The 41,356-nt window shown below is 43.0% G+C and carries 34 protein-coding genes, 1 tRNA gene and 2 pseudogenes; 8 read left to right on the top strand and 29 right to left on the bottom strand.

What is annotated here, in order from left to right; translation table 11 throughout:
• Nucleotides 1-128 (top strand): annotated as a pseudogene (locus L0J61_RS00160) (IS30 family transposase); the annotation flags it as partial.
• A gap of 16 nt (nt 129-144) precedes the next feature.
• On the opposite strand, the gene L0J61_RS00165 reads toward L0J61_RS00160, so the two are convergent.
• Genes L0J61_RS00165 through L0J61_RS00185 form a run of 5 tightly spaced genes read right to left on the bottom strand, consistent with a single transcriptional unit; the run spans nt 145 to nt 5,733 of the window.
• Entirely contained in the window at nt 145-933 is a 789-nt protein-coding gene (locus tag L0J61_RS00165; protein WP_301464291.1) for a hypothetical protein, read from the bottom strand.
• The gene (locus tag L0J61_RS00170; RefSeq protein ID WP_301464292.1) at nt 884-2,047 is read right to left on the bottom strand and encodes a TniQ family protein; all 1,164 of its coding nucleotides are present in this window, start codon (nt 2,045-2,047) and stop codon (nt 884-886) included. The genes L0J61_RS00165 and L0J61_RS00170 overlap by 50 nt, the downstream gene beginning before the upstream one ends.
• Nucleotides 2,047-2,946: a TniB family NTP-binding protein gene (locus L0J61_RS00175; protein WP_301464293.1), complete on the bottom strand. Its 900-nt coding sequence runs from the start codon at nt 2,944-2,946 to the stop codon at nt 2,047-2,049. Before L0J61_RS00175 ends, L0J61_RS00170 begins: the two co-directional genes overlap by 1 nt.
• Nucleotides 2,946-5,096: a DDE-type integrase/transposase/recombinase gene (locus tag L0J61_RS00180; protein ID WP_192523537.1), complete on the bottom strand. Its 2,151-nt coding sequence runs from the start codon at nt 5,094-5,096 to the stop codon at nt 2,946-2,948. Before L0J61_RS00180 ends, L0J61_RS00175 begins: the two co-directional genes overlap by 1 nt.
• Nucleotides 5,089-5,733: a TnsA endonuclease N-terminal domain-containing protein gene (locus L0J61_RS00185; RefSeq protein WP_225736915.1), complete on the bottom strand. Its 645-nt coding sequence runs from the start codon at nt 5,731-5,733 to the stop codon at nt 5,089-5,091. Before L0J61_RS00185 ends, L0J61_RS00180 begins: the two co-directional genes overlap by 8 nt.
• Nucleotides 5,734-5,873: 140 nt before the next feature.
• On the opposite strand from L0J61_RS00185, the pseudogene L0J61_RS00190 reads away from it, so the two are divergent.
• Nucleotides 5,874-6,320 (top strand): annotated as a pseudogene (locus L0J61_RS00190) (ATP-binding protein); the annotation flags it as partial.
• Nucleotides 6,321-6,346: 26 nt separating this feature from the next.
• On the opposite strand, the gene L0J61_RS00195 reads toward L0J61_RS00190, so the two are convergent.
• Together L0J61_RS00195 and L0J61_RS00200 are read right to left on the bottom strand one after the other, a co-directional pair.
• Complete coding sequence (locus tag L0J61_RS00195) at nt 6,347-7,042, bottom strand: phosphoglycolate phosphatase (RefSeq protein WP_301464294.1); 696 nt, start codon at nt 7,040-7,042, stop codon at nt 6,347-6,349.
• Between the two features lie 127 nt (nt 7,043-7,169).
• Nucleotides 7,170-7,670: a DUF4385 domain-containing protein gene (locus L0J61_RS00200; RefSeq protein ID WP_301464295.1), complete on the bottom strand. Its 501-nt coding sequence runs from the start codon at nt 7,668-7,670 to the stop codon at nt 7,170-7,172.
• Nucleotides 7,671-7,864: 194 nt separating this feature from the next.
• Between L0J61_RS00200 and L0J61_RS00205 the strand changes: the two genes are divergently transcribed.
• A complete protein-coding gene (locus L0J61_RS00205; protein WP_301464296.1) occupies nt 7,865-8,230 on the top strand; it encodes a hypothetical protein in 366 nt (121 codons plus the stop codon).
• A gap of 127 nt (nt 8,231-8,357) precedes the next feature.
• Here L0J61_RS00205 and L0J61_RS00210 read toward each other — a convergent pair.
• Together L0J61_RS00210 and L0J61_RS00215 are read right to left on the bottom strand one after the other, a co-directional pair.
• Nucleotides 8,358-8,433: transfer RNA gene (locus L0J61_RS00210), tRNA-Phe, on the bottom strand.
• 122 nt (nt 8,434-8,555) lie between these two features.
• On the bottom strand, nt 8,556-8,978 hold the full coding sequence (locus L0J61_RS00215; RefSeq protein WP_301464297.1) for a hypothetical protein: 423 nt from the start codon (nt 8,976-8,978) through the stop codon (nt 8,556-8,558).
• A 419-nt stretch (nt 8,979-9,397) separates the two neighbouring features.
• Between L0J61_RS00215 and hisB the strand changes: the two genes are divergently transcribed.
• From hisB to L0J61_RS00230, 3 genes are all read left to right on the top strand, one after another.
• Nucleotides 9,398-10,054, top strand: coding sequence for an imidazoleglycerol-phosphate dehydratase HisB (gene hisB / locus L0J61_RS00220; protein ID WP_301464298.1), 657 nt, complete (start codon nt 9,398-9,400; stop codon nt 10,052-10,054).
• A 148-nt stretch (nt 10,055-10,202) separates the two neighbouring features.
• The gene (hisH, locus tag L0J61_RS00225) at nt 10,203-10,838 is read left to right on the top strand and encodes an imidazole glycerol phosphate synthase subunit HisH (protein ID WP_301464299.1); all 636 of its coding nucleotides are present in this window, start codon (nt 10,203-10,205) and stop codon (nt 10,836-10,838) included.
• Between the two features lie 293 nt (nt 10,839-11,131).
• Nucleotides 11,132-11,479: a hypothetical protein gene (locus L0J61_RS00230; RefSeq protein WP_301464300.1), complete on the top strand. Its 348-nt coding sequence runs from the start codon at nt 11,132-11,134 to the stop codon at nt 11,477-11,479.
• A gap of 96 nt (nt 11,480-11,575) precedes the next feature.
• Here L0J61_RS00230 and L0J61_RS00235 read toward each other — a convergent pair whose 3' ends face one another.
• The 16 genes from L0J61_RS00235 to L0J61_RS00310 form a co-directional block, all read right to left on the bottom strand.
• A complete protein-coding gene (locus tag L0J61_RS00235; protein ID WP_301464301.1) occupies nt 11,576-12,901 on the bottom strand; it encodes a valine--pyruvate transaminase in 1,326 nt (441 codons plus the stop codon).
• Nucleotides 12,902-13,190: 289 nt separating this feature from the next.
• Nucleotides 13,191-13,892 (bottom strand): hypothetical protein, encoded by a 702-nt coding sequence (locus tag L0J61_RS00240; protein ID WP_301464302.1) that lies wholly within the window; start codon nt 13,890-13,892, stop codon nt 13,191-13,193.
• Nucleotides 13,889-14,839 (bottom strand): hypothetical protein, encoded by a 951-nt coding sequence (locus tag L0J61_RS00245; protein WP_301464303.1) that lies wholly within the window; start codon nt 14,837-14,839, stop codon nt 13,889-13,891. Before L0J61_RS00245 ends, L0J61_RS00240 begins: the two co-directional genes overlap by 4 nt.
• A 140-nt stretch (nt 14,840-14,979) precedes the next feature.
• Entirely contained in the window at nt 14,980-17,553 is a 2,574-nt protein-coding gene (locus L0J61_RS00250; RefSeq protein ID WP_301464322.1) for an ABC transporter permease, read from the bottom strand.
• A 34-nt stretch (nt 17,554-17,587) separates the two neighbouring features.
• Nucleotides 17,588-18,316 (bottom strand): ABC transporter ATP-binding protein, encoded by a 729-nt coding sequence (locus L0J61_RS00255; protein ID WP_301464304.1) that lies wholly within the window; start codon nt 18,314-18,316, stop codon nt 17,588-17,590.
• 90 nt (nt 18,317-18,406) lie between these two features.
• Nucleotides 18,407-19,264, bottom strand: a complete 858-nt coding sequence (locus tag L0J61_RS00260; protein ID WP_301464305.1) for an arylesterase — start codon at nt 19,262-19,264, stop codon at nt 18,407-18,409.
• Between the two features lie 487 nt (nt 19,265-19,751).
• On the bottom strand, nt 19,752-21,008 hold the full coding sequence (locus L0J61_RS00265) for a CynX/NimT family MFS transporter (RefSeq protein ID WP_301464306.1): 1,257 nt from the start codon (nt 21,006-21,008) through the stop codon (nt 19,752-19,754).
• A gap of 481 nt (nt 21,009-21,489) precedes the next feature.
• Entirely contained in the window at nt 21,490-21,735 is a 246-nt protein-coding gene (gene nqrM, locus L0J61_RS00270) for a (Na+)-NQR maturation NqrM (RefSeq protein ID WP_301464307.1), read from the bottom strand.
• 172 nt (nt 21,736-21,907) lie between these two features.
• Nucleotides 21,908-23,029: an FAD:protein FMN transferase gene (locus L0J61_RS00275; RefSeq protein WP_301464308.1), complete on the bottom strand. Its 1,122-nt coding sequence runs from the start codon at nt 23,027-23,029 to the stop codon at nt 21,908-21,910.
• A 228-nt stretch (nt 23,030-23,257) separates the two neighbouring features.
• Nucleotides 23,258-24,058 carry an SDR family NAD(P)-dependent oxidoreductase gene (locus tag L0J61_RS00280; RefSeq protein ID WP_301464309.1) on the bottom strand — a complete coding sequence of 267 codons (801 nt, stop codon included), beginning with the start codon at nt 24,056-24,058 and terminating at the stop codon, nt 23,258-23,260.
• 181 nt (nt 24,059-24,239) lie between these two features.
• On the bottom strand, nt 24,240-25,475 hold the full coding sequence (nqrF, locus tag L0J61_RS00285) for an NADH:ubiquinone reductase (Na(+)-transporting) subunit F (RefSeq protein ID WP_301464310.1): 1,236 nt from the start codon (nt 25,473-25,475) through the stop codon (nt 24,240-24,242).
• 124 nt (nt 25,476-25,599) lie between these two features.
• Nucleotides 25,600-26,208 carry an NADH:ubiquinone reductase (Na(+)-transporting) subunit E gene (gene nqrE / locus L0J61_RS00290; protein ID WP_301464311.1) on the bottom strand — a complete coding sequence of 203 codons (609 nt, stop codon included), beginning with the start codon at nt 26,206-26,208 and terminating at the stop codon, nt 25,600-25,602.
• Complete coding sequence (locus L0J61_RS00295) at nt 26,208-26,879, bottom strand: NADH:ubiquinone reductase (Na(+)-transporting) subunit D (RefSeq protein ID WP_301464312.1); 672 nt, start codon at nt 26,877-26,879, stop codon at nt 26,208-26,210. The genes nqrE and L0J61_RS00295 overlap by 1 nt, the downstream gene beginning before the upstream one ends.
• A 1-nt stretch (nt 26,880) precedes the next feature.
• Nucleotides 26,881-27,783, bottom strand: coding sequence for a Na(+)-translocating NADH-quinone reductase subunit C (locus L0J61_RS00300; RefSeq protein WP_301464313.1), 903 nt, complete (start codon nt 27,781-27,783; stop codon nt 26,881-26,883).
• Nucleotides 27,764-28,999, bottom strand: coding sequence for an NADH:ubiquinone reductase (Na(+)-transporting) subunit B (locus L0J61_RS00305; protein WP_301464314.1), 1,236 nt, complete (start codon nt 28,997-28,999; stop codon nt 27,764-27,766). Before L0J61_RS00305 ends, L0J61_RS00300 begins: the two co-directional genes overlap by 20 nt.
• Before the next feature lie 5 nt (nt 29,000-29,004).
• Nucleotides 29,005-30,357: a Na(+)-translocating NADH-quinone reductase subunit A gene (locus tag L0J61_RS00310; RefSeq protein WP_301464315.1), complete on the bottom strand. Its 1,353-nt coding sequence runs from the start codon at nt 30,355-30,357 to the stop codon at nt 29,005-29,007.
• Between the two features lie 1,070 nt (nt 30,358-31,427).
• Between L0J61_RS00310 and hisA the strand changes: the two genes are divergently transcribed.
• Together hisA and L0J61_RS00320 are read left to right on the top strand one after the other, a co-directional pair.
• Nucleotides 31,428-32,171: a 1-(5-phosphoribosyl)-5-[(5-phosphoribosylamino)methylideneamino]imidazole-4-carboxamide isomerase gene (gene hisA, locus L0J61_RS00315; protein WP_301464316.1), complete on the top strand. Its 744-nt coding sequence runs from the start codon at nt 31,428-31,430 to the stop codon at nt 32,169-32,171.
• A 59-nt stretch (nt 32,172-32,230) separates the two neighbouring features.
• Nucleotides 32,231-33,838: a mechanosensitive ion channel family protein gene (locus L0J61_RS00320; protein WP_301464317.1), complete on the top strand. Its 1,608-nt coding sequence runs from the start codon at nt 32,231-32,233 to the stop codon at nt 33,836-33,838.
• Between the two features lie 221 nt (nt 33,839-34,059).
• On the opposite strand, the gene rnr is transcribed toward L0J61_RS00320, so the two are convergent.
• The 4 genes from rnr to thrS form a co-directional block, all read right to left on the bottom strand.
• Nucleotides 34,060-36,324 (bottom strand): ribonuclease R, encoded by a 2,265-nt coding sequence (gene rnr / locus L0J61_RS00325; protein WP_301464318.1) that lies wholly within the window; start codon nt 36,322-36,324, stop codon nt 34,060-34,062.
• Between the two features lie 141 nt (nt 36,325-36,465).
• Nucleotides 36,466-37,710, bottom strand: a complete 1,245-nt coding sequence (locus tag L0J61_RS00330) for a toxic anion resistance protein (protein WP_301464319.1) — start codon at nt 37,708-37,710, stop codon at nt 36,466-36,468.
• A gap of 485 nt (nt 37,711-38,195) precedes the next feature.
• Nucleotides 38,196-38,699, bottom strand: a complete 504-nt coding sequence (infC, locus tag L0J61_RS00335) for a translation initiation factor IF-3 (protein WP_301464320.1) — start codon at nt 38,697-38,699, stop codon at nt 38,196-38,198.
• Between the two features lie 23 nt (nt 38,700-38,722).
• Nucleotides 38,723-40,657: a threonine--tRNA ligase gene (gene thrS / locus L0J61_RS00340; RefSeq protein WP_301464321.1), complete on the bottom strand. Its 1,935-nt coding sequence runs from the start codon at nt 40,655-40,657 to the stop codon at nt 38,723-38,725.
• Nucleotides 40,658-41,356: the final 699 nt, after the last annotated feature.

A 41,356-nucleotide genomic window follows, 5' to 3' on the forward strand; every position in this document is an offset into this window, starting at 1 on the left:
CTAAGGGTTGTGACTTTAGACAAGTCTCTGATAATGAGATACAGGACATTGAGAATAAACTAAACAACAGACCAAGAAAACGCTTAGGGTTTAAAACGCCCAATCAGGTGTTCTATAATATAATTTAGCGTTGCACTTGGTGTGTTAATCTAAGCTGATAAAAAATCGATGAAAATACCTAATACCATAATTGATCCATTGGATCTTTTCCTTATCGTTTAATGGGTCGGTTAACATAGCTAGTGCTATAAATCGCTTCTCAAATTTTTGTCGATCCTTATCTCCAACTATTCTATAAGCTGGCTTAATTGGTATTTGCTTGGATGCTCGTTTACAAACGAGCTTAAACTGGCGATGACCGTTTAAGTATTGAACAAAAGAAACCATAGCCGTTATCTGACCCTTATTCTTGATCAAATACCTATCTATTTGAGTTTGTGAAGGTGTTTGTGAGCCGTGTAAACCATAGTAGTAGTATAAACTGATCATAGGTTGAAAAACTGTTCTAACAGAGCTTGGCTTGCTCTGACGACGCTTCTGTCTTTTATTTAAGAAACACAAGTATTCTTGCAATATACTTGGAGGGTCGTCATCGAAGGCTACGAACATCTCTTGGATAGCCGCTTGTGAAATAATAATTTGTTCTGTTGTATCATCGACACAGATTTGATGAGTTTTTAAAAGCCATCCAAGTACGGGCATGTTTTTTTGGACAAAATGATCATCAAAGGTGTAAGTTATAATCTCATAGGAAGGTATCTTGCCCCATTGTAAGTCGCACTCTTTGAAAAATTCAAGAAACCTGTACGCAGGGGCAACGAAGTTTCTTTTGCCCGTTCGACTACGAAGAAATTCACTAAAATCAGTGTAGCTTTGGAATATACTATGACTTAGTTGCTCTTCTAGCTCTCTTGTTGGGTTTTGATTTATCATATATTTTCAACTTCTCAATTCGTAATTGCATTCTTTCCCAAGAAGTATTTACTGCCCTTGCTGATTTAGGTTTGGCAGATATCCTGCTTCCTTTGACTTGACGCTTTACGACTGAGGGAAGATCCTTGTAGATAGGTAAAAAAGCTTTTGGTATGACGGGTCGCTTACCCAACCGAAAGCTATTTTGCGTTAAATTATTTTTCTTACAAGCTAATAGCCAGTCATCAAATTTGATTTTGAGCATCTGGTTGGCGTAGGCGATAAGCATTACTCTTTCCTCATAGGATAAGTAATCAAACTTTAGCCCCGTTCTAGTTTTGCTTAGCCTAAGACCATCGATACCACATATACCCAGGGTTTCTACTAAATTTTTATAGATTAATTCTTTTTCTAAAGTACTCTTTCTTATGAGGTTAATGAAAAATAATGTCAGCTCAAACCAGTCACCAGAGGTTATTGAATGACCAAAAACTATTGCTTGATTAGCGCTCAATACTTGTTCAGCCCTCAATTGAAACTCATAAGCATCTGTACATAAAAGTTGATTTACTGCTTCAGCGCTTAGCTTTTCTCGGCAATGAGGACATCTATTGATAAATCGGTGATTCGCTTTGATCAAATGTGGTTGATACGGCAATCCGCAGCTAGAACACGAACTTTGTAGTGAAATTAAGTGCTGTTCACAGTAAACAATCCAACTAAATCGCCACTTTAATCTCAAATACGCGTTTTTGTCCTCTTGCATACATTGAGCGCAATATTGATGGCCTACCATCGTTTTAGAATGAAATTTGGGAATAGGTAACACCCAAGTAAGGCTAATATTTGGTCGATACTCTAATCCAATATCTTCATTGAACTGTATCAAGCTTCTATTATCAAAAAATTCAATATTAGTTTGAGCAAGTACAGCCATATCTTGATGTATCTGCTTATTAATATGATTAAAGCCTTTATCAAAATCATGATGACGCAAATTGTATTTAGACCAGTGATAAAAAAGAATTGTAGAAAGGTCGCAGCCTTGATTTAAAGATACCCGTAGTAACCATGAGTTTATGCTTTCATCATCTAAAAGAGGCGTAGCAACGGGCAATGGTTTTACGCTAACCATCACCTGAGTCCCTCGGTTGAGCGAACATCTTTGTTTTTAGTTAGAATATCTTCAGTAATTTGTTCTGTACCGCTAAAGATGGCATCTTTGGCACAAACTGATAGAAGCCTATGAATATTGCCTAAATTTCCTTTTGAAACAGCATGAATAAGAGCAGCAGTTTTGGGTTGATGCAACTCTGATGGATTCTTAAGCGGAAAAACACTTTCGAGTCGAAAAAGTAATTCTTGAAATCTTTTATCTAATTTCCAAAGAGGGACTTCTACGATATCGAATCGACTAGCGTGCTGAGGATCAGTGTGTAGTACACGTTTCGCATCCTGCGTTCCAATACCGACAATCGGTATCTGTAATTCATTGCATAATGTCTTCAAAGCATTCATTACCTGACGTTGCTGTCTTGGTGTACCTGTAAGTAATGAATGAAGCTCATCAACCATGATCATTTTGACTTGATACTCGCGGCATAAATGAAGTACTTGATAGAGCAATGAAGATGCTGAATCTTTCGTTCTATAGGGCATATGAAGTGCCTCTAGAATAGACATATAGAGGTCTTTTTCATTAGTGCTTGAAGGAGCATTTGCAAAAATAACAGGCTTGACTAAAATGCCATTCTCTTCGATTGGCATGCCATGTTTTCTAAAAAAACGATGAGCAATACTGGTTTTGCCGTTATTTGAATCACCGACTATTAAAAGGTTAGGCATTCTTAGTCTTTTTGGGAACCTCAAAAGTCCGTTTAGCTCTAAAATTATATTGTCTGCTACCTCATAATTGACCCAGCGAGCTTCGTTAATAAAATCTAATCGATCGTCATCAGAATATTCTACAAGATGACGGAAATCTTTATATACATGGAGGTAAGACGTTTTGTTATCAGTGATAATTTCATTCATTATTCAATATCTCCAAAATCAAAATCAGTCGTATCTAGAAGTAGACCATTTTGTTCAACGACACTCTTTTCAGGTTTTTTAGAAGCTTGTATTGATGGCTGTAAGTTTGTTTGAATATCATCACTGTTAGTCGGTTCTAGATCGCTGCTAGTATTGGCATTGTTTCTTTTACTCGCCATTATTGTTTTGGCTACGATAGTTTGACTTTTTGCATGTGTCTTTTGACGTTGCGCTTGTCTACGAGCAGACTTCGTTTTTTTAGAAGAATCTTCGATTAAGTCTCGCATCTCGGTTAAAGCTTCATAAATTTGATGTTCATTTATATACTCATTCCCTTTATCAGAAATCTGCTTACGAATCTGTTTATATTCCCACAGACTCATACTTGGTAGCTGCTGGTTAGCAAAGGGGATTGTAAAGTACTGGTGTAAACTTGGATCGTAGAACCAAATTTTACTAATGTCTCTTGGATCACGTCTGAATAAGAAGTGTTTCTTACTTCCATCTTTATTTTTGGCGTTAATAAAAATATTTAAGCAGGGGTCGTAATAGCGTAAGGAGTCTATAGTCACGCCAAAATGCTGGATGGTTCGCTCAAAACTTGGCATGAAGTCTAATAGTAAGGTTTTTGAGTCTTCTGGTAATGATGGTAAGCCTGTACCAATGCTTTCACCATCTCCATGAATACCTAGATACCATTTTTCCGTAGGACTTCGCCCTAAAGTGCTATGGATTCGCTTGTGATAAACCTTGGTTATAAAGGTAAGAAGCCAAACCTCAAATTCATCTAAGGTAAGTGTTGCTTCTTTTTCAGAGTCATAATTGTCTTTTTCCTTAATATTAGAAAATGTTGTACCGTTGATGCCATGAACCTCTTTCATAAACGTACCAATGAGACGTTCAATATGTCCACCAAACTGAGGTCTTGCTACTGGTCTAAATTCAAGGTTAATCCCATGAATTTCGCACGAACGAGCCAAGGTGTTTGATCGAAAGTCAGCACCATTATCAACGTGTATTTTTTGGGGATAGCCATACACTTGCCATTCTGTATGATCAATACCATGCTCAAGTAAAAGGCTTTCTTTTTGTAAGATACTTCTTGCGACACACATTGCAACTGAGGTTGCTGACGGTGGATCTAATGATAAATAATACCCCGTAATCATTCGGCTATAGACATCGATAGCTAGTGTCAAATATGGTCTACCAATGGATCTCCGGTGTTCGTTATCGACTAGCATCAAATCAACAGGTGTATGGTCTATTTGAATCACGCTCAATGGGTAATCTGCGTTAGGAAAAGAATGAGGCGTGGGTTTGAATTTTTTTCTAGCTTGCTCTATTTGGCCACGCTTTTTAAGCTGTTCATACTCTGAAATTTGATCAATGCGTAATTTAATAGCTTTTTTACTTGGTTTATCGATTTTCTCCATAGAGCAAAGTCGAAAAACTTCACGATAAGTCTGCTCTAAACTAGCCCTTTGCTTAGTCAAATAAAATGCTTTTATAGCTCTTTGAATAACATCGTCCTGAGCCTTGGTTAGACGTGAGTCACCTTCCTTCCAACCTCGCTTTTTCTCTACCAGTCCTGCAATAGAACCAACAGCCTGATACTGCTTAATCCAGCGGTATAATGAACGAATTGAAACATTAATCTCCTTTGAGCGTTTCATTATCAATTTTCGATGATTATGGCTATGCTCAGTATTGATAATAGGTTTGATCGCCTCAAACTTCGACTGTGCTTTTTGCCACTCTTCATCGCCAATAGCACTGATATCGACATTGATATGATCATTATTCTGATCTTTAATATTTGACAAACTTTGTATGTTAACAATACTGGTTTTACCCGTTTCAACACTACGAACTACGACCTCTGTACTCTCGTTTAAGTACTCGACTAGCTCATAGTGTTTATTATCAGACTTATTTAGATAGGTTTTTCCTTTACGCAAATCAATACGTCCACGCCTGATTTCAAATCTATCTAAACCCTCATCATCATGGTCAATCATGAAACCATACCCTTTCGTTGTTGGTGTTGACTCATTTATTGTATCTACATCGATACCTAGTTTTTGAAAATCATCTAAATGCCTGTCGAAGATAGATGAATCAGCTTCTATAATTCTACTATTATTCATAATCCACCCATACCTCTGTTAAGTCATTAATTTTAAGGAATAAATTGAATTTTAATCGTTTAGTAGCAAGTAAATGATAAATTACTCGTAATCCGTGATTTCGCAAGAAAGAGCCTATGTAAAAACGGGTTAATAGGTAATCTATGGTAGTTGTACCCATAAGCCTAACCTGCTTTAAAACCGCTTCCTTATCCTCTTCTTCGATTGCAGAGTTTTTGAACTTCATTAAGAGATTGATATTGTCTAAAGCTGTATTCTTGATACGACTCTCATCATAGATATGAAATACATAACCATTGTCTTTACAGTAGCGCTGCATCGTCTTCCACTTATCTGACCAGTCTCTCCAGTTCGCCTGCCATAGATCATGTGGTTTAACCTCAATAATCATATTTGGCTTACCAGAGCCTTCTACGAACTTGATAAAAAAGTCAGGGGTGTACTTATAAGTAATACCATTCTTGACGAAGGGTATAGTAATTGGTTGAGCAACTATATCCTCCACGTCTTCTCGAAAGGCATGAACTGTGATTAAATCGCGTTCTAAAGTTGATTCATAAGGTAATGATCTGCCTTTATATGGAATTCTTCCTGATACGCTCATTCTAGTCGGTTTTATTTTGCGCATTTGTCTCATAATAATTTGTCGCTTATTTAGCATTTATTAAATTTTATGACAGCTATTTGGTATATGTTTGTCATTTAATTGGTAGGTATTGGAATAGAAAAGAGGTGATATTGAAGGGTATTGTGCCAGTAATTTGGGATTATTACACTTGCGGTTACGATGGGGATGGATCAGCCAGATGCCGTTGTCGACCTCAGCAGATAAAACGTTATCAAGATAAGCTATCAGGTCCACTATTGGATCGTATCGATTTGCATATTACGGTACCAGCATTGCCTATTGCCGATCTGCAAAATGCGCAGGCGGGCGAAAACTCTGAGCAAGTTCGGGCTCGTGTCACAGCTGCACATCAGCGACAGATGACGCGGCAGCAGAAGGCAAATAATGAGCTCAGCCCTAGCGAAATTGATAAATATATTCAACTGGGCGAGGGCGAGCAGCAGCTTCTACAGCTTGCCCAGCAGCGTTTAAATCTATCAGCTCGTGGCTACCATCGGGTGTTGCGCGTTGCTCGTACCATTGCAGACTTGGCTGATAGTTTGGACATTACCAGTGCGCATGTGTCTGAGGCATTGAGCTACCGAAGCAAAGCGTAATCATCCTTCAGCATTGTTTGTCATGATCAAAGCTCGCTGTGATCCAAACTTGCTAGGATCCAAGCAACTAGGGCAGCGAAGTCATCAAACGCTTCAGTGGGGTTTAACTCACGAATATCTTGCCCGTAGTTATAGCCATAAGACAGTCCAAGCGTGTCCATTTTGGCATTTTGTCCTGCTAATATATCGTTTCTGGAGTCGCCGATCATGATAGCTTGATCTGGTGTGATTTTTAGCGACTCACAGACATACAGCAAGGGTGCAGGATTGGGTTTTTTCTGCGGCAAGCTATCACCGCCCAGCACTTCGCTGAACAAGTCCTGCCAGCCAAAAGACTGCAATATTTTGGGTACAAAACGAATGGGTTTATTGGTCACCAGCGCCAGTGTGTAGCCTGCAGAGTGTAGCTTCTTTAAACCGCTATCGACATCTGGATAGGCGACGGTTTTGCTGCCACTAATCTCTTTATAAGCAGCAAAAAAAACTTGCTCAGCGTAGTCCGCTTCCTCGACCGTTAACTCACCTTCTTGCACTTCTATTTTACCAACCAACGCGCGCTCAACCAGCAGTCTGGAGCCATTACCTACCCAGTTACGTATGGTGCTAATAGGAAAAGTGTCTTTGCCAAGTGTGGTGAGCATGGCATTAACAGCGTCCGCCAAATCTGGCACACTATCGATTAATGTCCCATCAAAATCAAAAATTAACAGTTGTTTTTTCATTGTTCCTCACTATTGGGCGTCATCACATTTATTATGTTTATCATGCCGTACTATACCTTAGCATAGCAGTGTTTCGTGACCAGTCAATTTAGTTGTCTGCCGTGCTTAATGTCCTGAGTACTAGTAACTATTCGACATCTTTATAGCGTTTACGATGTTCTTTTTTCATTGTTAGATAATCTTCGTTTTCACGACATTCGTCCCATTTAACTTTAAAAATCCGTGCTGACTCTGCTTTGACTGGATCTTCTTCTTGTCGCGGCAACTCTTCACGACCATGTGCGCCACTCTGACCTTTTTTATCATCAGGTACCGCGCCTTTATATTTCTTACCACCTTTATGATTGGCATAGCGACGAGCGCGGGTATAGCCCATTTGAATGAATTTGCGCGCCATGTCTGCACCGACGAAGTCATCGTCAGCCAAGTAATCTAAAAACATCTGATAGATAGTTTCACTACTTTCGCGAGCGATATCAGGAGTTGCAAAACGCCAGTGGGGTAGAATCTCAGACTTGTAAGGTTCTACCAGCAATACGCCTTGTTCACCGCGACCGACACGGTACAACTCAGGCTGAGCGCGCAAGTCTAAACTTTTATAATCCAAGTCGTAATCAAACTCTCTCATATCTGCGACCTATCATTCTTATCTACTTGTATGTGGTTATTGAGTATACTTAGCCAAAGGGTTCAGAAAAAAGCATAAAAGTGTTATGTAACCGTGACAGTAGGTATTTAGCGTCAAAAGTCGTGAGTATAAGTGGTTATGGTAAAGTCAGCTGTGAGACGTACAAAAGCTATTAATGTGATGAATGCGATGCTATGAGAGATGTTATGTTGAGAAATGAAAAAAGTATTACGGAGCCGAGCGGTTTGCGATTACCCAAAAATATACTGGTATCGTTGCTGCTGCTAACGATAAGCGTACTGGCTAATACGACTGCCCATAGTGCGTGGTTTGACAGTCTGATACCAGAGGGTGAAACCTATACAGTACGTGAAATAGATCGTGACTTAGCTTTTGTCGTTGATGGGTTTATTTATGATGCCCGTACGTCTTGTTTTTTGGCGGTGGGTGATCGGGTAGTGTTTTTTGAAGGGCGTCACGGTCTTGACTATCGCGCGACGATTTATAACTTGGACTCACGTGAGCGTTGTCATCTATTGTTACGTGAGCGGCTGAACTAGCTATGCCGAACTAGCTGTATAGAACGGGTTATAAAGAACCTGTTATACAAACCGTAAATAGCTTGAAGCATAAAAAAAGCCCCAAACATTATCAATGTTTGGGGCTTTTTAGAATTCTGTCAACGAATGGTGGCTCGAGGCAGGATCGAACTGCCGACACACGGATTTTCAATCCGTTGCTCTACCGACTGAGCTATCGAGCCGTTTCCGTTGAGGCGCTATTAAACTAAATATATGACCTGCTGTCAAGTGGTTTTTGCATTATATGTGCTAAAAGCAGATAAATAATCCAATTTAAGCAAAAATGACGGATTTCACCACATGTTCAGTCTTTTAGCCGTAGGAGTTCGTACTCGCTCATTATTCGGTGGATGTTGGTATCGATCGGGATAAACTCACGTACGCCTTTTTTGACTTCGATATCGTATACCATCTTAATAAACTTGGCATCAATTGCGCGCTTACGGTTTTCGGCGTGTACGGTGAGGTATTGCAGTTGCTTGGCATTGGTTTGACCCGCATCTAGGCAAGCGACAGCAGCGATAGGTTTGTCATTAAACATACCGACGTAAAGGGTTTGACCACGTTTAAAGCCTTGCTCGACGACGGCTAATACTTCTTCGCCACTGGGCTGCTCGTCATCGCTGTCGTATAGGGCATGCAGGCGCTCTGATAGCTCGTTTTCTCGTGCTGGCTTTTTAATAAGTGGGGCGTCCAAGCGGTTGATGGCGATGGCTTCTAAAGGCATAGTTGGTTCCTATCATTTGGTAGAGCAGATGATAAAACATGGTGGCAAGACGTGTCGCGTTAGAGAATCAAGGCGGTCACGATTGATAAAACTGAACTCACTATTTTAGCAGAATACGCTTATTTTGTGCGTGGTTTAGCGCTTGGTCATAGCGGTAAATGTTCGGGTTTGCTATTATGAGGATAAACAATACATTGTATCCATTAATACAGCTATAAATACTATGGCGTGTCACCCATTAGCCCATTAAGACACTGACTTATTTCGTACGCAAGCACTGATATCTTAAATTAAGATGTCTCATTTGAGGTTTCTCGTTATTGCTTGATGCAGACGATAACCGCCATTTATTTATCACTTATTTATCGGACGCTTGACGTCCTATTTTAATGACCGAATTTTATAGATAGAGAGTAGCCATGACAGCCAATTCGACCGCGCCATCTGAGCAAGACCAATCACAGAACCCACACCAGTACGGTCGTCCAGCACGTATCGCCACCGTTGAGCGCATCACTGCTGAGACACAAGTCAAATGCACCGTAAACCTTGACGGTACTGGTCAAGGCGTCATCGACACTGGCGTGCCTTTCTTGGACCATATGATTGATCAAATCAAGCGTCACGGTTTATTTGACTTGGATATCAAATGCACTGGCGATACTTTTATTGATGACCATCACAGCGTGGAAGACACTGGTATCACTTTAGGGCAAGCGTTCAACAAGGCGCTGGGTGACAAAAAAGGCATCCGTCGTTATGGGCATTTTTATGCGCCATTGGATGAGTCGCTTAGCCGCGCGGTTGTCGATCTGTCAGGCCGTCCTGGTCTGCATATGGAGATTCCTTTTACTCGCTCGCACGTGGGTAATTTCGATGTCGATTTGTTTAGTGAGTTCTTTTATGGCTTGGTTAACCATTCGTGGATGACGGTGCATTTAGACAACTTAAAAGGCAAAAACAGCCATCACCAAATCGAATCCACCTTTAAAGCCTTTGCTCGTGCCTTGCGTATGGCGTGTGAATATGATGAGCGCGCGTTAAACACCTTGCCATCGACTAAAGAGGCTTTCTAAGGCGTATTTAAGGCTGTTCTACAAGGTTACTCAAAAAGGCCAGTCAAGCTTGGCGTACTGGTTGTGAAGCCTGCGCTCGACTTCCTTGTAGTAAAACCTTATCTACACCTTAGTAATAGTCAAAATATTTAAAAACGAGAATCAATTGATGACTAAAGTAGCTTTATTAGACTATGGCATGGGTAACTTGCATTCGGCAGGTAAGGCCTTATCAGCGGTAGGCGCGGAAGTGTCTATCACAAACGACCCAAAAGTCGTCGCTGCTGCGGATAAGATCGTATTTCCTGGTGTCGGTGCCATGCGTGATTGTATGGCTGGCATGCACGAAGCTGGGATTGATGACGTCGTGCGCGAAGCGATATTTAATAAGCCTGTGATGGCCATCTGTGTCGGTATGCAGGCCTTGTTTGAGCAGTCTGCTGAAAACGGCGGCACGGCATGTTTGGATATTTTAAAAGGCACCGTCGAAGCGTTTGATCCCACGTGGAAAGACGAGCAAGGGGCTACGATTAAAGTACCGCACATGGGCTGGAACACCATTAACGGAATGGATTTGCATCATCCATTGTGGAGAGGGATTGCAGACAATGCGCATTTTTATTTTGTGCATAGTTACTATTGTGCGCCTGCAGATCGCTCGCAGGTGGCGGCTGTTTGCGACTATGGTCAGCCATTCTGTGCCAGCGTCATCCAAGATAACTTATTTGCCACGCAGTTCCATCCAGAAAAAAGCCATACCGCTGGCTTGCAGTTGTTAAAGAACTTCGTCGAGTGGGATGTGTAAATTCGGATGTGTCCTAAATCTGAAGCATAAGGGTTAAATAAGCTAAAAATAGCCAAATCGTTACCAAACTGCATCAAGCAACTTGTTAATATCCCGATATTATCTGTAATGCTTTTCTCATTTGGCTGCCATTTGTCTTCTTTTTCAAAATAACTTCTTTTTTAAAATGAGGACACGCCCTAGATATTTGATTTGGCAGTCGAGTGGGTTATGTTTTATCCTCGCGCAAAAGGGTTTGCTTGATTGCAAACCTTTTTTAGTTGTTTGCTGTTGGCTTATATTTGGAATATATAGTGGACTTTACTACTTTTAAAATTGTTATCATAAAAATAACGGGTCTCGCCAAAGATGCCCTACATATTTACGTCGGTATCGGTGTTTATTTGCTGTGTTTAATGCTGTTTCGTCTAGTCATTAAGAAGCAGCATATCCGGTCATTTACCGCCTTGATGGTCGTGACATGCATTGCTTTATTAGGTGAGTATTTGGATAATCGACAAACCATCGGGACTTTGGGTATAACGGGCCTGAACAGTAATGAAGTCGCTGCAAGTATCCATGATTTAATCAATACCTGTCTGGTGCCTTATGTGCTTTATGCCTTACATAAGTGGACGACAATTTTTTCAGCACGCCCGTGACATCAAGCTTTTAATTAAGTAAGCGCCATAAAAAAACGGACTATTAATAAGTCCGTTTTTTTCGTTTTGGTCGAATGTTTAGCACGCCCTATATGGTTATTTGCTTTGAACCTCATCATACAACTCACGTACCACTTCACCAATCACTCTGATTCCATCTTTCAAGGTTTGCTCATCAGCCGCGATACTCATGCGGACGCACTCATGTGCGTGCTGATAATCGCTGACATCGACGCCAGGAAAGAAGTACTGACTTGGCACGATGAGCGTGCCTTTTTCTTTAAGACGTTCGTACAGCTCAAGCGTGCTAATCGGTAGGTCTTTAAACCATAACCACAAGAATATCGCGCCTTCAGGCTTATGAATCACCAATGGATAGTCGCCCAATGCTTCTTTTAATAGTTTGACCGCAAGGATCGCCTGCTGTTGATAAAATGGCTTGATATCGTCATCTGACAATTGCTTGATACGGTCGTTTTCTACTAATGGCGTGGCAATCGCGGCACCAAAACGCGTCGGCGCTAGATTGACCACGGCATTCATCGAGCTAACGGCAGCGATGATCTCAGGAGCCGCAACGATAATCCCCGTACGAACGCCAGGTAAGCCGATTTTGGAGAGGCTAAAGCAAAGAATGGTATTGTCATCCCAGCTCAGCTCTACGTCTGAATAAATGATGTTTGGGAAGGGCATGCCATAAGCGTTATCGATAATCAGCGGTACATCGTGACGCTTGGCTATCTCTGCCAAATGTGCCATTTCCTCATCGGTCAACACGTTGCCAGTCGGATTGGTCGGGCGTGAGCAGCAAATCGCCCCGATACGACCTTCTTTAAGCGCTGGCAAGTTTTCAAGGGCATCAAAATCGACGCGATATTTGAAGAAGCCTTCCGCGCCATCGTGAGTCACTTCATCGATATGTGGCAGTACGGCGGTAAAGTGCTGACCGTCGAGATGCACGTCACTGTAGCCAATATACTCAGGCGTCAGCGGTAGTAAGATCGACTTATCAATTGATTGGTTTTGTTCGGTTTCGAAAGTACCGCCAAACAGATTGAATAAAAAGAAAAAGGCGTTTTGTGAGCCATTGGTTAAGGCGATGTTTTCAGGCGTTAGATTCCAATCATAATGACGATTAAAAAACTCAACCAATGCGTCGATGAATGCCGCGTCGCCCTGTGGGTTGGAGTAATTCCCCATGCTGACTATGGCACTGCTATTAGGTTCGCCAGCGTCATTGTCGTTGCCGAGTGCTTGATAGGTTTCTAAAAACAACTCATTCACGGCATCAATTTTGGCAGGGTTGCCACCGCCCAGCATGTTGACTGGCTGATCGCTCTTTAGCGCATCGCCCAGATCGTCCATCAATTGTGAGATGCCAGTGGGCTGGGTGAATTTTTGACCGAACTTTGAGAATTTCATAAGACTACCGTGCTGTTTTGGAAGGTGTTGTCAGAGGTTGTTTGATTAAGTGAAACTAGTATAGCAAATGAGGGCTAGGTAATCCCCCCAATAAATAAGCAAACTGCATGGCTGATATTGGTTTATATGCTTGTACGTTGAACGAATCAAAAAACGCCCTCTAGATGAGTAGAGGGCGTTTTGGTTTGTGAAGCTGAGAAAATTTCTAATAGGGGCGATTAGAAAGGGAGTAAATAACTAGTCGCTAAAGTTTCCTTATCGAGTGAGGTACTAGTCTAATGCTAGTTATTCAAGAATATTCTAAATTTCCAAAGGCAAGCTCTTTAACTACATTAGGCATATACCCTGTAAGAGCTGGTTGGTTATCTAAACCTAATAGGTTATAGATTTGGCCTCCTATGCCAGGAATCACTTCACCTTCCTTATTTTTTCTATCGTCTATAGCGAAACAAATAAACTCAAATTTACTAGAAATTTCCTTTGGGAAAGCGTCCTTTAATTTTTGTTCAGATTTTTTATGAGCTACAGGTGATAAAATATATATTTTATTAATCTTATCAATTTTGTCTAGCATCTCAATAAGGTTAGTACGAACCACACAGCTACCTGACATAACAGATTTAACAATTATAACATTATCTATGTCTTCATAGTTTGGTTCAATAAAACTATGAAGAATTGGTGCTACGCTAGTTTGGCTAGGTAACTGGTAATGATGATTCCAAAATACAGCCAGTTTAGTGTTTACATTATGGTTTTTCAAGATAGCTGATACACCGTGTTGAAGATAATCAGCATCTTCAGCAGTGGAAACTACAATAGTATCAGTACTTTTCTGACTTATAAAATCAGGTAAGATCGCTTTAGCTAAGAGTTTACCTAACTCTTGCATAGCCAACTGATATGATTTAGGCACATCTGAACTTTCCAAAAGGCAATCAAGTTGCTTTCGTGCTTCAGGTGTAGCGATAGAGGTGTAAATTCTACTCATTTTATCTCTCCCGTATTGGAGGATTTTAGAGATTGCATAATATTATAACCAGTAACTGACAGCATTAAGCTCACTAATCCCTTGATATCTGTAGTTCTCTCAGTTACGGATTCAGGGACTTCTCTTAGAAACTGTATACTACATGTTACTTTTATTCCGTTTACATCAAGAATTAACTTGTCATAGTTTAAACTATACACAACACAATGTGAATGTTTTGTCAATATTTGTTGTACCCAACTAGGAATTTCAGCAGTGTGAGTACGAAATTTTATGAAAGGGTTTGGATTTGCATCAGACTCTGCTTGCTTGAAAATATCTTCAATAGTTCTATGCTTTCCAGCTTGTAAAACGCCGTTTATTAAAGTAGCAGCATAATCACACTCAGAACTAGAGGGATATTCGATGAGTTTAGCAACATATTGATATAGTTTAGTATTGTGAACTAGGTCATATATATTGGGGTAAAACTCAAAGTATTCACAAGTATCATTATTCTTTAAGTCAGTAGGGATTTTCTCTTGGTTCTCTGAGGCATGTTTTTCGCTCGAAACTAATAAGCAGTTTTCTGTGGTGTCAACCTTAAAAATATTAGTATCAATACTTCTTTGTTTTCGGAAACGACTGCTAATCTCATCTGTCCACTTAGCTGCATCTCCAGACGAGTTTTTAGCTTGAAAATTGTATTTTGTACTTACCTCATAATCAATGTGACAAATATCATCTACAAAGCCAATTACTTGAGACTCAACGACTTGATTGGCACAACTATGAGAGTACTTATTAGCTATTTCAAAAGTTTTATAAAGCAAGAATTGGTTTTCATAGTCTCTGCCTTTCTGATTATTATTTCCGCCTTTATTGATGTTTTTTAGATTCTTAGAGCTTTCTTGGCCAAAGTTCTTGTGTACAAAATCTATAACTTCCTCGTTACTCGGCATATCCATAAAAACCCTGTGCTCTAGAAATATTTTGGTATGTCAATATATATGATGGCTATTCTACTGGCAAGTGTTGAGTAATATAGAGTCTATTTATTTAGGTCTTGAAATAAAAGGTTAAATTATAAAAAGACTTAGGGTTTTTATTAAACCATCGCTCTTACCCGCGCCATAATCCCGCGCCCAATCACCAGTTTCACATAAATAATAGCAATGGCAAACAGCAATGCGACTAACGCAAGACCGCCAAGTCCTAGATTTGCCCACGGCACGCTATAGCGCAAATTAAACCATTGAATCACCGCCAGCCAAGCGCCGACACTGGCGATAACCACAGCAAATGCCGCCGCACTAATCCCAAGCACACCCAGCTCTAAGATATTGAGCATATACAAGTCACGCTTTTGCATACCCAATAGTCTAAACGACGCACTCTCTTTCATACGGTCTTGCGACGTAGAGAGTAGTGAGCTGATGAGTACCAACAGACCAGTCAATAGAGCAAGCAGCGTAAATATATAGACCAAGCGGCTCATCTGTGCGACCAACCCTTGGACTTGCTCAGCGATGATCGTACCGTCAATACTAGTCACAGCAGGGAACTCGCGTACCAGCTCACCTTGCAACTCAGGAATATCATCGGCAGAGACATGTGCCGTCGCAAACTGGATTTGCGGTGCTTTGGCGAGGATGTCAGGCTCAAATAAGAAGTAGAAAAACGGACTAGGGCCACGCTCATAACGCGAGCGGATACTGGTAATCTGTCCAGTCAGTTCAATCCCCTGAATGTTGAAGCTAATTTGATCGCCCATACCGACGTTTAGCATGTCTGCTGCCGTATCTAAGATAGACAGTGGTTGCACCTGCTGAAGTGCGGACGCATTGGCATCTTGATCGTCTATCGGTGTATACATCGCATCGTCAGTCAGCGTCTCAGTAATAAACTCCGTGTCCATGACGGTGTCGGCATAACTTAAATTAAAGACACGAGTCGGGTCGTCCTCTCCTTCTGGCGTGTCGATATCTTTTGCAGGTATACCATTGGCCGTGATGATACGTGAGCGAATCACAGGGTAATAAGTGACGGGCACATCAAGGATGCTATTTATCTGATCGTGCTGTTCGGTTTGTACGTCTAACAAAAATAGATTTGGCGCATCTTCTGGATAGGCGTTGATAAACTGTTCATTGATACTATGGTTGATAGAAGTAATCAGGGTCAATACCGCGACTGATAACGACAAGGTCACAAAGAATAATGCTGATTGATTGCCTTTACGTGCCAAGTTATGGATCGCAATACGTCGCATCCAGCCGACTTTTTTGCCAGTGGCTAAGCGTGCCAGCAACCAAAGCCAACCGCGTGCTAAGCCCCAAAAGACTGCGGTAAATAAGATCAATCCGATAAGCAGCTGTATTCCTAGCATTAAAGAATCAACTTCATAAGCCAAAAACGCATAGAGCCCGATTAATAATAAACCATAACGTACTATTGGCAGGCGTTTCTGCCAAGGCACAGGTTTGGTCGATTGACTAGCGCCTTGATTGAGTAGGGCAGCAGGCTTGGTATTATCAAGCGCGTGCAGACTGCGCTGAGTAATCAGCAGGGTCAAGACAAGCGCGATGATGATGGTTTTGATGATACTGATAGGGTTGATGGCCAGACCCAAATCTGCCGGCAAAATAGCCGTTAGGTATGGTTGACCGATTTTGAGTAGTGCCAAGCTCAGCGTCACTGCAGCGACACATGCCAATACAGCCATGATCAGTAATAGCCAATAGTAGCTACGCTTGATAGAGCGATTGGTCTCACCCAGTGCCATGCGTATGGCGTCGTTGGATTGCTGCTTGGTGACAAATGCAGTAATCACCCCGTACATAGCGACGGCGGACAATAGTAGGACAGCGATGACCAATAGCTTCAGAAACATCAAAACATTGTCAGAGATGCGTGAGACAGACGTCTCCTCTGATTCAGGATCAGACAGTTCAATCTCGGGATAATTAACCAGTAGCTGTGTCAACGCTTCGTTCTGAGAGGCTATCATCTCAGAGTCACCCGCCATCTCGATTTGATAGTGGACTCGGCTACGCTGCCCCATTAAGTTGGTCGCTTCTAAGGCTTCTTGCTGCATCATGACTCGACCACCAAAGCCAAAGGCAGTGAGTGGGCGATCTGGCTCTCTGATCAGCTCATCACTGATCGTAAAACTGGCTTCACCGATAGTAATGCTATCGCCGATAGTGACGTCTAAGCTACTGAGCACTTCAGGCGCGACCACCACGCTATTAGCACTTAGTTGCTCCCATAGTGGCTTGCCCGACGCAAGCTCAACCTCACCATACAAAGGATACGCATCGGTAACGCCTTTAATGCGAGCCAATAGGGTTTGCTCACCTGAGACCAGCATGGCGTTGAATTTATAACCATAAACGGTTTGGTCATCAGGCACAGTCTCAACCTGTGCCAATACCTCTTCAGGCCAAGCTTGATTGCTTTCTAGTATTAAATCACCACCGACGAGTGCCAGTTGATTGTCATTGACGTAGCTATTCACGGATTGTTGGATAGAGTCCAACGTCAGATAGGTGGCGAGCGACAGCATCAGAGTGAGTAAAAACAGCGACGGATATATCCAGCGTCGCCACCAACTGCGCGACAAAGCCTGTGCGCCCAACGTACGAGCATTGAAAGGGTTGTTGCTTTTTTTATGAGTCATATCGTCAGCGTTGCCATGGGCATCTATAGAAGGCTTATTCATTGGTTGCTGATCCATCTATAACGCCATCGTGCATGGTGATTACACGGTCAGCCATCTCCGCGAGCGCAGGGTCGTGGGTCACGACGACCAGTGCTGACCCAGTTTGCTGGCGTAAATCCAATAATAATCGCATGACTTGGTCAGCGTTGTGCTCATCCAAGTTACCTGTTGGCTCATCGGCGAATACGATTTTGGGCTGTGAAACCAAAGCGCGGGCAACAGCTGTCCGTTGCTGCTCACCGCCGGATAACTGATTGGGTAAGCTGTCTCGTCTATGACTCAAGTCCACAGAAGCAATTAGCTCATCGACTCGTGCTGTGTCGGAGCGTCGAGCGATATCAAGCGGAAAGGCGATGTTTTCTGCTACCGTTAATGTGGGCAGCAAGTGAAACGATTGAAAGACGAAACCCATATCGCTTTGACGAATCGCTGCTAGCGCATCCTCATCAAGGTCGCTCAGCGTGTTTTCTCCCAACTTAACGGTGCCACTATCAGGGTAATCAAGCGCCGCAAGTAACCCGAGCAAGGTAGACTTACCTGAGCCAGACTTACCCATGATGACGACAAACTCGCCCGCATCGACATGAATACTGACGTCTTTGATGATAGACAGTCTTTGTTCACCAATTTGCACGGTTTTGTTGAGTTGTGATGCGGTAAGCAGTGCTTTACTTGTCGGTTCTGCTGTCGGTGTTGATGGGGCTGAATTGGATAATGTCATTACATGGTCTCAGTTGACGTGTCTTTGGGGCTGCGGCTGGCGTGTCAGAAATGGATGCAGCTACCTTATGGAACCAGGGCGTGTCTTCAATTAGTTGCTTTCATTTTCTACAAATGCTTCCAGCTCAGGCTTTAGTACAGGCAAAATATTATCATTGACGATAATCGTGTAGCCTTCTTTGTTGGGATGAATAGCATCGTCTTGATTTAGGTCAGGGTCACCGCCCACGCCCTGTAAAAAAAATGGAATAAGAGGCACATCCATGTCTTCTGCTATACGAGGGTATATGCCTGAAAACGCGGTAACATAGTCATTGCCTAGATTGTCATAGATGGACATGCCACCTAAGATCACTTCGCTGCCATTATCTTGTAGTGACGTGATCGCAGTGCGAATGTTTTCCTCAATCGTCGCCACATCGATACCACGCATGGCGTCATTGGCACCAATCGTTAATATACTAATATCAGGATTGGTCTGCGCGACCCAGTCCAAACGGTTTACTAAGCCAGTACTGGTCTCACCACTCAAGCCAGAGTTGACGACCTCGACGTTTTCGTAGCCCATTTGCTTTAGCTGTGTTTCTAATTGAGCAGGGTAGTTGTTATCAGAGTCTACCCCGAGACCTTCTGTCAAAGAGTCACCCATCGCCAAAATGGTAATAGGTTGAGAAATCTTTGCTACTTCAGCCTGATCGGACGACGTTTCATGTGAAACACTGTCGCTATTTGCCGTGGCGAGTTGATCTTCAGTGTTTGTCTGTGAAGTGCCTGTTTGCGAACTGTCTACCTGCGATGTGTCTGCTATATCAGCTTCTGCTTGAGACGTATCTGCATCGTTATCTGCTGCTGGACTGCAACCTACCATAGCTAAGCTGGCTAGCAATGCCAAACCGAGTCTTTTCGGTAGGGAAGTCGAGAGAGGAGGTGTTTTTGAAAATAAAGGCATAGTGGTTGTACTACCTGTCTGTTTCTACATTTAGCGCTTATATTAACAAATTTGAGAGTAGTAACCTGTCTATGATTGGTTATCCATGTTTCCTAACCTTATCGTTTTGGCAGTCATTTAAAAAAACCAGATGCTGCCTGATAAGTTTTCTGACAGACATCAGGGTTTAGGTCTTCTGTATTTAACTATTTATATTGAAATAGGCATGAGTGACTTTATCACAGCAAAAGTGCTGATAAACAGACACGCCAACGGTTATGTTAAGTTTGCCAAACCATTTTTTGCATTTATCGCTTTAGGAACGCTGCCAGACTGGATAAAAGCAAACAGCACCCTTTGGTTTAAGACATCTAAGTACCTAGTCATAGCAGGCAATAGCGGACGACAGCCCGATCTGATTTGTACTCTTAGCTGTTGCTTGGTGGGTATCACCATTGTTCATGTCTGTTCTTTTGTATCCAATCTAACGTCCGTATCTACATATCAATCAAACGGGGCGACCATCAACCATGACAGGGCGGCTTACCAGCCAAGCCATCACGACGTTGATTATCATCAGTATGAGTAGTAATAATAACGTAAAGTCCCAGCTCTGTGTCGCGTCGTGTAACCAACCTGCTCCCAATGGGCCAAAAAATGCAATCAGATAGCCAACGGCTTGTGACATACCAGAAAGCTCACTGGCCTGATTGGGGGTGTAAGTCCGCATCGAAAAAATCATGATACATAAGGTGAATATCGCTGAACACCCTATACCCATCAGCCCTGACCACAACCATGCAACGTCGGCAGACAAGTAGGTCATGCCTAGGATACCAACCACATTTAGCAAGGCGGCAGATACAGCCATGGTTTGGAGAGGACGTCCACGATTGACCAACCATGTCAAACTCAAAATCGACACTGGTGCCATAAACTGAAACACAGAACCCATCTGTCCGGCTTGAACGGCTGACAACCCTTTGCTCACCCAAATGGATGGCAAGAAGCTAGCAACCGTATAAAATAGCAATGACTGCAAACCCATAAATATTGCTAATTGCCAAGCAAAAGGCGTACGCCACATAGAGATTTCTGATGATCCATTTGCAGGCTTATCCACTGCCTGATGGTGAGATGAGCCGAGGCGTAAGCGTAAAAACACCCAAAGTACAATGGCAAAAACACCCAAAACCGACCACCCACCCAATGCCCATTGCCAGCCTACTTGCTCAGATAGTGGTAGCACCACGCCTGCCACTATGCCCGCTGATATGGTCATTGTTAGACTAAATATACCTGTCATCAGCGGTATATGATTTGGTGTGCGTTGCTTGATCACAGGAGCAGCCAAAGTATTGGCAAAACCAATGGCCAGCGTCAATAATACCGTGCCGCTTAAAAACCCTACCCAGGTGGGAATGAGAGATCGTATGATCATACCAGTCGACAATAATGTGATCATCACAATTAGGATGTTTTCAAGGCCGAAGCGCTTACCGATGGTCGGTGCGATAAGTGCACCCAAAGCAAACGTCAGCATCGGTACAGCACCCAGCCACCCAAGTTTGGTTTCAGAAATAGCAAGGGCATCTTGCACGATAGGCGCAATTGAGCCGAGTGCGACAATGGGTGCACGCATATTGACGCCCAATAAAACCATGGCAAATAGCACCAGCCAAAAAGTAAAGCGCGAAGAAGGTAGGCTAAAGGCGGATGGAGGGTTCTTCTGCGATGGGTTTTTTAAGTTTGGGGAGATGGACATAGCAGCACGACGGTTATTTAAAAGAAGAAACAAGCACGTCATGACACCGTGCCGAAGAAATATTATTGGTAAAATATCACTGGCAAAAAAAACACCAGAAAATTTTCACTAGAAAGGTAAGCTAGAAAAAAATTGAGATGTCAGCAGTATGGTGTAAATTAGGTCACGCAACCCTGCGACTCTATAGTCAGTGTCGCGGTCAAATGCTAACGCACCCTAATACATCAAAGGCGGTAAGCGTTATAAAACAAACACGCCCTAGAGTAAACCATAGTTAAAATAGTTTGAAAATCGCTACGGTATTGCTGGTATTTTTTATTTATTGAAAGTAATGATAGTTAGTGCCATCGACTCGTAAGAATCCATTTATAGGTATTCAAAAAATAGCGTCAAACCCTACCGTGATAGGATTTGACGCTATTATCATAACAAGGGACGACCGAATACTACCAGTGTATGGAAGTAAGCGGGCTGTTATTGTTTATACAGATTTACCCAAATTCGCTGCTTTTAAAGCATTTTCTTGTTGCTCAGTAGCGATTGAGTCGCACTTGTTTGGATCATCACCACAAAAAGAGCAATGTTCATCACCCATTAGTTTGGCCACGCCGCCGCATGAGCCTTTAAGCGGCTTCTTTTTGACCATATAACCGATACCCATAAAAACGAAAAACAGGATAAATACAGTAAAAGTAATGGCAAGCATGGGGAGTAATTGGCTAAGCATAGCGGGAACCTCGTTCTAAAAAAAGAGCAGTTGCTGGTGACAGTAGCGATTATAATCTCAGCTGCCGTAGTTTGACTGTCATCATGTACACGTCATTTGGTAGCAACTGCATAATATTATAGCAAATTTTCGTGATGCTCGTTGTGAGTAATCGTGTTCTCTTGTTTCAAAGTTACGGTTCTTTGTCAGCACGTAAATCTTGCATCGTTGAAGTTTGTACGACTTGCCAGTCTTCTATGCTCCCATCAGCTCCGCCTGTTTGCGCGCTATCAGACAGCACCACAAACATGGCAGCTAGATCTTGTTCCTTAGCGATGTTGAGTGCTTTTTCATACGGCATAGCAGTGAGAGCTGTTGCCCAAGCATCTGCTAGCGCAACCGAGTCGGCAGCGACTGTAACAGAAGGCGCACCACCAGCGATAGGCTCGCCAGTAGTAGGGTCAATGGTGTGACTATAACGCTTACCATCAAACATGACGGAGTTGCGATAGTTGCCAGAAGTCGCTAAATGCATTTGATTATTGGTTTTAATTGGTTGTCGAATCGCAGATATGCTTTGGCGTTCAGTCACTGTACTGTCGGTGATAGGTGCGTCGATCGCGATCTGCCACGGCTGTTGTTGGTTATTCACACCAGAAGTAGCAATTTCGCCGCCTATTTCTACCATGTAGTTTCGAATTTGATAATCATCTCTGAGTACAGCGGCGATGACATCGACACCATAACCTTTTGCTACTGCTGAAAAGTCCAGTCCGATGCCATCTTTGGTCTTATAGATGGTGGTATCGTTTTTTACAATACTATCAAAATCTACCAAGGCTTTTGCTTGTGCAATTTCCGTTGCCGTTGGTGGTCTTTGCAGACGATCAACGGTCATGGTACTGCCAAAACCCCAAGTTTCTACCAATGGCATAACCGTAGGGTCAAATGCACCACCAGATTGTTGATAGACAACTCGTGAAACATCAAGCACTTGAGAAAAATCTGCATCGATGGTGATAGGCGTTTCTGCACCTAGATGGTTAAATTTAGAGATTGTAGAGTCGGTTTGATAGGTAGACATGCTGTCATTGACCTGTTGCAGGCGTTCATCTATCGAAGCTTGTAAGATCTCTTCATCGACATCAGAGGGCGTCTGATAACTAATATGATAGCTGGTACCCATCGTCTCACCGCTCAGATAGTCATAGTTCGGTGTTTGCTGACAGCCGATCAAACCCAAAAGACTAGAGAGAGCAACCGTACCAACTAAGGCGCTCTTGGTCAGGGTGTTGTTGGCTTTGGTAGAAGGCATCCGATAAGTTGACGAGGTGCACTTAGACGAGAGATGCTTTGATGAGCGGTACTTGGATGAAAGGTACTTTATAGTTTTCATAATTTCTTTACTATAGCGAAGGAGTGAGTGAGACAACAGAATGTAAAATAGCTGTTGGATAAGCACAGCCTATTTTACACCCCTTGTTACCAATAAGACCAATTGCTTCAGGACATTGTGTGTTCAACACGCCCTAGTAATTGTCTACTACTTTACCTGTAAGTTTCGGATTAAGCTATATAGCTTCGGTGGTGAGAGGCGGTTGATTCTCGTTGCTAGCATCTCTTTAGTTCCTGCTACGATGATATATTCTTCACCGTTCGACAGGGCTTTTACGGTTCGCTTCGCAAAAGTGTTTGCACTCAAACCATTATCCGTTGCTTCATCCATTGTGCCTTGCGTCGTACCGTCACCAGTTAACGCATTAATAGAAACATTGGTTTGAATAAATCCTGGAAATACCGTTGCGACTTCAATACCTTGATGATGTAGCTCAGCTCGCAAACTGTTCGCCCACATATGGATGGCGGCTTTGGCAGCACCGTAAGCGCCGCGATACTGTGTACCTAATAATCCTGCCACGCTTGAGATCATCACGACTTTGCCGCCACCTTGAGCGATCATATCTGGTAACACCAATCTGGTCAGACGTGTTTGTGCAAAGTAATCAATCTTCATCAGTTGCCGTTCGACGGCCTCTTCTGTTTCCATAATAAGTGAGCGTTGACTGATACCAGCATTGTTAATCAGCCAGTCGATTTTTCCTGCTTCAGCTTTGGCAGTTTCATACGCTTCTTTTGCTTGCTCTGCGTCACTGATATCAAACGGCACGATGATATGCTTTTTTTTATTCTTACAGCTATGTCGGACGGCCTCAAGTTTTTCGGTATTCCTCCCACTCAGAATGATCTTAGCACCTTTTTTTGCGAAGGTAATGGCCAGTGCCTGACCTATACCACTAGAGGCACCAGTTATCCAAATAGTTAGATTTTTATATTTCGTTTTCATAGAAATCCCTTTTTTGATATGTAAATATCTAATGATATAGGAGAGAGTAGACAGTCTGCTATTGAGATTTGTAGTCCAGTTTTCTTAGGTGTGGTTTTTGCCCAGCGAAAAAAAAGAGCCTCAGTCGAGACTCTTTTTTTTTGATAGCTTTATAAAAACTGTATTTATCTAATAGTTTGGCTTAACCACCAAAGTCATCAAGCATGATGTTTTCATCTTCCACGCCTAAGTTATGTAGCATGTCGATGACAGCTGCGTTCATCATTGGTGGACCACACATGTAGAATTCACAGTCTTCTGGATTTGGATGGTCTTGGAGATATTCTTCCAACAAGACGTTGTGAATAAAGCCTGTATATCCTGTCCAGTTATCTTCTGGCAGTGGATCGGATAACGCGACATGCCACTCAAAGTTATCAAACTCTTCTGCCAGTTGGTCGTAGTCTTCAACGTAGAACATCTCACGAATAGAGCGTGCACCATACCAAAAGCTAATCTTACGATCAGAGTTTAAGCGCTTAAGCTGATCGAAGATATGCGAGCGCATCGGCGCCATACCAGCACCACCACCAACGAATACCATCTCTGTTTCAGTTTCTTTGGCGAAGAATTCACCATAAGGACCTGAAACGGTGACTTTGTCACCAGGGACGAGGCTAAACACCCAAGAAGACATTTTGCCTGGTGGGATACCGTCAGGACCACGTGGCGGTGGACTGGCGATACGAATATTAAACTTGATGATGCCTTTTTCTTCTGGATAGTTTGCCATTGAATAGGCACGAATAACGGGCTCATCAACTTTTGAGACATATTTGAAGATACCGAATTTTTCCCAGTCTTCTCTATACTCTTCTTCGATTTCGAAATCTTTGTAATGTACTTCATGCGGTGGCGCTTCTAGCTGGACGTAACCGCCAGCTCGGAAGTTAACTTCTTCACCTTCTGGAATTTTAAGTACCAGCTCTTTAATAAAGGTTGCGACGTTTTCGTTAGAGACAACCTCACATTCCCACTTCTGTACATCAAAAAACTCAGGGTCAATCTCGATTTCCATGTCTTGCTTAACAGATACCTGACAAGCTAAGCGCATGTGATTACGGATTTCGCCTTGAGTAAAATAGCCTTCTTCGGTGGGTAGGATAGAACCGCCACCTTCAATAACACGGCAACGACACTGTGCACAGGTACCACCACCACCACATGCTGAAGATAAGAAAATACCTTCGCTAGCAAGTGTTTGCAGTAGTTTACCGCCTGCAGGCGTCACTACGTCATTATCGGGATTATCATTGATATGGATGGTGACATCACCTGAACTGACCAGTCTTGAGCGTGCTGCCAAAATAATGGCAACAAGGCCCATGATGATCAAGGTAAACATAGCAACGCCACCAATCGCCGTAGCATAATCCATGATATGTATCCTTAATCTATGGAGTAGGGGTAGGAGATAGACATTATTTTGTCTGCTCTTGCCGCCTACTGAATAAATGAATTAAATAGGTCAAATCGCTAAATAGGGTTTTAAGCTTAGCGGTTTAAATTGACATACCGCCAAAAGACATAAAGCCAAGTGACATCAGACCAACCGTAATAAAGGTAATACCAAGCCCACGTAGCGGCCCTGGAATGTCTGAATATTTTAGCTTTTCGCGAATACCAGCCAATGCAGTGATCGCAATCGCCCAACCAAAGCCAGCACCTACGCCGTATACGACGGACTCGCTAAAGTTATAGTCACGCTCAACCATGAACAATACACCACCTAAGATGGCACAGTTTACAGTGATGAGTGGCAAGAACACACCGAGTGCGTTGTACAGACTTGGTACGAACTTATCTAAGAACATCTCCAAAATCTGTACTGTGGCAGCAATAAGGCCAATGTAGCTCAATAAGCCCAAAAAGCTCAAGTCGATATCAGGGAATCCTGCCCATGCCAGCGCACCACTTTTTAGGATGTACTGAAAGAGTAGGTTGTTCAGCGGTACAGTAATCAGCATAACAACGATGACTGCCACACCCAGACCTAATGCAGTTGAGACTTTCTTGGATACTGCCAAGAAGGTACACATGCCCAAGAAGTAGGCAAGCGCCATGTTCTCAATAAAGACTGAAGTTATAAATAAACTAATATAATGTCCCATTAGTGTCCGCCTCCATGTGCCATGCCTTTAGACTGTGGCTTCATTACAAACTCAGCTTCTTCAATCTGTTCTGGTTTCCAGATACGGACGATGGCAATGAATAAGCCAATAATAAAGAACGCTGATGGTGGCAACAGTAATAGACCGTTTGGAATATACCAGCCGCCATCGGTGACAGGTTGCAGGATAGTGATACCAAACCACGTGCCTGCACCGAGTAATTCACGAATAGTCGCAACGAATAGTAGTACTGCAGAGTAGCCAAGACCATTACCGACACCATCTAAAAAGCTAGGTATTGGTGAGTTGCTCATCGCAAATGCTTCGGCACGACCCATTACGATACAGTTGGTGATAATCAAACCAACGAAGACTGACAAGCCTTTGCTCACATCGTAAGCAACCGCTTTTAGGATCTGGTCGACCAAAATAACCAAGGAAGCAATAATCGTCATCTGTACGATAATACGAATGCTTGATGGAATCTGTTTACGAATGATAGAGATAAAGAAGCTTGAGAACGCTGTTACCAGTGTCAAAGCCACACACATCACCATGGCATTAGACATGCTGGTTGTGACCGCCAATGCTGAACAGATACCTAGTATCTGAAGAGCGATGGGGTTATTATCAAAAACAGGTGAAGTTAAAATACTTTTAGTATCAGCCATTTCATGCCTCCTTGCCGTTTACTACTGGTAGCGCAGCTGCCAGTTCGGTTTTAGGTTTAGCTGCTAGCTTTGATTGACTTGCTTGTGCGCCTATTTCTTCAAGTGTTTCACCACTCTCTTCGCGTAGCTTGTCGAGATAGGGCTTATAGCCTTGCTCACCCAACCAAAACTGAATCATGTTGCTTACGCCGCGGCCAGTAAGTGTAGCGCCACTGATACCGTCAACCCAGTTTTCTCTTTGTGTACCTGCTTTGGTCACACCAGTAGCAACTTCGCCGTCTGCATTATAAGAGTGAATACCACTCCATTTAGCGCGCCACTCTGGCTCTTCAATGCGGGCACCTAGACCTGGTGTTTCTTTATGCTCATAAAAGCTGATACCTTTAATGGTATTCATATCGCTCTCGAGGGTTAAGAAACCATAGATAGTACCCCATAGGCCATAGCCTTGAATGGGTAGTACGACCAGCTCAGGTTCACCTGCATCGTCATTTTTAACATAGACTTTGGCATATATAGGCTTACGGCCGATACCAGCAGGATCATTGTCGCCTAGATCTTCACTTAGTGCTTGGTTTTTGGTCGCTTGGCTAGCGTCATAAGTATTACGATCAGGAATACCAGCGTCTGCTAGTGTTTCATCATCGACATAGCTGCCTTCACTTAAGTCAACAATCTCGACGTTGAAGTCTTCAAAACGTTCGGCAACATCGTCTGCTGTATCAGATTCAGCGTTGAACATATCAGCAGCAACTAGGATGTTTTTGTTACGGTCTAAGCGCGCATTTTCTACCTGTGCTGGTTTTAAACCAACAGCAACTGCTGAGACCAATACCGAACACACCAAGCACAGCGTTAACGCCACACCGATGGTTTTTGTATTATTACTTTTGGGCTTGGACATAACGAACCCTCCGAGCTGTTTGGCGTTTGATGTTTGCTTGGGTCACAAAGTAATCAAACAATGGAGCAAATAAGTTGGCAAATAGAATGGCTAGCATGATGCCTTCAGGGAAAGCTGGGTTAACGACACGAATCAATACGGTCATAAAACCAATCAAGATACCATAGGTCCAGCGGCCTTTATTAGTGTGAGCAGCTGACACAGGATCAGTAGCCATAAAGACTGCACCAAAGGCAAAACCACCGATAACCAAATGCCAGTAGAACGGCATATTCATCATCAGGTTGTCTTCAGAGCCGATCATATTAAAGATTAATGAAGTGACAATCAGACCAACCACACAGCCTGCCATGATGCGCCAAGAAGCAATACGCGTCCAAAGTAGAACGGCACCACCGATTAAGATAGCCAGCGTCGATACTTCACCGATACTACCTTGCATGTTGCCTAAGAATGCATCACCCCAAGTGATCGCATTACCGTAGACATCAACGAAATCTTGAGGCGAAACACCCAGTGCTGCAAGACCAAGTGGGGTAGCACCAGAGAATCCATCGACCGCTGTCCAAATAGAATCACCAGACATATAGGCTGGATACGCAAAGTATAAGAATGCACGGCCCGATAGTGCAGGGTTAAGGAAGTTTTTACCTGTACCACCGAATACTTCTTTTGCCACGACCACACCAAAGGTGATACCCAAAGCAACTTGCCATAATGGAATATCTGGTGGTAGACAGAGTGCAAACAAAACAGAAGTCACAAAGAAACCTTCGTTGACTTCGTGTCCACGCACTACAGCAAAAATAATCTCACAGAGAATACCGACAGCAAACGTCACGATATAAATCGGTAGGAACTGCATAGCGCCATAGACGAAACTTGCCCAGATGCTATCTGGGTTGTAGCCTGCCATGCTCGTGATGATGGTACGCCAGCCTTCAGGCTGTAAGCCAAGCTGAGCAATAGCAGTCAATCCTTGATGACCGACATTGTACATACCCCAAAACATCGCTGGGAAAGTACATAGCCATACGGTAATCATGATACGCTTTAGATCAATACCATCACGTACGTGTGAAGATGCGTGTGTCGTTGAGCCTGGTTGACGTAAGAACGTATCAAACATCTCAAAGATGGCATAATATTTTTCGTGTTTGCCACCTTTGGTGAAAGACGGCTCCATACGATCGAACATATTGTGTAAAAATTTCATCGTGGTTAGCCCTCCAGCTCAATGCGCGTTAAGTTATCACGCAAGATGTCACCGAACTCATACTTGCCAGGAGAGACGAAGGTGCATAAAGCCATGTCTTCTTCGTCCAGTTCCAGTACGCCCAATTCTACGCCACTAACGATGTCTTCAACGATCAAAGCACGCAATAGTTGTGTTGGCAGGTAGTCTTGTGGCATGACTTCTTCATAGACTCCGATAGGCACCATCGCACGCGGTGAGCCATTGCTCGTCGTTGTGAAGTTGTATTTTTTACCACCGAAAAACTGCGAAATATAGATAGGCAGCTTAGAGAAGCGGTTTTTGCCAGGTGTAAAGAAGTGAAACGCAGGACGCTCACGACCTTCAGGGAGTACACTAATCTGGTTATGAAAGCGACCAAGAAATGCAATGTTGTCAAAAACTTTGCGACCAGATAAGACCGAACCGGAGATGATACGGTTTTCGCCAGCAGCCAATTGATCTTTGGTTAATGAGGTGATATCTGCGCCACGTTCGGTCATAATCAAGTGTGGGTTTTTTACAGAAGGACCCGCTAGGCTCAGCATACGTCTGGTATATAGATGACCAGTCGTAAATAGCTTGCCAATCGCGATCACGTCTTGGTAGCCAATCGTCCAAACGCTAACACCGCGCATGATTGGATGTAAGAAATGAATGTGAGTGCCAGCAAGACCAGCTGGGTGCTTACCTTTAAAGCTATGATACTCAGTGACATTATCGGCTGCAGTTTTTGCAACTGGTGTCAATTGGGCATCACCATGATGGCAGACAAACGTCTTTGGGCTGAGTGTAGATAACACAGCGAGCCCGTCATTGAACGCTTGCAGCTGCTCATTGATTAGCAGTGTGGGGTCAAACGCCAATGGATTGGTATCCATCGCTGTGACAAAGATAGCGCTGGGGCGAGCTCCGATTTCTGGAGAGCGGCTGTATGGGCGCGTTCTAAACGCAGTCCATTCACCAGAGGCAATCAGTTGAGTTTCAACAGCCTCTGAGTCTAGATCAGCAAGTTGTTGGGAGTCATAGCGTTCGAAGTCGACTTCTTCACCGTCTGGGTCGATCGCAATGACAAGGCTTTCAAACACACGACGCTCACCACGTTTAATCGCGATGACTTTACCAGCAGCAGGGGCAGTGTAGATAACGCCAGCTCGTTTTTTATCTTCAAAAACGGGCTGACCTTTGGCTACGACATCACCTTCTTTGACATTCATCGTGGGTTTCATACCCACGTAATCATAGCCAACAATTGCTACATGTGCGGGTCGGTGCTCAGATATCTCGCGGGAGGGTTCACCAGTGATGGGCAAATCCAAACCTTTTTTGATGGTAATCATAAGCGAAAACTTAGTCCATAGTCTAAAACGATACCAGACGTCCCGTATGGTATATCGGCAGCATGAACGTTCGCATCATTTAATAAAGTTTTTAACCACCACTTTTACAAAAAAATAGTGATAAAAAGTTCTCTAGAAAACAATATGTGATCAAAACTACTGGATAAGAGCATTAACGCTGACCTTAGACTCCTTAACAACACGTCAATGTCTTATTCGAATTACCAAAGTTGGCGACTGGCTACCAAGGTGTATGTTAGAACTATCAAGTCGAACCCAACCGTTTAAATGGTGCGCAAAACAATTGGATTGAAGTAAATAGCTCTACCATACGTTTCATTGAAAATTAAAAATCTGTCATACCAGTATAATTTTTTACTCTTACCTAACCAGCACTTCTCAAAGAAGCGCCGATTAGATAAGTAGTGAAATTATCTATAAGTGATAAATGAACTGGTCGAAAGCCAAACTAGCGAAGCATTTAATCAGCAAATGCTACTTATATGACATAAGCTGCTATTAAACTGTTTATGGCTATTCTAGATCGTTATCTAATGATACGGATGTGATAGAGATTTATAAAAAGATATCTCAAAGTTATAATGACTAAGGGTAGTCTGCTTCAAAACCACCTGTTGAAATTTTACTATAATCCTTTTTAGCCGCATATCGGCCGATACTGTATCGGCTCACTTAGCTTTGGCTCAATTCATCCTGATAGTCATGCATTTTGTAGTAAATAAAAACACTGCGCATGGTGCATCATATAGAAACAAATACAAATTTACCTAGGATTATACGCTAAACTGACCTAAAATTACCAGCCAGTAATGAAATTTACCTAATATTGTCAACGATTTCGTTAGTTAAAACTTGTAGTTATGATTATTGGGTTTTTACGGTTGTCCAAGTGCGCTGATGCGCTTTAGTAGAGCTTTCACTCTAGCACTCAGCGGATTAACTGTTAGTATACGCTTAGTCACTTTTTCTGTGGCATTTCTTGTTGTTTATATCACCGATGTTTGTATTTTTTAACTCATTTAAATTTTGTGTTTTTTAAGGAAGGTTATATGTGTGCTGTGCCTGTCATTATTCCGGCTATTGATTTGAAAGACGGTAAATGTGTGCGTTTAAAACAAGGTCGTATGGAGGATGATACGGTATTTTCTGATGATCCAGTTGCAATGGCAGCACGTTGGGTTGACGAAGGTGCTCGCCGCCTACATTTGGTCGACTTAAATGGTGCGTTTGATGGCGTCCCCGTCCATCGACAAGTGGTCAATGATATTGCTAAAGCATATCCGAACTTGCCTGTTCAGTTAGGTGGTGGTGTGCGAAATATGAATACTATTGAGCAGTATATTACTGCAGGTTTGACATATATCATCATCGGTACAAAAGCCGTCGAAGATCCTGATTTTGTCACTGAAGCTTGTCGAGAGTTTGCTGGGCACATCATTGTTGGTATTGATGCTAAAGACGGCATGGTTGCGACTCATGGTTGGGCAAATGTGACTGATACCAAAGCGACTGAATTGGCAAAACGCTTTGCTGATGTTGGCGTGTCTTCTATTGTTTATACAGATATTGCGCGCGACGGCATGATGCAAGGCGTCAATGTCGAACAAACGGTCAACTTGGCTCGAGAAGGCGGTCTACCTGTCATTGCTTCGGGTGGCGTAACAGATATAAAAGATATCGAGCTACTAAAGCCACATGGCGACTGTATCGAAGGTATCATCACTGGGCGTGCTATTTACGAAGGTACGTTGGACCTGAGCAAAGCACAAGGATACTTAGACAGCAAGTCTTGAGTATCGACTCGGTGCTAAAAAGATGATATTAATAACCAGACAAGAGGTAAGAGATGCTTATGGCCACTTATTCCGATCTCGTGACGATACGTCGTTGCTTGAAAGTGTGGAGTCAGGCACTGCTATTAAGTATCTTTTGTCACCTGCCTGCTTATGCTGCTGGGGAGGAAGTTTCTGCCATAACGACAGTATTGGGGGTGGAGAGTGCAGAAGAGGTTGGCGCTGATGACCCTGAATCAAACGAGATCGAGGTTGAAAGCTCCGACCCAACTAAATCAAACGTATCAACAGAGTCTGAGCCATCGTCTGATTCAGAAACGACAGCTACGCTGCAACAAGATAATAATATCCGTCAACGCATCAATGGTATCTTTTCAGAAATTGACGGCTTGCAAACAGTCACTGCAAGCGTTACTCAAGGTGTTGTTACCTTAACGGGTGAGACGCCCAACGAGAAAAAGGCGCAACAAGCGATCAGTTTGGCCAATCGTCTGACCGGAGTGGTCACGGTGGAAGATCAAATTATTCGTACTCTTGATGTGCAAGATAATGTAACGACGGTTTATCAAGGACTCAAGGCACAAACTCAAAACCTCATCAAAGCTTCGCCGCTATTATTGGTTGGTATTGTTATATTTGCTTTGGTCACATGGTTTGGTAGTTGGCTTTCCAATCGTAATAAATGGTGGCAACGTGTTACGCCCAATCCCTTTGTTGCTGAATTATTATCGCAGACAGTGAAGGTCGTTTTTATCGTTTTTGGACTTATTTTGGCACTGAGCTTGATAGGGGCAGAAACCATTTTAGGTACATTGCTTGGCGGTGCGGGTGTTATCGGTATCGCTGTTGGTTTTGCTGTCAAAGACACCATCGAAAACTATATCGCTTCCTTGATGCTTAGTATCCGTCAACCATTTCGCGCGCGGGATCACATCGTGATGAACGGGCAGGAAGGCATCGTGGTGCGTCTGACCTCACGTGCAACCATATTGATGACCTTAGATGGCAATCAGCTTCGTATTCCGAACTCAGAAGTTTTTAAAGGTACCATTCTCAATTACACCAAAAACCCCGAGCGTCGCTTTACGTTCGAGCTGGGTGTGGATGCCAACGATGATCCGCTGGCGGCAATTAAAGTAGGACTCGATGCAATATACACTTTGGATTTTGTCTTGGAAGAACCAAAAGCAATTGCCGTTATTACCAATGTAGGCGACTCCAATATCATTTTAGAGTTTCAGGTATGGGTCGATCAATCAGTGACGAATTATGCCAAGGCTCGTAGTATCGCGATTCGTGAGACCAAGCACGCGTTAGAAAACAATGGTTTCAGTTTGCCTGAGCCGATTTATCGATTGCGATTTAACAACGAATTAGAAAAAGCCTTTGAACACATGCAGAGTAACGGTGCAAGCCCAACCAAATCTGATGCAACCATCACTTCAACCACTCCAGAACAGCCAGATGAAGCGCAAGGTAATAGTATTTCTGATGACAAAGATAAGCAGCAAGCAAAAGCACGTGCCAAGCTGATACTGCAAGGGCGTAATGCTAACGATGTCCTCGATGCTCGACCGGACGACAAGTTGATGGAGAAAGTCGAACAAGAGATTGCTGAAAGCACAGATGAGACAGATTTATTGAATAGCAATAGTCCACAGGAGTAGCAATATAGTCTTGCTAAGCATATGACAAAGGATAGACAAATCAAGGCCAAATCGAATGAGATGTTTCATCTAAGAAGTGTAGAAGTATTTAAGAAATGTAGAAGTATTAGCAAGTGAGTCGGCATGTGCGTTTTGAATGATTTGAAAACCACTCTATAAAAACCAGATAAAAAAAAGGCTAACGATGACGTTAGCCTTTTTAGTAAGCGTGCTAGCGGAGTTTAGCTTTTTTTGCTACGTCCTCGACCACGGCCACCGCTTTTTTTGGCGGCGGGCTTTTTAGGCTTGTCTTTTTGCGTTTGATTCATTTCACTCGCTTGTAGCTTAGCTTTCAAGTCAAAATCGATTTGCAACAAGTCCATATTGACACCGGCGACCTGTATTTTCACCAGATCACCAAGCCCGAATAGCGTGCCTTTATCTTTGCCAATCAGCTGTTGCTGATGTTCGTCGTAGACAAAGTAGTCATCACCGACATTGGAGATATGCACCAAGCCATCAATGTACAAGTCACTCAGGGTGACAAACAAGCCGAAGCTAGTAACTGAAGTTACTACTCCGTTGAACTCTTCGCCGACATGATCTTTCATGTAGTGACATTTGAGCCAAGATTCAACATAGCGAGATGCTTTTTCTGCACGGCGTTCGGTGTCGGAGGTTTGTGTACCAGCGCCTTCAAGAGAGAAATCCATCACGGGCTGCTTGCTATTGGTTACGTGCGCTTTGATTGCGCGGTGCAGCATGAGATCAGGGTAACGGCGAATGGGCGAGGTAAAGTGGCTGTATTCGTCATATGCCAAGCCAAAGTGACCGATGTTGTCGGGCGAATAGTTCGCTTGCATCATTGAGCGCAGTAGCATGCTGTGAATGCTAATGGCATCTGGTCTGTCTTTCGTTGCTTCGATGATGCGCTGATAGTCCGCTTGTGTTGGGTTTTCTTCTGGGAAGGGCAAACCAAAGTTTTTTGCATATTCGTGAATACGCATCGACTTTTCACCATCGGGCTTATCATGGTTACGATACAGTACTGGTAGCTCATGCTTTAGTGCAAAGTTTGCGGCACAGGTATTGGCTAGTAGCATGCATTCTTCAATGAGCTTTTGCGAGTCACCACGGGTGCGCGGTAGGATGGCGTCGATACCGCCTTTCTCGTTAAACTTAATATAAGTCTCAACGGTTTCGAACTCCATCGCATGACGCTCTTCACGTTTTTTCAGGAGTAGCCCATACAGTTGATGTAGCGTGTCGATAGACTTTTTGACGTTCTTATTGCCAGTCAGTGATTCAGGTACACTGTTGTCTTTTGGATCGTCAAAGTAAGCATTCACTTGGTTATACGTCAAGCGAGCCTGAGAATGCATCACACCCGGGTAAAACTCATAGCCTGTAATCTTACCGGCACGTGATATCTTAATGTCCGCGACCATACATAAACGATCGAGGTCAGGGTTCAATGAGCACAATCCGTTGGACAGTACTTCAGGCAGCATTGGAATCACGCGATGCGGGAAGTAGACTGATGTACCACGCTCGTAAGCGTCTTGATCTAATGGAGAGTTAGGGGTGACATAAGAGCTGACATCAGCAATAGCGACTAAAACACGGTAATTACCGCCAGCGCGCTTTTCTGCAAATACTGCGTCGTCGAAGTCACGTGCATCTTCACCATCAATAGTCACAAGCGGTAAATGACGCAAGTCTGTGCGACCTTTTAGATCTTTGTCAGTCGGTTCTTTATAGTCATCGGCCTGTTTGAGCGCTGCTTCACTAAAATCAGATGGGATATCGTAGTTGAGCAATGTGGTCTCAATGATCAACTCACGATCGTTATCATCGGACAGTAATTCTGTGATTTTGCCAGTGCCGAACTCATGCTGGTTTGGCCAATCGATAATGTCAACTTTGACAGGAGCGCCTTGTTTGGCGTTTAGTGCCTGCACATTGTCATCAGTAACGGTAATCGGCTGGTGGTTGTTTGGGCTACCAAGATCAACACAGTAGCCTTCTTCATCACGCACCAATGTGCCGATGAAGTTGTTTTGACGGCGCTCAACCACATCGACGATGCGACCTTCCGTCCGACCACGATTGTCTGTCGATGTGCCAACTGCTGCTACCGTATCGCCGTTAAATACCCAACGCATTTGCTTTTCGTGCAAAAACAGATCAGGCATATCGTCCAATAGCACAAAGCCAAACCCTTTTGGGTGGGCTGATATTTGACCTGTAACGATGTCTTGTTTGGTGACTGCACGATAGCGATAAGGGCGACCTTCACGGTTTACCTGACCATCGCGGGCCATCGCTTTTAGGCGATTGCCCAAAGCATCAAACTGATCTGGATCCTCAATCCCAAAGATTTGAGCCAGCTTCTGATGAGTGACTTCACCATGCTCATTGATAGTGCTGAGTATTAACTCGCGACTAGGGATGGGATTGTCATATCTTTTTGCCTCGCTTGAGGCGTTTGGATCATTCCAACTCATAAATTACCGTATCTGTTTTTAAAATTATTAATAATGGCTATCTTAACACGAACGACGACGCAATATCTTGCGTCAATCGTCTTATATGTATTCGGTAGCGAGAAGCGATCACTTCTATAAATCAACAGCAGACAAAATATATCAAATATCGATATCTACTGTGTTTGATTTGTCAGTTATTTTCTTACTGTCCAACTCTTTAGACACTTCTTGAACTGTGGTCTGGTTCGACTTATCTAGATATTTTTGTGCCTTATCTACCTCGGTCGTTAAAGTATTGACCGTTTGCTTCATATTATCGAGCGCTTCAATCTTATAGTTGCTAATCATGTCCATCGTATCATAGACGTTATTGAAGGCATTTTGCAGTTTATCAAGCTCGATACTGCTACTGGTTGCTTGCTCATGAATCTCACCCGACTGCTGCTTGAGCATGGCGGAGGTTGATTCGATCAAACTGCTAGTGGTCTTGTTCAAAGCAGTGATTTGGTCAAGTACCAGTTTTTGATTGGTCATGGCTTGTGCTACGACCACAGCCGTACGCAACGCGGATATAGTCGTTGTAGTCGCACGGTCTACGCCTTTAATCAGCTCCAAGTTATTGCGGCGTATGGTGTCAAGTGCCAAATAACCTTGTACGTTCACGGCCAACTGTGTCAAGAAGTCCGTGTTCTTTTGACGCACATAAAAAAGCATTTCTTCTTTGATGATACGAGCTTTTTCAGGGTCTGTGGCTTCTATAGCATAGACCTTTTGTTCCAATTGCTCATCTATTTTTTTACCAACATAAATATACTGGCGGATAGACTGCATCAACTCCCACATATTTACTTTTTCTTGCTCAATCATCGCATTGTCTTTTAGCAGTTCATCTTTACCATTATAAAGACTGGTTACGACGGCATTGATGTGAGACTGTGCGGATTCATATTGACGAAAGTAATCTTGCACCTTATTACCGAATGGTATGAGACCAAACAGTTTGCGTGAGCTGGTCAACTCTTTTTTACTAGGATCTAGATCTTCGACGATACCGCGTAGTTCAGTCAGAGAGCTCGCAATAGGAGAGTTGTCGAATAGGCTGTCGTTGATGCTTTTGGCTGGTAACTCAAGCATACGATTGGAAACTTGTGCTGATTCACGAATCTCTTTGGCGCCTAAGTTATGGATAGATTGTACATTCTGTTGGAACTCCGAGCTGTGTACAGAGTTGGTAATGACATGGTCGACGAAGGCATCAACTTTGGCATCCAGCTCTGGGATCTGGCTTTTATCCAACGTCACCATTTGGTCTGCTTCACTTTTCTGTACTTCTTTCACAGGCTCAGGCGCGGTTAGAGAGATGCTGGGTGTAGACGTGTTTTCTGGTGGTGTCAGTTGTTGCATAAGGCTTCCTATAATATTTAAAATGTAATGGATAGTATGCGGGTTTGATTATCAATGTCGTCAACGGCTAGGCGTGTCAAAAGTAAAACTGATAGTCGAGAAGGTTTTTATACTTTCTTCTTCTCATTTGGTTGTATTGATTACTTTTATTCGGGTGATGGTGATAGGAGTATGGCCATCGTTATTGTCAAGATTACCCTGTTAATAAGACAGTGAGAAGATGGATTTTGTAAATACGTTTGGCAAAGATTCAGCCAATTCGCTCTATCTAGATAAGGGTCGATTGAATAGAGGGCGCGCCTTAATAGATTGGCAAGCGTAACAATTGGGACTGTAGGGTTTGGCTTTCTACTGATTAACAGTAAAAAAAACCATCAATATCCCGTGGCATATTGATGGTCGAAATTTATAAGTAGCCATATTAATAACGACTGACAATCATGGCGATTAGCAGTCACCACTAGCAGTAATCTTGTAAACAGAGATTACTTTTTCTTAGTGGGTCCGAGCAACATACCCATTTGACGACCTTCCATCTTAGGATACTGTTCGACGTTTGAGATTTCAGCGGTATCTTCAATGATACGATCAAGTTGTTTGCGGCCGATGTCTTGGTGCGCCATCTCACGTCCGCGGAAGCGGATGCTGATTTTGACTTTATCTTGATCTTCCAAAAAGCTAACGATTTTTCTCAGTTTAACCTGATAATCGGCTTCTTCCGTACTAGGGCGTAGCTTCATCTCTTTGAGCTGAGTTTGCTTTTGGTTTTTCTTAGCTTCTTTAGCCTTTTGCTTTTGCTCATAGAGGAAATGCTTATAATCCATGATTTTGCATACTGGCGGCTTAGCTTCAGGAACCAATTCAACCAAATCTAGGCTTTCATCACGTGCCGCTTTCATCGCGGTTTCGATATCAACCACACCCATTTGCTCGCCATCTTCTTTAACGAGACGGACTTCTTTGACATTGATATCTTCGTTGATGTTCAAACGGTTGGACTGTTTAATAGGTATTACTCCTCATCTGTTTTTGGGATCTGTCGGCCTTTTTTACTGACAGCGTTCTGCATTAGTGTAATAAAGTCAGAGATACTCATCACGCCTAGGTTTTCACCTTCACGTGTCCGGACATTGACACTGCCCGATTCGACTTCTTTATCTCCTAATACTAGCATATAGGGGATACGTTCTAATGTTTTCTCTCGTATCTTAAATCCAATCTTTTCGTTTCGCAAGTCGCTAGCAGCTCGTAATCCAGCATTTTTTAGTTCGTTAACGACATTTTCGCATGCATCGGCTTGCTTATCGGTAATATTCATGACCACGATTTGCTGTGGTGCTAGCCATACGGGCATCCAACCAGCATAGTGTTCGATCAATATACCGATAAATCGCTCAAATGAACCTAAGATGGCACGGTGCAACATAATAGGTACTTCACGGTCATTTTGTTCATTAACAAACTCTGCATCGAGGCGCTCAGGCATGTTTGGATCAACTTGAATGGTACCGCATTGCCATACGCGACCCAAAGAATCCTTTAGACTAAACTCAATCTTTGGACCGTAGAACGCACCTTCACCTGGCAGGTATTCCCAGTCAAGACCTGAGCTATCTAACGCATCAGCTAGCGCTTTTTCGGCAAAATCCCAAGATTCATCACTACCAACACGTTTTTCAGGACGGGTCGAGAGCTTCATAATAATGTCGTCAAAACCAAAGTCTTCATATACCTTTAATGTTAGCTTAATGAAGTCAGCAACTTCTTGCTGAATTTGCGCTTGGGTGCAGAAGATATGGGCATCATCTTGGGTAAAACCACGAACACGCATTAGACCATGTAATGAACCTGATGGCTCGTTACGATGACAAGAACCAAATTCTGCCATACGTAAAGGCAAATCACGGTAAGATTTTAGCCCTTGGTTAAATACTTGTATGTGGCATGGGCAGTTCATTGGCTTTACCGCATAATCGCGACTTTCACTCGATGTGGTAAACATATTGGTGGCATAGTTGCCCCAGTGACCTGAGCGTTCCCATAGACTACGATCGACGATTTGTGGTGTTTTTACTTCTTCATAACCATTATCGTATTGTACTTTACGCATATATTGCTCAAGTACTTGATAAATCGTCCAGCCGTTTGCATGCCAAAACACCATGCCAGGTGCTTGCTCTTGCATATGAAACAGATTTAGTGCCTTACCGATTTTACGGTGATCGCGCTTTTCGGCTTCTTCGATACGCTGAATGTAAGCTTTTAAATCTTTCTTATCTGACCATGCGGTGCCGTATATACGCTGTAACTGCTCGTTTTTGGCATCACCGCGCCAGTAGGCACCTGACATCTTGGTCAGTTTGAATACCTTTAAGAATCGCGTATTTGGCACGTGCGGACCACGGCACATATCAACGTATTCTTGATGGTGGTACAGGCCAAAGGCTTCTTCGCCCGGCATATCGTTGATCAGTTTTAGCTTATAATCTTCATTACGTGACTGAAAGATTTCGATGGCTTCAGCACGTGGTGTCATTTTCTTGATGACGTCATAATCTTGCTTAATCAGCTGAACCATGCGTTTTTCAATGGCTTCCATGTGCTCAGGGGTGAACGGTGTCTCACTATAAATATCATAATAAAAGCCATCATCAATAACAGGACCGATGACCATTTTTACATCAGGGTAGAGCTGTTTGACAGCATGACCAAGCAAATGCGCACATGAATGGCGAATGATGTCGACACCATCGGAGTCTCGCGGTGTCACGATTTCGACCTTAGCATCTGCAATGATAGGATCGTGTGCATCTACCAACTGACCGTCTACGCGTCCAGCAACTGTTGCTTTAGCTAATCCTGCCCCAATGCTTTGCGCCACTTCCATAACGGTTGTGTTGCCTTCAAAGTCTTTTACGCTACCATCGGGTAAAGTAATCGCTACCATAATCTATTCACCTTTTTGGGTCCGTTGGCAGTGATGATTGCAACAATCAATCATTTAACCGTAAGACCACATCAATTGTATCTAATCACTGGAATGTGTTGTAAATGATAAACATGACTTATTAAAGCACCTGAACTAAAACCAAACCATACTTTATAGAGAACAACAGTCATCCGACGAGCCAAACTCAAACTGTCAAGATGCTAAATAGGTTATCCTCTGAATATAGCTAAATACAGGTGCCACATTAAGTAATATTTTGAAAGTAACTATTGTAGCAAATACTGCCTATTAACACTAGATAGCAGAGAATGTAAAGGATATGCGGCTTCTAATATAGTAGAGGCAACGAATCACAACTGTTTGGAATTAATAGCAGTGTGTCTATAAGTATCTATATAGATATAGGTGAGTTAAAACTGGCAAAGCAGTCGCAAATATAAAGCGCACAAACCAATCAGCTGAATCATTCGGGAGTAGATAACTAACCATCTAAGGAAAGCGGTCAAAAGAAAATAGAGATAATGGATGCCATCATGTGTTTGCAGTTGGTATATTTGAAAATTAAATTTTCACTAAGTATTTGATAAATATGGCTTATTATTAAAGCAGTAAAATTAATTGGAAAAACTGTTCAAAACTGGTTGACACACAATACAAACCGTCTATAATACGCACCTCAACAAGACGGACCGAAGA

The sequence above is a fragment of the Psychrobacter sp. genome (genome assembly GCF_030457785.1).
Lineage (GTDB): Bacteria > Pseudomonadota > Gammaproteobacteria > Pseudomonadales > Moraxellaceae > Psychrobacter.

Bases quoted from the DNA above. Each gene is read 5' to 3' on its own strand.
- L0J61_RS00175 (WP_301464293.1), bottom strand. From the start codon at position 2,946: ATGAATGAAATTATCACTGATAACAAAACGTCTTACCTCCATGTATAT.
- L0J61_RS00255 (WP_301464304.1), bottom strand. From the start codon at position 18,316: ATGACATTATCCAATTCAGCCCCATCAACACCGACAGCAGAACCGACA.
- L0J61_RS00245 (WP_301464303.1), bottom strand. From the start codon at position 14,839: ATGGATATGCCGAGTAACGAGGAAGTTATAGATTTTGTACACAAGAAC.
- L0J61_RS00305 (WP_301464314.1), bottom strand. From the start codon at position 28,999: ATGAAATTTTTACACAATATGTTCGATCGTATGGAGCCGTCTTTCACC.
- thrS (WP_301464321.1), bottom strand. From the start codon at position 40,657: ATGGTAGCGATTACTTTACCCGATGGTAGCGTAAAAGACTTTGAAGGC.
- nqrE (WP_301464311.1), bottom strand. From the start codon at position 26,208: ATGGGACATTATATTAGTTTATTTATAACTTCAGTCTTTATTGAGAAC.
- L0J61_RS00300 (WP_301464313.1), bottom strand. From the start codon at position 27,783: ATGTCCAAGCCCAAAAGTAATAATACAAAAACCATCGGTGTGGCGTTA.
- L0J61_RS00330 (WP_301464319.1), bottom strand. From the start codon at position 37,710: ATGCAACAACTGACACCACCAGAAAACACGTCTACACCCAGCATCTCT.
- L0J61_RS00320 (WP_301464317.1), top strand. From the start codon at position 32,231: ATGGCCACTTATTCCGATCTCGTGACGATACGTCGTTGCTTGAAAGTG.
- L0J61_RS00250 (WP_301464322.1), bottom strand. From the start codon at position 17,553: ATGACTCATAAAAAAAGCAACAACCCTTTCAATGCTCGTACGTTGGGC.
- L0J61_RS00260 (WP_301464305.1), bottom strand. From the start codon at position 19,264: ATGCCTTTATTTTCAAAAACACCTCCTCTCTCGACTTCCCTACCGAAA.
- hisA (WP_301464316.1), top strand. From the start codon at position 31,428: ATGTGTGCTGTGCCTGTCATTATTCCGGCTATTGATTTGAAAGACGGT.
- L0J61_RS00235 (WP_301464301.1), bottom strand. From the start codon at position 12,901: ATGAAATTCTCAAAGTTCGGTCAAAAATTCACCCAGCCCACTGGCATC.
- hisH (WP_301464299.1), top strand. From the start codon at position 10,203: ATGACTAAAGTAGCTTTATTAGACTATGGCATGGGTAACTTGCATTCG.
- L0J61_RS00295 (WP_301464312.1), bottom strand. From the start codon at position 26,879: ATGGCTGATACTAAAAGTATTTTAACTTCACCTGTTTTTGATAATAAC.
- L0J61_RS00185 (WP_225736915.1), bottom strand. From the start codon at position 5,733: ATGAGACAAATGCGCAAAATAAAACCGACTAGAATGAGCGTATCAGGA.
- nqrF (WP_301464310.1), bottom strand. From the start codon at position 25,475: ATGGATTATGCTACGGCGATTGGTGGCGTTGCTATGTTTACCTTGATC.
- L0J61_RS00170 (WP_301464292.1), bottom strand. From the start codon at position 2,047: ATGGTTAGCGTAAAACCATTGCCCGTTGCTACGCCTCTTTTAGATGAT.
- L0J61_RS00275 (WP_301464308.1), bottom strand. From the start codon at position 23,029: ATGCCTTCTACCAAAGCCAACAACACCCTGACCAAGAGCGCCTTAGTT.
- L0J61_RS00265 (WP_301464306.1), bottom strand. From the start codon at position 21,008: ATGTCCATCTCCCCAAACTTAAAAAACCCATCGCAGAAGAACCCTCCA.
- rnr (WP_301464318.1), bottom strand. From the start codon at position 36,324: ATGAGTTGGAATGATCCAAACGCCTCAAGCGAGGCAAAAAGATATGAC.
- L0J61_RS00215 (WP_301464297.1), bottom strand. From the start codon at position 8,978: ATGCCTTTAGAAGCCATCGCCATCAACCGCTTGGACGCCCCACTTATT.
- nqrM (WP_301464307.1), bottom strand. From the start codon at position 21,735: ATGCTTAGCCAATTACTCCCCATGCTTGCCATTACTTTTACTGTATTT.
- L0J61_RS00310 (WP_301464315.1), bottom strand. From the start codon at position 30,357: ATGATTACCATCAAAAAAGGTTTGGATTTGCCCATCACTGGTGAACCC.
- L0J61_RS00195 (WP_301464294.1), bottom strand. From the start codon at position 7,042: ATGAAAAAACAACTGTTAATTTTTGATTTTGATGGGACATTAATCGAT.
- hisB (WP_301464298.1), top strand. From the start codon at position 9,398: ATGACAGCCAATTCGACCGCGCCATCTGAGCAAGACCAATCACAGAAC.
- L0J61_RS00280 (WP_301464309.1), bottom strand. From the start codon at position 24,058: ATGAAAACGAAATATAAAAATCTAACTATTTGGATAACTGGTGCCTCT.
- L0J61_RS00165 (WP_301464291.1), bottom strand. From the start codon at position 933: ATGATAAATCAAAACCCAACAAGAGAGCTAGAAGAGCAACTAAGTCAT.
- L0J61_RS00240 (WP_301464302.1), bottom strand. From the start codon at position 13,892: ATGAGTAGAATTTACACCTCTATCGCTACACCTGAAGCACGAAAGCAA.
- L0J61_RS00180 (WP_192523537.1), bottom strand. From the start codon at position 5,096: ATGAATAATAGTAGAATTATAGAAGCTGATTCATCTATCTTCGACAGG.
- L0J61_RS00200 (WP_301464295.1), bottom strand. From the start codon at position 7,670: ATGAGAGAGTTTGATTACGACTTGGATTATAAAAGTTTAGACTTGCGC.
- L0J61_RS00205 (WP_301464296.1), top strand. From the start codon at position 7,865: ATGAGAGATGTTATGTTGAGAAATGAAAAAAGTATTACGGAGCCGAGC.